The sequence below is a fragment of the Bacteroidota bacterium genome, assembly GCA_030706745.1.
GTDB lineage: Bacteria > Bacteroidota > Ignavibacteria > Palsa-1295 > Palsa-1295 > PALSA-1295.
The window spans coordinates 1-57,671 of record JAUZNX010000005.1 but is presented as its reverse complement, the minus strand read 5'-3'; the positions used below and the strand labels follow the sequence as shown (position 1 = coordinate 57,671).

Below are 57,671 nucleotides of genomic sequence, written 5' to 3'. Positions count from 1 at the left end.
GCGGGCGGCGATGCATTCATGCAGAAGCTTCGCGCAATGCCCGGAGATGTCTATATCCCTTATCATGGGTTCATCACGCGACTAGCGGGCAAACCTTCTCATGCGAACATTCTGGCCACTATCGATGTGCTCCGCACGCACGATAGCACCGCTGTTCGCCTGCAACGCGATCTCGATTCGGCCTTTGCCTGCCATCGCTTCAGTGCCATCATCATGGAGGAATGCCCGCGTATTCCATGTGATTCTATTGCCCATTATATGCTCGATGGCCGCATGCTTTTGGAGCCGAATGTCATGCTCTCTCGTTTTGGGAGCGAGGCCTCACGGCCCAATTATGTGTATATCCCGAAATAACTTTCCGTATCTTTGCATATTCGTATCTTTGCATAAATGTTTGCCGCCCTGGCGCGTTCTTTGGGCTGAAGGATGACTGAATTATCGATAGTCGTTGCTGTATATAATGAAGAAGCCGTGCTACGTGAGCTGCACCGGCGGCTCTCGGCTGCACTCCAAATAAGCGGCAAGACCTACGAGATCATCCTCGTGGATGACGGCTCGCGCGATCGATCGCTGGCGATCATGCAGGAACTTCGCACCCTTGACCCACAGCATGTCCGGCCGCTCTCCTTCACGCGTAATTTCGGCCATCATATCGCGCTGACTGCGGGACTGGATCAGGCTGAGGGAGCCATCGTCATCATGATGGACGCGGATCTTCAGGACCAGCCTGAAGAGATCGCGAAGTTACTTGCAAAACTCGAGGAAGGCTACGATGTCGTTTGGGGCGAGCGTGCAACGCGACAATTTTCCTGGTATAAAAACCTCTCGAGCCGGATGTTCCTCTGGTTGATGAATAGCGTGGCGCGTTCGGAGGTACCGTTGAACTCGAGTATTTTCCGCGCGATGCGACGTCCGGTGGCGGACGATCTCCGCAAAATGCGCGAGCAAGCGCGCTATCTACCCGGTCTCGTAAGCTGGCTTGGATATCGGGAGACGAGCGTTCCGGTCGAACATGGCGCACGCTTCGCTGGAGAAACGAAATACTCTCTATGGCGGCTCATCAAGCTCGCACTGAGCACGGCCACCAGTTTTAGCACTGCACCCCTTCAACTGGCGACCGTCTCCGGCATGATCACCGCCGCGATTGCCGTACTGTTTGTCCTATACATCCTTGCGCGGAAGTTTACCGGGGTATATACTGTACCAGGGTATGCATCCGTCATGATCGCAATTTTTGTTTTTGGAGCTCTGCAACTGATCGTTATCGGGCTGATGGGCGAGTATGTCAGCCGAATTTACCGCGAGGCGCAAGGCCGACCGTTGTATCTGTTGCGAGATCTCGGTTCGCGCTCCATCACCGCTCCGGAATCCACGTTGCCATCGACCAGCCTTCGTCCCGCCATCATCGAGGATCTCTGGGAGGTGATGGCGCTCGATCCAGAGCTTCCGCTTGCGCATGTTTTCCATCATCCGAATAGTGATGCGCTGGCCAATTACCACCTGCAATCCTGGAATCGGGAAAGTGTCAAAGTGATTTCCGAGGCGCGAGATGGCTTTAAGGTAGTCTGTATCTTCGAGGAGCTTGCATGGGATTCGAAACTTCTCGGGGTAAAGGCCGGACGAATCCACTATGCGAATGCACTGTGTGAATCTCAGGAGCGCGAATCTCTGGTGAGCAATTCGCGAGCCAATGCATTGCGGAGGGTGCTCGGAGCCTGTCTGGCAAACGCGCGTTCTCGCGGCATCCAGTTGATCGATGCCCGCGTCTCCGGCAAGGACCAATTCCTGACTCGCGCATTTGAAGCGGAAGGATTTCACACGGTCGATTCCCTCGTCACACTTGGAGCTGATCGTTCGGCCCTTGAGCGAATTACCAGAGATGGGCATGCAAATCCAATGAGTTCGATTCGCCCCATGCAGTCCTCTGAGGAGGCTGTGTTAGCTCAGATCTCTTACGATGCCTTTGGAGATTTTCACGCGATCCAGGACCGGTTCTTTCTGGAGCCGGCAATTTCACACGAACGTTCGCAAGTCCTGTTCCGGGAGTGGTTTTTGAACCTCTCGCGGAAGGCTCAATCGGATCAGGCTTGCGTTTTGGTTGCGGAACTCGATGGCAAACCTGCAGGCTATATCGCACTCGAACCGATGGCACCGTTCGACGGCCTCGTCTGGTGGCGCGACTCCCTGAATGCAGTGGCCAGCGAAGCCCGAGGCCGCGGAGTCTATCGCGCCCTGATCAGAGCCGCATTTGAATATGTTCAAAATGCCGGTGGCGCAGGGCTGATTACCAAAACCCAAGGCTCGACAAACCGTGTTATCAATTCCTGGCTGCACGCCGGCGGTGGCATGCTTGAAAGCTTTACGACACTACACTGGACACCATCGTAGCGAGTGAGTGCCTGGCACACAACGGGTAATTGTTTATTTGCCCGGATGCGCTACATCTTGCCCGTTACTTCTTAGAACCAAGCTTGAAGACAATCCTTATAACCGGCGGCGCCGGATTCATCGGCAGCAATTTCCTGGGTTACCTCTATCGGAAGTATCCCGATTACCATCTTATCGTCCTTGATGCGCTGACGTATGCTGGCTCGCCGGATAATATCCCCGACGAGATCAAAAGATCGAAGCGGTTCGAGTTTTGGTACGGCAACGTGACCAATGACGATCTCGTGAGCCAACTGGTTTCGCGATCGGATATCATTGTCCATTTTGCGGCCGAAAGTCACGTCGCGCGTTCGATCTTCGACAACAAGATTTTCTATGTCACGGACGTGCTCGGTACGCAGGCGGTTGCCAACGCAGCAACGCGTCATAAAGGGCTCGATCGATTCATTCATATTTCGACAAGCGAGGTCTACGGCACGGCGCACACCGCACCGATGACCGAAGAACACCCGTTAAATCCGCTCTCTCCGTATGCAAGTGCAAAAGCCGGCGCGGATCGCCTCGTCTATTCCTACATCGCGAGCTATGGTATTCCGGCTTGTATCCTTCGGCCATTCAACCAATTTGGACCGAAGCAGCACCTGGAGAAAGTCGTGCCGCGTTTCATCACGAGTGCATTACTTGGCGAGCCGCTCACCGTGCACGGCACAGGTGGCGCGATCCGCGATTGGCTCTTTGTCGAAGATACCTGCATGCGGATCGATAAGGTAATGCATGCACCGATCGAATCGATCAAAGGAGAAGTCTTCAATCTCGGTAGCGGATTCGAGCTCGATGTACTCTCCATCGCTCAACTGGTACTCAAAATTCTTAAGAAGCCCGAGGATCTGATTTCACACATCGGCAACCGGCCCGGACAGGTCGATCGACATATCTCCTCGACTGAAAAGTCCGCACGGATTCTTGGCATCGAACCCGGTCGGTCGTTCGAAGCCGGTTTGGAACAGACCATCGAATGGTATAGCAATAACCGCGCATGGTGGGAAAAGCAGCTATGGATGCGGCACGTCCCCATCATGACAGAGACAGGAAAGGTCGAATATCACTGAAGAAGCGCGCCAATCTCACGCCCTCCGTCCCGATTCGGCTTGAAGGCTTTGCGGTCTTCGTGCTCATTGTGGTTGTGCTCGTTTTTTTCTATGACTCGCTTCGCACAATCTATATTTTTCCAGTCCCCGACAGTTACCGGTGGTATGGCGATGAAACGCAGACCTGGATGCTGCTCGGATGGAAGAATCTTCTGGCGCACGGTCGGCTCACGCTTCCGATTGCACTCGGTTCCACACTCGAACATGCACCGGGATTACTCCTCGGCTCCTCATGGGTCCCGGCGGTCATCTATGGTCTGCCACAATTGATCCTCTCCGCGGATATCGATCCAATCACGATTGGACGCACGGTCACGATGTGCTTCGCCCTTACCACCGTCGTGGTAATGAGCTGGGCCGGATTTCGGATGAGGCTGCCAACCGCGGGAGTAATGTTATCGCTTGCATTGCTGCTGACAACGCCAAGCTTTACCTTCGCCTCGCATAGCGCGCGCTATGACATGATGACTGGTTTCGCCATTGTGACATTCGTCGCACTGTTCGCCGTTCGTATTCCCTTGTCAGCGAAACGCGCGCGCCCAACTAGGCTCTTTGCATTCTGGCTTGGTCTGGGATCAATGTTCGCGGCGCTTACCATTAGTCCGCACCTTCTGGCGCTATTATTCTTGCCGGCACTTTACACCGCTTGGTATTTCGGCGTTCTACGAACCCGGAATGGTATCTTTTCCTTCCTTGGCGGTGGTGCAATTGCGATTGCAGTGTTGATTGGAGCCTATATGGCTGCGAACCAGCACGTCTCGATCGGAGGTGCGCTTTTCCAGCACAATCAGGCTGGCTCTTATCTCAGCAATCTGCCAATCGTGCATCCGTTCTCCTGGTCCGCCCAAAGCCACCAACTATGGGCGAAGGGCTACTATCTTTCGCACGAAGCAATGCCGTTTGCTGTCATCTTTCCATTGCTCCTGATTTCGAGCATTCTCCTTCTTGTCTTCAAGCGGCTCAACGAGCAGTTGATTTTCGTCACTTTATCTCTGGCGGGAGTAGTGGTAGGTGCGATCTACTTCCAGAGCACGCTTCCGTATTACTTGATCCACCTTCTACCACTCGCAGCGCTGACGCTTGCCGTTCATTTGAATGCCTGGAGAGACGAACTATGGATGCGGCCACTGATTGCCGCCGCATCGCTTGCACTTGCTGCACAATTGATTTTCGTGTCCATTCCCGAACTTCGGAATGCCGGACGGATGGGTAAGCGCATCAATGAAGCAAACACCACCGCCGTCCAGGCCGCTATCGAACAAGAAAGTCGCGTCTGGCAAGCCGACTTGCGCAAACCTCTCGTACTCGCTCAGGGGCCGGCTGTCCACGAACTCCTTCGCAACTCGACGATCCGCCTTATGACGGAGTCCTTTCTCTTTTTCCCCGAGCGTGATGAACTTCCGGACTCCACAATTGCACGTGAGGGCGTGAATTATATTATCGATTATAACCGGCCAATGACGACAGCTTATCAAGCGGCCGTCCGAACGGCCACTCCCATCTTTGCTCGTTCGGGCACGCTGCTCGATCGCACCGTCGATTACTTCCATGATACAACGAGCGAGATCGATACGCTGACACTTTATCAAGTAACACGTAACGGTCCGGGAGAAAATGAGTGAGCGTTCTGAAGTGTCGAATGCTGAAGTACGAATGACAAATTCTCAGTCCCACATTCGAAGTTCGTCAGTCGTGATTCATAGCGTGCTTCTTGTGCTCATTCTCCTACTCTTAATCGATCAATCACGCTTCCTCTTCACTTATCCAGTCCCGGATACCGGTATGTGGTTCGGCGATGAAAGCTGGACGATGCTGACAGCCCGTGCCTTCGCGGCAACCGGCGTCGCCCACATGCCTGAAGCGATTGGATCCTCGCTGGCATACTCGAACGGTCTGATCAACGGTTCAATTTGGATCACCGGATTACTCTATGGGATTCCGGCGACTTTTCTTGCCTTGCTTGCGAGTCCAGTTGCGATCGGACGAAGCATGACGATGTTGCTTTCAATCGTTACCCTGTTGATATCCATTCGAGCTTCACGATTGCTTACCGAGGACCGCATCGCGGTCTCTCTCTCTGTGCTTGCCCTTGTTTCATGCGATGCGTTCGCATTCTCCAGCCACTCGGCACGTTTTGATACCGCTACGGGGCTGGCAACACTGGCATATCTTGTTTTCTTGTGGCGCCTTCTTGAGCGAGGAAAGAGCACGAAACCAATAACTTCTTTTGCGATCGTGTTTCTGGGTGTGCTCTCTCTCGCCATATATGTTCATGTGCCCACCCTGATTGCATTGCCGGCACTCTATGCATTATGGCGCATAGATGCCCTTCGAAATTGGCGATGTTTGCTATCGGCGTTGGCTGGGCTGCTGGGCGGTTCCATGATCCTCGTTGGCGCTTATTGGGCGACAACAGGGTCGGTTGATCTATTGGGCCATGGATACAATCAGTATTACAATGTTGCGAACTCCTTGCCTATTCTCCATCCATTCTCGTGGCAAGTCCAGAAGATTAATACCATTGACCGCGCCGTCCAGGTTTGGCAAGTCGCCTGGCCGCTGGTATTATTGATGATTATTGGTGTGCTATTCAGAATCTGGAAACGACATCGATTCACTGCAAGTCAGGTAGACTGGCTCATGCTCTCAGCGCTCACGCTCGTCGGTTGGTGTGCATTCGAAGGACCAGCCGTGTTTTATAATATCCACATCTTGCCAGTCGTAGCGGTCTGTTGTGCAGTTACGCTCGGTCCACTACTGCAAATGCGCTTGACTCCTATTCTTGCCACGATTGGAATGGTCGCGATCGCAGTCTTGACCATCATGCGGCAGGAAAGTTATGGACGTGTTGCTCAGAAGATTACCCGCGAGAATTCGCTTGAGTCATTCCTAGAGTCTGCACATGATTCGTTTATTCTCGTGGATGAACCGGCACTTAATGAAGTTGCCTACTATGAACGAAGTCACGCCGGTTCGAATCTTCATCTAATGACCAAACATTTCCTCTTGTTTGGAGCAGAGAATAGATCGCCAGCAGAGATTCTTCGCGACCACAACGTCCGATATCTTTTGCTTTATTCTACAGTTCGCTGGCAAAGCCAGTTGCGTCCCATCGCGGATTCATTCTATACGGTAATTGGAGAACGGACCGGTCATCTGACAGATCAGGCCCGAAGTTACTGCGATCCCCGATGGGATGACATCGACACGCTTCGACTGTACCAATCGAGATGAAGTTCGAACGGATTGCTTTTGGTTTGCTCGCAACTTCGATTGCCGTTCTTCTGGTAGTCCAGTTCGGTCTGCTCTATACATTCCCCCAACCCGATAGCGCCAGATGGTGGGGCGACGAAACCGGCCAAATGCTCGAACTCCGCGCGGAACTACAGACCGGTTATGCGCATATTCCACCCGCTCACGGATCAAGTCTCGCAATCACGAACGGGCTTGTACGCGGCAACTCGTGGCTGGCAGCAATTATATATGGGCTACCGGCACTTTTGCTTTCCGCCCGTCTCGACCTTGTCACCATCGGCCGCACGATCACGTTTTTGCTTTCACTGGTGCTGTGCTTCATGATGTACAGAATGATGCGCTTGCTCAGAGTGCCTCCCCTGTTCGCATTGCTCGGTGTGCTGGTTCTTGTCTCAACGCGAGCCTTTTTCTTTGCGAGTCATGCAGCACGGCTCGACATCGCAGCAGGACTCAGCCTATTGCTCTTCGTTGACTATCTCGCCAGTCGCTATCGACGATTGCGACAACTCGAATGGCAGCCAACAATGATCTGGTACTTCGCCTATGGGGCGATCGCATTGCTCTTCGCGACACTGTCTATTCATTTGTTGACACTCCTTGGTACGCTCTCGGTGTATATGCTTTGGCGCTATCAGGTTTGGCGCAAGCCGATAGCTCTGATTGCTGCTTTTGGCGGAGCGATGGGCGTGCTCGCCATGCTCTATGGCATTTACGCACTGAGTGGCGCGCCGATCTCGATGTTTAGTCCATCTGTTCTGCCCAATCAATTTCAGAGTGTCTCCAGTATGCTACCGATCTTGCGGCCGCTTTCGCGATCTGTGCAAATCGCGAATCTTATTGAACGCATCAACGGTCTTTGGATGGAAGCTCCACAAGTGGTGATTCTTGTCCTCATTACGCTTGTACTGCTGTTACTGCGTCGTCGTCAGGACAAACGTTCAGAAGCTGAATCCTTTATAGTTGGAGCCTCCGTTGTAATACTCATCGCATGGCTCTTTTTCGAGAGTCCGGCATTGTACTATTATGTCCAGGTGCTTCCACTCTTCCTCGTTGGCCTAATAGCTTCGATTCATCATCGGCTCGTAGCGTCGAACGCAGTGGCAGTCGCGATTGTATTTTGCGCATTCCTATTACTGGCTTATGGCTGTCATGATGTGACGCTGGCTAGCACCCTGGCTTCCCGAATCGAACGGGATAACCGATCCGCGATTCATGATGCTATCCAGGCACTCGCAACAGATTCGAAGAATGCCCGTCCGATGGTGCTTGCTCAGAATCCGGCGATTGCTTACTTGGAACATGATACGAGTGTTCGCGTGATGACTGCCCACCTTGTCAGTTTTCCGATTTGGAATGCGCCACTCGCCGCTCAAATTGAACAAACCGGTGCCGGCTATCTGCTGCTGTATGCAACGGGTGACGGATCGCGATACAGTGACGACTATGCTGCACTTCGGCCTGTTGGCGATCGCATAGGGACAGTCCTCATGATCAGGACGGGCTTCCTTTTCGATGTGCATCGCAATTATTTTGAAGCAAATGGCCGTTCGATTAAGCCCGATACGATGATACTTTATAAACTTCACGGTGCTCGATAAGCTCTTGTCATATCTCCGAACCTCGTGGGAAGATCTGATCTTCTTCGGGTTGTTGCTAGCAGCCAGTGCGCTCCTGATGTTTGAGTTGACATCACTCTTTGTCGCGCCAATTGCGGACTCCTATCTCTGGTGGGGCGATGAGTCGTGGCTGATGACCGAGTTTCGGACTCAAATGCTGACCGGCGTCTTTCGTCATCCGTATGCCCTCTCCTCGAGCCTCGCACATGGTAGCGGCCTCATATTCGGCAACATGTGGCTTACGGCAGCGCTCTATGGCTTGCCTGCCACTCTTGCGAAGTCAAGCGATGTCGTGATGATTGGCCGAACGGTCACAGCGCTGCTATCGGTCACATTGGCATTTGTACTCTACGAGTGTATTCGCAAACTGAGTGGCGAGCGTCTGCTCGCGTTATTCGGAGTGATCGTACTCGTCACATCGCGGTCATTTCTACTGACAAGCCATTCCGCACGTTATGATATCTTGAGTGCGCTCGCGATTCTTGTCGGAGTAGCAATGGCCATGATGCACCTGCACATTCATATAGGAAAGCGGAGCGCCTTTCTCGCGGGACTGAGTATAGCAGCAACCTTACTGATCAGTGTTCATGTCGTTCTTGCCCTTGGTCTTGCCGCTCTGGTTGTTGTCCACGTCCGATCACAGGCGAAGGCCTGGAGTACAGGGCTTTTCCTTTTGGGAGTCGCTACCATTGGCATTATTCTTTACCTGTTATCTCACATTATCGGGATTCCTTCCGTTAACACAACCTCCGGCTCATTTGCACTAAATATTCACGACATTCCAGCATTGCGGTTGTTCTCGCGCTCGGTTCAAATCGCAAACCTATTGCAGCGCTGGAGTACCATTACATCCTTTGCATTTGGCTACGTGATCCTTGCCGCGTTAGTGCTACTTCTCACAGTCGTTCGAGGTATTCGCAAATCCGGTCGGTTGAATATTCCAGCTTGGACGTGGCTGATTGTTATAGTGCTTCTCTCGTGGCTCGAGCTCGAAAGCGCCGCTCCGACAAGTTATCTGATCTATATCCTGCCGGTGTTAAGCCTCGGCATTGCGCTCACATTGAAAGCAACGACGTCAAAAGGAATTGCATCGTCAATAGTAGTTCTGTGCAGCGCAGCAATGTTCTATTTCGCATTCCATGACTCCTGGCAAGCGCGAAAGAACGGTTTGCTGCTCACGCGCGCTAATGACGATGCGATCGGCGCCGCCAGTGCTGAAATCGAGCAGGACACCACACATCCCCTGGTCCTCGCGTTCAATCCTGCCGTGCACCGTCTGATGACCGATTCTGCTATTCGCCTGATGACGACACACTTCATTGAATTTCCCATTTCGATTGTCCCGGTCGATTCTATCCTTCGCTCTGAACATGTCCGGTACGTTTTGGTTTACAGAAGCGCTCTCAAGCCCGATTACATGCGAGAAGTAGAGCCGATCACGAATGCCGCTAAACGCGCCGGTACGCTTGTGTGGGAACGCACTTCGGCCATTCTGACCGACGTCGGCCGCTCCTATTTTGATACCAGCATGAGTGGCCATGATACACTCCGAGTTTACAAGATCCGTGAGTAGTAGGCTGACGATACGTATTGAACGATGGGCAAGCTTTGCGCTTGTCGTGTTGGTCATTGCACTTTTTGCATTGCAGTGCTCCTCACTATTTGTGTTCCCCCAGCCGAATTCTTTACGGTGGTATGGCGATGAGACCTGGCTCATGTCGGAAGCGAAGACACAAATCACGACCGGCACGGTGCGGTATCCGCTGGCCATCGGTTCAACACTCGATCACTCCAAAGGTCTCGCGCTTAGCATGACATGGCTCTCGGCGGTGCTCTATGGACTGCCTGCCGCGGCTGTTACAGCAGATCCTGTTGCGGTTGGCCGCGTCGTAACTGCAGTGCTCGCAGCGATTCTTCTTGTGACCGCCTATCGATCGGCTCGAGCGCTCGGTGCGTCATCTCTCGCAGCGCTCATCGGCGTGGCGTTACTTGCTTCCACTCGTGCATTTGTCTTTTCGAGCCATTCATGCCGTACGGATCTGCTGGCCGGACTCGTCGTACTGCTGTTCCTTTCCAGCATGACACAGTTGTTTGCCATACAGAAGGAACGATCCCAAATCTGGTGGATCGGGTACGGAGCCGTCGTCGTATTCCTTGCTGTGAGCTCATCAATCCACTTGCTGACATTGCTCGGACCGGTAGCGATCTTTCTGGCCTGGCGATTCGGCGGCTTCGGGACATTCCGGTTGGCATTCGCCACAATTATAGGCGCACTATCGACTCTCGTTCTGCTCACGATCGTATCGTGGCTCACTAACGGGACACTCACGCTATTCACACCGGGTGCTCACCAGTTTCAGGATGTTCTCTCATCGATCCCAATTCTTCGCCCACTTTCGCGCTCGGTGCAATCGGCCAACATCCTAATTCGGCTCAAACAGTTTTTCGCAGAAGCCCCTGCCGTATTTCTATTGGTACTGCTGACGCCATTTGCGTGGCAGTCCTCAAAGCAGCGTGCCAAAGCAAGTTCCCTTCTTATCGCGCTGGTAATCATCTTCCTGTCCTGGCTCCTCTTTGAAGGTGCTGAAATTAATTACCTCATGCAAGTGGTGCCAGTCATATTCCTGGCTATTGCGTTGGCGCTTTCGCGCATATCTTCCAAAAATAAAGTCATCGAATATGCTGCGGCGGCGATCGCCATTGTTTTCATCGGCATCAGCGGACAAGATATGCTGAGGGCCAGCGCGAATGCTCATGTGATCGATCGGTCTAACGCGAGTGCGATTTCTGCGATCGCCAGCCATATCGATACAAGCTGGCACCGTCCAGGCGCCCCGCTTATTCTTGTCGAACCTCCGGCACTCGAACGTATGTCGCAATATCCAAACTTGCGGGTAATGACCGATCACTTCATCTCATTCTCCGAGCGAGAGATACCAACTGATTCATTCCTGAGACAAGAACACGTGAATTATGCGGTGCTCTATAATTCGCCAAAATTCCCGAAGGACCGTGCGCGTGTTGACTCGCTCTATCGGACTGTGAGGCGCATTGGTACGCTCATCGCGTACGAAGCGGGTCGCTCCGGCGATATTGGCCGCAATTATTTTGGACGATCGGAGTGGCAGGATACGCTGCTCCTCTTTAAGTTGCCTGAATAATATGAAGTCCCTTTGGAAGCGAAGTGAGGTATTGCTTGCACTTGGTGCGACCATTGTTGCATGTATCGTCTGGCAATTCCGGCTCCGATTCCCATTCGACGATGCCTTCATTTCATTCCGATATGCAGAGCATCTTGCGTCTGGCAATGGATTAGTTTGGAACATTGGCGGGCCACCGACGGAAGGTTATACCAATTTTCTCTTCGTCGTTATGCTGGCCCTGGTCCGATTCGTCTCGAGCGATTTGCTCGCTCCCTCGCAAATGATCGGTTTGCTGGCGACGATCGGTTCGGGAATCTTGCTCCTTAAGCTCGCAACACATCTGCGTGACGCAATCGCCGGGATTGTCGCGGCCTCCCTCTTTTGGCTGATGCCGCTGACGTGGATCAACGCGCTCAGTGGGATGGAAACGAGCCTGTTCGTATTCTTCGTGCTCCTGTCGCTCTTCCTATTCGCGAAGGAGCGGCTCCTCTTTGCATTTGGCGCTTGCTTTCTGGCGACCCTCACCCGACCCGAAGGTGCGATGCTGGGTGGGATTCTATCGCTTACACTCATCGGCAAAATGCGAGACGGGACGAGTAATGCCTTCTGGAGTTATGCGAAAGCAGCAATGGGGTTCGCTGTTCCATTCATGGTTTATGCGGTGTGGAAGTATTTCTATTTCGGCACGTTGCTTCCGAATTCATTTTATGTGAAGGTCGGCGAACCGGCGAAGTTTTTGCCGGGCCTCCAATATGCTCGCTTATTTGTAGTCAGCATTCTTCCACTCGTCGTAGCTGGCTTTGGTATTCGTGTTTGGCGCGCGCGCCCTGCTTTACTGGCGACAGCTCTATGGGCCATATCGCTTCCAATATTCTACCTTTTTGTCACGCCGTTGGAGGGACTGTACGACCGCTTCCTATGGCCAGACTTTGCTGCATTCTGTATTACTGGAGCGTTGGGAATCAGCTATCTCTCGGAGCGACTGCAAATCCGGGCGCTTCCGTGGGGAATCATCCTTCTTCAATTTGTCGTCATGCTTCGAAGTCCCCGAACGACACAATCGCTCGCGGCACATGAAGAAATATGGGATGCGAGTATGGACCGAATCGTGACTGAACTTCGATTGCTGCCACACGTTGATTCACTTATGCTGGCGTATGGTGATGCCGGATATGTTGTTTACAAGAGTGGGATTCGCCATCTCGATCTCGTTGGCCTGAATGATACCCGGATCGCCCATGCGAGAACTCGGGAAGATCGGGCAGCCATCGTGCGAGATCAGCGACCGGATTTGCTCCTATTGCCAGTTCAAACTTCCGATGGCCGTTCGGTCTTAGTGGAAGATGGCTACGGCACAGCGCCCGATTCATCGTTTCAGCCTGTTGGAAGCTTTGTGGTCTTTCCGTATCGGCTCGTACTATTCCTGAACAAGAATACTCCATGGCCGGATCTCTCCGATTCAATCGCCGTGCGCATTCGAACGACGGGCAGTTTCCTTTCGCCGCCACCCGTATTCTCTCAGTGAATCGCATACACGGCTTCATGCACAGTGCGAAACTGGAATCTATAATGCCCTGTATCGGAAATCACGATGGCATAGGCCCGCGCATTGAACGGCGGAATGGCAAAGATTGCCGTTCGAATACTGGCTTGGAGAAGACTTTCTCTGAAGCTATCCGCACTGGAATCTATGATATGCTGCTGTTCTCGCAAATATCGGGGTAGTCCGACTTCCGCCCAACCGCCCGATGTTCGAGGAGTTGCATCGTACAGATTGGGAAAATAGAGTCCAAAATCATCAGTATAGATTCGTTTCGCTTCTTCCGTGCTTCGAATGCCAAGATCTCGTTCGATGCTTTCGTACTCGCGGACTCTCATCGCAGCATGATTGGCGCCGAGGAATATCTCGATGACTCCGGCACCGACTATCGCCAGAAGCACTGCCGGTATCCACGGTCGCATTTGCAAATTTTGGAGAATGCCAGTGGGCAAGACCCTCTTGGCAAGCCCACGCGCTAGCAACACGATTGCGAGTACTGCCACTGGCCAGATGGGAAGGACGGCCCGCGGGCTATAGCCAACTGTAATCGCTGCAAGATAGAGTATGGAGGCAGTAAGGAGCACCATGAGCCGTGAGTCCCGAGATCCCGTTCTGAATTGCCATACTCCCAATACGAGAATTGGAAGTAGGTAATCGGCTACTGACAATACGTGTGAAAGATATGCACTAAAGAACCGGAGCGGATCGCTCGCAACAAGAGCGAACATACTGCTGTCCAGGATGGCAGGCGGATGATTCCAGTCGATGCCATACATCATCCGATAGACATTCAATGTCTGTGATGACTCGAACATTCCGTGGCCCGACCAGGCTTGAACGAGGCCTTGCAGCAAAACAATAGGAAGTGCGGCCAAACAAAGGCGCAATGATTGCCGAAAACCTTGATCGCGCTCGAATATCAGCACTGCGATCGCAAATGCAGCGATCATGACAAGCATGTGCGTTCGCAGGAGCGCGCCAATACCCAAAGCAATGCCAGCAATGCCGTAGTCTCGCTTCGAAATCGCGAGGAAGGCCAGAAGGGCCGCAAGTGCGGCCAGGAAATCTGGCGTAACGCTGAGAGCGGCACGCACAGCAGAGGGATTCAATAAGACGACTACAATTGCCGTCCAAACGCCCATCTTGCCGAGAAACCGTTCGAACAGACGGATGGCCAGAATCGCATAGAACCCCGCAATGAGCGCCTGAATGATCTCCGTTGCAGCAAATGGCTCCCGGGTAAAACCGGCGATTCGGAGCAGGAGCGGGTAACCAACTGGGAAAAATCCGTTATAGAATGTAGCCGGATCGCCGAGCGACAAATGATCGGCCTGCCAGCGAAGTGGGAAGCTATCGTTCGAGAGCACCGCAAATCGCGAGAGGATTGCCGCAACCACGAGTAACGCCGAATATGCCGCCGGCGCGAAACGAATAAGGCCCGTCCGCGGTGTTTCACTACTCATACCGATATGTAACGAGTAACCAAGGATGAAAATGCGCGCTTCTAAGCACATCTTGCCAAAACCGGCCCCCGCTCTGACGGGAGGAACGCCCTGGCTGCTTGGAATCGCGCTCTTGGCAGGTGCCTTCGTGCGGCTTTGGATGTTGGGTGCACACTCGCTACTGATCGACGAGGCGTTTGTTGCCGTCGGCGCGCGGGACATACTGCGAAATCACACGCCGATGTGGGATGCGATTTCAAATGCACCGTTCGTCTGGAGCGTCGGCCAACTGCTTGGCCTGAGAGGTCTTGCCGATCCGACGCTCCTCCGGTTACCAGCCGCGATCGCCGGAGTGGCGACGATCATTCCGTTGTATTTTCTCACACGCCGAATGTTTGGCGCACGTGTCGCATCGGCCAGCGCGATCCTGTATGCTCTGCATCCGTTCGCAGTGGCTTTTAGCCGCGTTCTCTTCTCCGATCCGTTCCAAGTATTCTTTATTCTTTGCGGATGGCTGGCATTTGATCGGATCCTGTTCTCGAAAACCTCGGGTTGGCCTGGAATCCGGAACATGAGCATTGTGGCACTGATCTGGGCACTCGCATTCCTGGCTAAGTACAATGCGGTGGTCCCTGGCGCCCTTTGGCTCCTGGCGGGAGTTCTCGCGGGACGATACCGGGTTGGGCCGGCGGTCGCCTGCCTCGCGGCAATGGCGCTTGGGGCAATTGCCACACTCGCAATTTGGCCGTATGATGCCCCAATCTGGCTTTCCGCGTTTCTCGAAAAAGGGGGCAGTTATAATGTCACGCTCTCGGCGTTCTACTTCGAGTCGAAATTGCATCTTGTATTGTTCGGAGCGAGCGAGGTGATACTCTTCGCAGCCATCGCAATTGCGCTGCGAGCGAGGGAAATGCGCGCGCAGTCGCTCGGTCATAGCGCTCTCTTTATCTTGGGTTATCTCGTCACTGTGATCTTTCTTGGACGAACATTTGAACGCTACTTACTTGTCTGTGTCCCACTCGGGTGCATGCTCCTGGCAGGACTCTCGGCTTACGCCATTCAAGAGCTGATTGCCGCAAAGCGCCGGTGGCTCCGGGCAGGGATTGCGCTTGTGTTGGGAGCGAGTATAGGAATATTCCTGATGGGAGCATACAAGTCCTACCGGTCGTACTGGACTTACCTGAAAAACGATACCGACGCTTCCGCGATCGCGAGAACTGTGACCGATCTCGAACATGACGGCCGCCATGGCTACTGGCTCATTCCAGAGCCGATTGGCGCATATTATTTGGGCTTCTCGCAGTATTACTCGCGTGCCGCCGGTATCGATGCTCAGGACTCACTTGCGGACTTCAACCATTTCGAGTTCTCCGCACAGCCTTACTCCGGCGAGCGAACTCCCTACAGCGTATTGGAGGTTCGAAGGCTGGCGCGCCAATGGGGTGTTGGCCGTCTCGCATCGATGCCCGGTGCATTTATTCGCGCCGCCATGGCGTGGCGTGACACTGTTGAAGCCCCACGAATTGGTTCGATGGACTACTTCACCAGCACAGCGCTGCACAGCAGAGATATTCTCATCATGCAATGCGGCTTGCGTGACGTGCAAGGTGAACCCATCCTCGAGCCGATTGACACGCAACAACTTCCACCCTCGTTTACGCGGCTTCCACTCGACCGCTTCCAAGTCTATCGGACCTTCCGGCCCGAGGGGCTATCTCTTACCGCCGATACTACGATGGATTCAGTCCGGGCAGGCTCCTGGATTCTTTTGCGCAAATGAGGTTGATGACCGCGAGATTAGCTTTTGTTTCTGTGATTGCTCTGCTCTGGATGCAGACAACTCTCCGCGCTCAGTCATCGGCAACGCTTCAGGGCAGCGTTCGCGATTCCACCACAGGCGAGGCACTGGCAGGCGCTCGCATCGAGCTTCGATCGCTCCATACGGGAGCGATTGCCGACACGGCAGGCAATTATCACATCGATAATTTGCCATCGGGAGTACTGGGCGTCGAAGTGCACCTGCTCGGGTATGCAGTCGAAGCACGAACAATCACGCTCGTGGCTGGTGAACGGCGCGTCCTGAACTTCCGGCTGCGAACCCAAAACGTGCAAGGCAAAGAAGTGATCGTGCAAGGCGAGAAGGAGCGAGAGGCCGAGCGGACGAGCGTAAGCCGGATTATGCTCACTCCGCAGATCATCTCCAGTGTACCGGCCATCGGCGGCGAGAGCGATCTATTTCGGGTGCTCCAGCTGCTGCCCGGAGTCAAGGCCCTCAGCGAAGTCTCGAGTGGACTCTACATCCGCGGGGGTGCGCCCGACCAAAACTTAATCCTGCTCGATCATAATGTCGTGTATAATCCCTCACACTTATTCGGATTCTTTAGCACATTCAATACCGATGCAATTAAGGATGTCGATCTGATAAAGGGCGGATACCCACCGGAATACGGTGGAAGACTCACCGGCGTCCTCAATGTGACGACACGCGAAGGAGATCGCAATGCGCTGCATGGGAAGACCTCGATCAGTCTGATCAGCGCTCGGCAAACGCTTGAGTTTCCTCTCTTGAATGGATCGGCGCTTATCAGCGGACGGCGCACCTACGTCGATGCGTTTTTGAATCTCACGCACGCCGATAAGCTCTTCAGTGATTCGATCCAGCTTCCGCGCTATTATTTTTATGATCTGAATGCGAAAATCGATCAGGATTTGGGCCCAAAGGACCGGCTGAGTATCTCCGGGTACCTGGGTGCCGATCATTTACACGTGCCATCTAATGGTGTTGTCGATATTACGCTCACATGGGGTAACCAACTCGCCAGCGCCGACTGGACACACATCTTTTCGCCGACGCTATTTGCCCGGACCTTTGCTGGCTACTCCGCATACTCTTCGCAATCACTTGGCAATCTGACCTCCAGTCCGTTCGAGTTCGACAATGGCATTCAAGAGTTTTCCATTTCGGAAGACTTGGATTGGCGGCTAAATAATCAGCACGATATCCGCATGGGCGCCAGTGTGTCACGATTTCAGTTTACATTCTTCAATACGCTTGGGACGACCAACAAGCCGCTCAATGATACTGGCGGCGTCCCTAATTATCTTGCGGCATACGCGCAGGATGAGTGGAAACCGAATGACAAGATTACGGCGACCGGTGGAATGCGAGCTGAGTGGCTCGATGTCGCCAGCGCAATCACGATCGATCCACGATTGACGATCGCGTATCAGTTAAGTCCTCTCTGGACGCTGAAGGCTTCGACTGGAATGTACCATCAGTTTCTGCATCTGGTAACTGCAGGCGAATTTACCTTTTTCGATCTTTGGGTGCCGGGTACTTCGCCGCTGCCTCCGAGCCAGAGCACGCAATACATCCTGGGAATCAGCGGATATCCAGTCCCGGATGTTATAGGCGATGCATATTTCGCTTCGTGCGAGTTGTACTACAAACGACTCAAGAACATCGTGGAATATGACGAGACGAAATTTCTGACCAACGACATCACGCAACTTTTCCCGCGCGGCACCGGCGAAGCATACGGACTGGAATTGCTCTTCCGCAAGCAAGTCGGCGACCTCAATGGCTGGATCGGATACACACTCTCCTGGGTCACCGAACAGATCCCGCAACTCAACAATGGACAAGCGTTTTATCCGAAGTACGATCAGCGGCACGATATTCAGCTCGTCCTTAACTATAAACTCTCCGACCGCTGGCAAATCGGCGCTACGTGGAGCTACGCAACCGGGCAGGCATATACATCCGTGCTGGGTTATTATCACGTAGGATTCGACGAGACGGGGTATGAAGGCAATCTCGATATTCCGGGTATGATGGGCGCCCTGCGATTGCCGGACTATCACCGCGCAGATGCCAGCCTAACATATTCCTTTTCATTCTTTGGCAAACCTGCCAAGGCTTCGCTTGATGTCTTTAATCTCTACAGCCACCGGAACGTGTGGTTCCGCGTCGTCGATACGCAGAAACAGCCACCCGAAATCTCGGATGTATTGCTGCTACCGATTATTCCGACGCTTGGAATGGAGGTCAGTTACTAATGACAAATGACAAATTGCGAATGACAAACTGCGTATCGGGCACAGCAAATGCCTCCGCCGATCCGAAGCTATTCTATTTGTCATTTGTCATTCGTCATTTATCCATGTTACTCATTCTGTCCGGTTGCTTGTCGGTGACAGAATCGACGTTCACGCCACAAATCGTGGTGCAGGGATTTCTGTATGCGAATGAACCGGTGGATTCTATTGTGGTTCGCCGAACTATCGCTGTCAGGGAATCGAGCGGGGATGATCGCGTGAGCGGCGCGCGAGTCACGCTCGCTAACGGAGACAGCACCTATCCGCTTATCGAAGCCGCTGGCCCTGTCCACGGTCGCTATATCTCTAATGTACCGATCGTGATTCAGCCCGGGAAAACTTACCGGCTCCGCGTTGAGGCGCTCGGACAAGTCGCGACGTCAGAGACAACGGTACCGGATGCGATCCGACTCGATTCGGTAACATTCCGCGGGCAACGACTCTCACTCACCGATGTTGATTCGATTATTTACCCGGGAACAGTCGATATAGACAGTCTAACAAGTCCTGGGATTCATCTCTTTTGGTCGGCAAGTCCCAACTCAGCCGGCTATGGGACCGAAGCACTCTCGCTCGATACATCGGATCGCATTCTCGGTCGCGCCTCGCTGAACAGCGACACACTTGCACAGGCCCGGTACCGCTTTTTTATTCTTTCAACGGATGAGCAAGTCGTCTGGCAGCAGTATATGTATTTTGGGCCAAACGTGATCCGGGCGCTTGCGCTCGATAGAAATTTCGAAGAATATGTCCTTGGACTCTACCTTGCTCGCTCGCAATTCAATAACAACACATTGCACATTACTGGCGGCCTTGGGATTTTCGGAAGCGCAGCACGGGCTTCGAAAATGGTCTATCTAAAGTAAACACCAACCTATTCACCCATCGGTTATTGAAACGATGAGTGCTCAGGATTTACTGCCGCTGGTAAGTCCCCATGATCTCCCCTTCACCAAGAACGTGGCCTTCGATCGCACTCATAAGCTTATCGCGAGTAACATCACCGGCAATGTTGATATGGCTATCGAGCGCATACAATCGGAAGTAATATCTGTGCGCTTTGCCTGCCGGTGGGCATGGTCCTGAATAGCCGGTCTGTCCGGCACCGTTCTTGCCTTGCCGCGTGCCATTCGGAAGGACATTTTTTTTCGGAATATTCTCACCAAGTCCGTGCTCGCCAGCCGGAATGTTGTAGACGACCCAGTGAATGAATGTCCCGTGTGGCGCATCGGGATCTTCGCACACGAGTGCGTAGCTGTTGGTGCCGTTCGGGGTGTTGCCCCATGAAAGAGCCGGTGAAAGATTATCGCCCTGACAGGAGTATCGCTGTGGAATACTCTCGTCGTTCTTGAAGGCATTCGATGTCATCGTCATGGTCTGCGCCATCACCATAGTCGCCGATGTGTCGGCGTAGGATCGCTGCTGCGAGTTCATTTTGCACGCTCCGCTAAGGATGAGTATTAGGAATAAGGTTGACTTCAGTATCATCGTGCGACCCTTATGCAAAATGTGAGCCTTCCAAAGCAGTCATGGTCATTTGGCCAGAAGTGCTGAGCGTTGAGCGCCCTACCGTTCAATTACTATTCGCCGAACGGAAACTGCGCCGGTTGTCGAACGAATCCGAACGATGTAGGCCCCATTCGGGAGGACGGAAAGATCCAGAGGAACCGCCCCATTCAAGTGAATGGATTCACTGAATACACTATGCCCCGCGAAGTCAAGAACTTCGATCGCAGACTCACCCAAATCCGCAGTTGTTCGAACGACACACTCTCCATTTGAGGGATTGGGCGAGATCAGTAACTCCGCGATGGGTGTCGTTGGAACAGCGACCGCAGCTTGCGGTTTGCCGCTCCCGATCAGCATGATCGTCGTATCTCGCGCGATAGCGGTTTCAAAAAAGTGAAATGTGACAATCGCGGTATCCGGAGAAAGCGATACTGGTGAAAAGCTGAATGTGTCCGCAGTGGCATTCCCCAATCCAACAGATGAGAGCGTAGTGGGAAAGTCGCGAGATTCACCGAGTCCCACAAATTTGAACGCGCCGCTCGGTGATGCAACAGTGATGCTCGCAATTGTAAGCGGCCCGTTGCCAACATTCTTGATGAGACCGTGCTGGATACTAAACGCTGACAGTGGAACCTGCCAGAATTGAATTAGGGTAGCATCGAACTGCAGCTTTCCTGCCGTGCCGATGCCAGCCAATGACATTTCGGTCACGCCTAACGCGTCGTTGCTATAGATACGAAGCGAATCCGCATACGTAGCCCGGCTTTGCGGATGAAACTCCAGACGAATCGGAGCACTATCGCCAACCGCGATCGTTCGCGCGGATGTATCGAGCAAGGAGTACATCGCCCCGAATTTGAGTCCGTAGTGATTGATCATCAATGGAGCCGTACCCGTGTTATGCAGCCAAACCGTATTGGTGACCGTGTCGCCGACCCTGACCGTATCGCGAAGGACCGTTGGCAATACAGCATGTGGCCCCGCGGGAGCTTGCACCGTCAGAGTAAAGATCGTGATGTTGGAATGATCGTTAGCATCCGCATTCCCATTCAGGTTCACGGCATTACCGGCGCCATAAATGTGCGCTGTACCCGTTTTCGTCGGCGTATATTTGAAGGTCCAGACCGCCGAGTCGCCGCTGAACGTCCGGGGCGAGTAGTGTGTCAACTCGTTACTATAGAGTTGCAACCCGGTGCCGGAGGTTGCGAGCTTTGCGCCATTATCGACCGAAATATCGCATCCTCCGCCACGCTCGGATGGATTTGCGACCGAAAAATGAAATATATAGGTCTGACCGACGACAATCGAGCTGGAGTCCGTCCAGATTTTCACGATGGTTGCGCTCGATACCGCGCCATGACACCCCAGGCCGCTGCAACCAATGCGTGATTGACCAATGACTCCCGAGGAGGTCGCGATGACCTGATTCACGGAATATGCCGCAAGGAAAAGAAAGACCGAAAATAGAAGTACCGCCGAGACGCGGAAAGCTTTTGGAAAAAACATTACGACAAAATTCCTAAAAAATGACAAAAGAACGGCAAAAATGAGGATAGTCCACGTTGGTCCGGCAGAATCAACCACCTTCCCTAACGATTAGACACTCGAACGGGGCGATGCAGGACACTGATGCCATGGCAGAAACCCGGAATTCTAAGATAAATTTCCGGATTGTAGCTCCTGGCCCCAAGGATCCCGGTGCCACACTTAACCCCATTCTCGTGTGATTGTAACCATGCGATGGCAATATGTTCCGATGCTTCCAGCAGTCCTGGTACTTTCGATCTTTTTCGTCAGTACCGGTCTGGATATGAGCACTGCATCGGCACAAACTCAGGCCTTCTCCATTGCCGGTGTCGTTACCGACCGAACGTCCGGCGAAGCATCCATTGGGACGGCGGTGATGATCTTTCTCGATACGACTTCCGTCGCAAGTCCGCTGCCTGTTGCCGACGCACTAAAACACCCGATCCGTGGAGCAATCACGAACAAGTTCGGATTTTTTTCGCTGGCGAAGGTCCCGCCGGGACATTACTTCCTCGTCATTAAGGCGCTCGGATACAAGCGGGACACCCGCCGTGTCACGATTGCGGACCAATCGCTCCGCATCGATATCCACCTCGATCTGGAAGTGAAAGAAAAGGAGATTGTCGTGACCGGCGACCGAGAGCCAAAGCCGACGCAGCGGATCAGCTCCGTGGATGTTAAGCCGGAGATGCTCCAGCATTTACCCGCGCTCAGTGGTGAGACGGACATCTTTCGCGCACTGCAACTGCTGCCGGGCGTCAAGCAATCGAGCGAGATTTCAAGCGGACTCTATGTACGCGGTGGCTCGCCGGACCAGAATCTCAATTTGCTCGATGGCGTCATCGTTTATAATCCCTCGCATCTGGCCGGGTTCATGAGCACGTTCAATTCGGATGCGATTCAAGACATCCACCTTATCAAAGGCGCATTCCCGGCGGAATATGGCGGACGGCTTTCGAGCGTGCTCGATCTCACGATGAAAGAAGGGACAAAAGAGAAAATCTCGGGCACAGCGGGCGTCAGTATGATCAATTCGCGGCTGACGGTCGAAGGACCACTGGGTGAGAACTCGACGTTCATGCTCTCGGGCCGGCGTATGTATTTGGATCTCTTGCTCGCGCTCGCACCGAAACCCGATCCGAATACCATTACACCGGACTATTATTTTTACGATCTCAACGGTAAAATCAATTTCAAACTTGGCGAGACCGATCATCTGTTCGTCAGCGGGTACTTTGGACGCGATGTGTTCTCGGCACCACAGGATTCGTTAGTCTCCGATATTTTCTGGGGCAACTCTACCGCGAATATCCGCTGGTGGCACATCATGAGCCCATCGCTGTTTACAAACTTCAGCGCGATCTATACCGATTATGTTTTCAACGCCGACTTGGAAGATACGCATGTCGGCGCGCCGAGCGATAATAATTTCAAGTCGGTTTCGGGCGTGCGGGACTACATGCTGCGTGGCGAAGCGCAATACTTCCCGAGCGATGAGCATACGATGAAGTTTGGTCTTGAGGCGACCGAGCACCGATTCCGCGCTGATGCTTCGGCCAGCATCGGCGATTTCGCCCGGATCGATCAGACGCCGACGATCTTCAATTCAATTGATGCCGCCCTTTATGGGCAGGACGAATGGAAGATCACGCCCGCACTCTCGAGCAACATTGGCACGCGACTTTACTATTTTCAGGATGGCGGATACTTCCGCGTCGAGCCGCGTGTGGCGCTGGCATATAACCTGACTTCAGACGTACAACTGACCGGCGCGTTCTCCATGGGCAATCAGTTTTTACATCTGATTACCCGCAACGATATCACGCTGCCAACTGACGTGTGGTTTCCTTCGACGAAAGAAATTAAACCAGAGCAAGCAACGCAATACGTGCTTGGCGTGCAAACCCATCTGTTCGATAACGAGTATTTCTTTTCGGTCGAAGGATACTACAAGTCGATGAAAAACTTGTACGAGTATAAGGATACGGCATCGTTCTCGCTCGATGTACCACTCGAGTCCGCGTTCACCAGTGGAACCGGCGAAGCGTATGGCATCGAGTTCTTCCTCAACCGACAGATCGGACCCTTTACGGGTTGGCTCGGATATACGCTCTCCTGGACGTCGCGGCTATTTCCAGAACTCAACAATGGCCTTCCCTTTTATCCGCGCTATGATGAGCGGCACGATATTCAGGCCGTTTTCACGTATCGCATTGGCGAGACCTGGGAGTTCGGCGCGACGTGGACCTACTCGACCGGGCAGGCCTACACGATGCCAACGGGACAATACGGGTTTAGTCCCGATCCGCAAAACTCATTCAATTATCAATACGGGAATAACACCGAATATTCTTCGCGCAACGGCTGGAGACTTCCGGCCTTTCACAAACTCGATTTGAACTTCACGCATTCATTCTCGTGGTTCTCGTTGCCGTGGCAAGTGTCGATCAATATATATAATGCGTACAATCAAAAGAATGTCTTTGCCGAGTACGTCGAGCGTGATTACAGCAATTACAATTACAGCAACACGACTGTGCCGCCATATTCGCTGCACCAGATCACACTCTTTCCGATCATTCCGACATTTGGGCTAAGCTGCAAATTCTAATGCTCAGCAAATTCATATCATCACTTCTTCTATTCGGCAGCTTGGCTTTCGTCGCTGGCTGCGAACAGGTCGTGCCTGCCGATGGACTGCCATATGTCGATCAGATCGTCATCAAGGGTATTCTCGTTGCTGGTGAGCCGATCGATAGTATTTCAATCACGCACACATTACCGCTCAATGTAACCTATACTCCAACTGCGGCTGCAATACCCGATGCGATAGTGATGATTATGGTCGACGGGAAAGAGATACCACTTTCGTATCTCGGACAAGGCGACTTTGGCGATCCGATGAACGACACGGTGCAGGCCGGCAAGACATATTCGATCGACGTTCGGTGGAATGGGCTTCACGCTACGGCCTCGACACTAGTACCGAGTAGTCTCACGATTCAGGACGCAATGATTCTTCCACCACAATTCGATACACAGTATTTTCTTATTAACGGGTATACGCCAGACACATTCGTCAGCGTGTCTGCAACCGCCAGTGTTTCGATCGATTCAAAGACGAATGAAGTGTATCGTGTCATTGCGGACTCCGTCTGGAATGACTCCAGTTATCACTCATCCTCCTCAGATTACTATCGATCCTATCAGGACTACACGCTCCCGAATGACACCTCATCCGAACGGCTGATCTCTTTAACCTATTCGTTCTATTTGTCGCGGATGGACACCAATGGCTTTGCCGCCAAATTGACAATCGCGGGCTACGATAGAGCCTACTATGACTTCCTCAGAACGTATGAACACTATGACAACGGCGGGGATATTTTCGGCTCCAGCGGCACGAACCCTAAGTGGAACGTCTCCGGCGATGGTATTGGCATCTTCATCGGTGAGGCGAAGACGCAAGTGAGCATGACATACAGGCGATAGCACTAATCGCTCTCGCTCGTAATCGTCATCTCGACCCTGCGGTTTTGGGCGCGGGCTTCATCGGAAGTTCCTTTTACCCGGGGACGAGTCTTTCCGAAGCCAACGGCCTTCATCCTCGCTCGATTAATGCCGATGAGCGCGAGATACTCAAGTACGGCCTTTGCCCGATTCTCTGAGAGCGTTTGGTTTGCTGCGAGGGTGCCCACATCATCGGTGTGCCCATCAATCTCGAGTGTCGTCTTGTTGGACTTGCGGAGGAATTGCGCCATGCGCGTGAGTTCCAGTTTGCTCTCGGGAAGAAGATCGGCTTTGCCAAATTCGAAATAGACATTTTTCAATTCGGCCCTCGCGCCAACTTCGGTCGCGGCCAGTTCGAGATCGAGCTTGGTGCGATCGAACGAGCCTTCCTGCGGCACAGTGAATCGCTCCGAATGCGGCAAGTGCCCATCCGCGATAGCCTGCACGCCGAAACGATGTCCACGCTGGGCGGCAAGCATGTACGCTCCGGAAACGGAATCACTCATGACGCTCTGGCTCGCTTTATCCGCCGAAAGATCGTCCACGAAAATCTCGGCGGCGAGCGGCTTATGCGTCTTCGCATCCGTGACAGTCCCTTGCAGCACGACGACAGGTTTCGGCGCAATCGTGGAATCTGTCGGCGAAAGACTCACTTGATATAGTCTCGACTTCCCCGTGCGATTCGAGACGAAATACGCCGTCTTGCCGTCCGGCCCGATCGAAAACCCATAATCGTCCGAGGCAGAATTGAATGGCGGACCGAGTGGTACCGGATCGCTCCACGTCGTGCCATTCCATTGCGCACGGTATAAGTCCTGCGCGCCACTGGTGCCAAGCAGACACGTCTTGCACGGACGGTTCGAGGTGAAGTAGAGCGTCACACCATCGGCAGCAAGGAAGGGGTAGGTCTCATCGTATGGCGAATTAATGTGACCGCCGAGATACTTGACGGTATCCCATCCTCCTTTGGCATCGATCGTCACGAGCCATAAATCCTCGCCACCCTCTCCATCCATGCCATACTCGCCATGTTTACCGAAATTCTCGCTGATAATCGCCGCCTTGCCATCCGGCGTGATGGTCGATTCGCAGCGGATCAGCATGGAGTAAAAATCGGCGTTCTGCGACGTCTTGAGATGCTGCGTCAGCCGTTCGATAAAATGGAGATTCCAGGCATCGGGTGCGCGATACTTAAGATCCGAATCCGGCAACATCTCCCGGTTGACAACATTCCAAATCGAATCGTGAAACTGAGCCATTACCTGCATCTGCCTTTGGTAGATGTAGTTCAGCATTCCACCAACGGGCGTCGGCGACTGGAACTGCTGACTGATAGCCGTATCAGCTTGTCGGACCAGAGCCATAGATTTCCGACTTCGAAAGCTACTTGCTTTCTCTTTTATCTTGGAAATGGTCGTGGCACCAGGACCAGAGCGAGCAATCCTCGCCATCCAAAGCGTAGGACCTCCACTAACATAATAAAGCACATCCCCACGGGGTGAGACTGTTGGGTTGAGTTGACCACCAGAGTTATTGATTGGCGCGCCGACATTGATCGGGGCCGACCAGCCGGAATCTGTAAGCTTTCGATACCAGAGGTCGCTATCCCATTTCCAACTGGGATTCGGGTCAGGCTTGCGCCAGGGGTCCTTGGAGGGACGCCGGGAGCCAAAGTACATGGTGCGGCCATCCAGCGAAAAGCAGGGGCGGTCGTCGGCAGAGTCCTGGTCGGGCAATTGTGCCGGCACCGCAACCAGCACGTTGCCGCCGGGATTCGGCACGATGGTGTCGCGCACCAACCGTGCAGGCTGCGCCCGCAAACCTGAAGCGACAAGGAAAAGTGAGAAGAAGAGCAGACCGGTTCGTTTGGCCATCTGTGTGCTTGGCATAACCGCACTACGGGTAAACGGGATTCCGGTAACAGCGGGATAGTGGATAGTTGAGAGTGGATAGTTGACAGTTGAAGAGTGAATAATGAATATGGACCGGCCTCATAATCTCGAATCATCGATCCGCACACTCATCCTTCCACGGTCCACTCTCAACTAACCACAAGATTTTGTCGTATATTGATGGCGCCCCTGATGGGCACCTATTATCGTATTCACCTAACGATTCTTAGAAAGAGCACTTTATGCCACGCATCGTACACTTTGAAATTCCAATGGACAATGCCGACCGGGCGACGAAATTCTACTCGGACGTATTCGGCTGGCAAATCACAAAATGGGACGGCCCAATGCCGTACTGGCTCGTTAATACGGACAATGCCAAGAGCGGCACAAGTGCCGGCGCACCCGCCAATGGCGCACCCGCCAATACTGCCACGAATGCCCAATGGCCCGGCATTAACGGCGGTATGCTCATGCGTCCGGAGCCCGGCGCGGGGACTGTGAACACCATCGACGTGCCGGACATCGACGCGTATCTCGCGAAAGTCGTCGCGGCTGGCGGCAAGATCAAAATGCCGAAGGATCTGATCCCGGATGTCGGGTATTTCGCCTATTGCCTCGATACTGAGGGCAATACGTTTGGCGTAATGCAAAGCGTCAATCCGCAGCCGGGGATGTGAGCGTTTCGAAGTTCACCTTCCTTAGCATCTTCCCACCCGTGCCGGGATGCTTAGCCATCCCCTCCTTTTCAAGGAGGGGATGGTTGGAATTCCAGGCAATTCTCATGGGACGGACGGAGTGAAACGAGTGTTGTGATTCCCTCCAAAATTTACCACCACCTCTTGATTACCACCACCTCTTGAGAAGACAACATTTGCGCTCCACACCTACTGTCCCGACTTCATTTGTATCGTGGATGGCCATCTTCCTATTTCTTGCAATCTCCGGCTGTAAATCGCATCAGTCGGCGATTCCACCTCCGCACTATGGGAGTCACACGATGTCGCTTGACAGCGTCGACCGAGCGAGAATCTATCTCAGGCGGGCAAACCACGTCAGCCTCGAACTCGTCCGTATGATTCAGTTTAATCCGGCGGGAGAACCGACCGATACCTTTAAGTGCGAATTCCGATATGCGCTCCTGAGCGGTGATACACTGACGCAGGTCCGAACAATGTGGTTTGTCGATGGCCCGTCGAGGGATACCACAGTATATGATCCGTTCGATCGCGTGGCACGGCTGGCAGATCACAACGGCGGAATTCAGGCTTATCAATATGACGACGCCAATCATACCGTGGCATGGACGGCAATTGCCGGCACACTCGATTCCAGTCACAAGGAGCCATCCGGCATTCGGACTGCGCTGTACCGGTTCGACCCATCCGGACATCAGATGAGTTGGGAAAGTCGGGTCAACGGTCATCGCGCGGCCAGTACTGTGTGTAGTTTCGATAATCACGGCCGTCCCTCCTGTACTGTGGCAATCAAGTATCATGTCATTGGCGATTCCGGAAATTGTTGCGACTCCAGTCCCCGGACCAAAAAAGTGTTAGTATCCGCGTTTGATGGCGCCGGCCGTATCCGGACTGATTCCGAATCAGTTTGGAAGGACGGCGTTCAGGGGCCGACCCTCCCAGCGAGCATTTCCGATCCTCAGCATCATGTTGATGAAGACTTCGGAAAAGACGGCAAACCGCACTATCGCTATCGATATGATAACTACGGTCGAATCAGTGTGTACGAAGATATCGGTCGCCTGAAGAACATCACGACATACAGCGCGAATGGACTCGAAAAGGAGATAGTCGCCACCATCGACGGGAAAGACAAGCCGAGCTCGGTCGATGAGTATGCGTATGAATATGATCTTCATGCGAAGTAAGAAGATCTCAGGGGTTGTTCAGCTTTCGACTATCGTAATGATGGGATCGTTACGCTTTGCGAGAAAGGGCGAACCACAGCATACCTGCCGCGACGAGAATCATGATCGTGCCGATCACGGCCCAGCGAGTCTGGTTGGTCATAAAGCTCCCACCGATCCATCCAATCCCTTGGCCAATCCAGATGACTCCCACTAGAGCCATCAGCGATGCGAGTATTACCAAGACCGTAGTCTTCATTACTTCTTTCGAAAAATAAATGAGATCGGCGTCCCTTCGTAGCCGTACTTATCGCGGAGGGTGCGCTCTAAGAATCGCTTATAATGCTCCGGAATCTCCTCAGGGAAATTGGAGAAGAATGCGAAGACCGGCGGCTCGATCTTGACTTGCGTGATGTAGTTGATGCGGAGATCGTGACCGCGAACGTTCGGTGGTGGCGTCCGCTCGAGGGCTTCGATCAACACGGTGTTCAACTCGTTGGTATCGATGCGCTTCTTGCGTTCGGCAGCAACTTTTATTGCGAGTTCAATGGGCTTTGTGTGGCGCTGTTTGGTCAGTGCACTGATAAAGACGACGGGCAGATAATCGAACGTCCGAAATGTTTCTTTGATCGACTTTTCGAATCGCGCGGACGTCATCGTGTCCTTTTCCAGTAAGTCCCATTTATTGACGACCAGGACTGCGCCCTTGCGTGCATCGATGACCTCATTGACGATTTTCGCGTCTTGACTTTCGAGCCCCTGCATTGCATCGAGCAGGACGAGCGCGACGTCGCACTCTTCGATCGCTTTCATCGTGCGGATCGTGGAGTACATTTCGACCGTGCTCGATATGTATTTGCGGCGGCGGAGCCCGGCAGTGTCGATCAGCGTGATCGGCGAGCCGTAGTAGGTGTAATTTGTGTGGAGCGTGTCGCGCGTCGTGCCCGCGATCGGCGTTACGATCGCACGGTCGAATCCGAGCAGCGAGTTCATATAGCTCGATTTGCCGACGTTGGGCTTGCCAAGAATTGCGATCTTGATCGGCTGCTCGCCTTCTGGCTCTGGCGCTTTGGCCGGAAATCTGGCAATGACGAGATCGAGAAAATCGCCGACACCGCGGCCACTAATGGCACTGACGGGAATTGGCTCGCCAAGCCCTAACGAATAGAATTCGGCGACTTCCTGCTGCTCTCGTTTAAGGTTATCGGTCTTGTTGACCGCGAGAAGGACAGGCTTACCGCTTTTTCGAAGGATTTCGGCAACTTCCTGATCGAGTGGATGGACACCGCTCGTGACATCGACGACAAAGATCAGGACGTCCGCCTCCTCGATAGCAAGTTCAGCCTGCTCGCGGATGGCGCGCTCGAAAATGTCCTCGGAATCGGGTACGACGCCGCCAGTATCGACGAGATCGTATGTGTAACCCGACCACTCCGCCTGCGCATAGTGGCGATCGCGCGTGACGCCGCTGACCGCTTCCGTGATCGCGCGGCGCTCGCCGACGAGCCGGTTAAAGAGCGTCGATTTGCCGACGTTCGGCCGACCAAGAATAGCTACAGTTGCAAGCAAGGGGGTAAGGATGAAGGATGAAGGATGAGGGCTGAAGGAAAAACGAATGCCTTAGTACTTCTTCACTTTCTTGACGATGGTCGTAAAGATCGCGATGAGTTGACCCGTTTCATTCTTCAGGGTATCAATGTGCTGGTGGGCAACAAGTTTCGACTCCTCGATTAGCTCAAGCCAATAGAGGGTCTCATCAAGTTCTTGCAGAGAACCCTCTAACTTGCTAATGAAGTCCGCGTTCGATTTTGCCCGGCGAGCTTCTCGGTACTGCGCCCCAACGGAAGTGCCAGAGCGCAGTATCTGCTTCGAAATAACCCAACCGCGAGGATTGTTGGGAATTGACTCGGAAAAGTCCATTACACCGAGAGCATAGCGCACCGTCCGGTGGCGCAGGTCTTCTCGCGCGCTGGTGCCATCCCCGCTTTCCCTCAGCCTTCATCCCTCAGCCTTTGTCCCCAAGAATGCCTTATCCTTATTTCATAAGCACCAGGCTTGTTTGGCTCGAAATGCCCGAAGCCGTTTCGAGCAGGCAGTGGTAGACGCCCGGTGTGACAGCTCCGACAGCCACAGGAATGGCATGGTCGCCCGCGCCAAGAATCCCGGAGAATACTTCGCTGATGGTGCGGCCAAGCACATCCACGAGCCTGATCGTCACATGGTCCTCGCTTGGCAGTGAAAAATAGATCTGCGCGTCACCCGAAGTAGGATTCGGCGCGGCCAGCATTTGCAGTTGCGAAGCATTCGATTGGGATTGAACGCCGGCCAGAGCTTCGGTCGAGAAATCGACGATACCTGATCCTTCGCTCACGGCGCTAATCGTATAGGAGCCCTGATTTCCGGATGCGCTAACCATGCTGAACGTTGGATCCCATGAGGATGGGGCGGAATAATAACTCCAGCTATAGGTCGAAGTACCGGATTGTGCCACGAGGAATACCCCTTGATTCGTGGTGATAATCGCGGTATCCGTGCCCGGTTTGAAGGTCACAGAGTACGGAATGCGGTAGGGGTCCGGCTGGCCGGTGTTTGGATCAATCATATCGATATTCGCCCATGTACGGCCTTTCGAGAGCGAGACGAAGAGTCCGGCACTATCTTTATTCGTGCCTTCACCGCGCACGCAGGCAAAACCGATGTGCTGGCCCGCGCTAAAAGCGATCGATCGGACATTGTTCTGCTTGGCAGTACCTCCGATCGGGACAGAAACCAGCCAGGTCGAACCGCCATTGGTCGTAATATGGACCGCGCCAGCATTGCCTCCGAAAATTCCGAACGCCCCATCCCAGAACAGCCCATTATAGAATGTCTTTTCGGATGTTGTGGCTGCGGAAATGCCGGTGCCTTTTGTAAAGCTCTGCCCACCATCGTTGGTCTGGTAGAATTGGAAGCTCTTGCTCACGGCGTCGCTGATAAACCACCCGCTCGTGGCACTGGTAAGATGGATCGAGCGCGGGGGAACGAGGACGTCAACCACGTTCCAATCCGCGCCGCCATCGGCAGTCATGATCACTTGCGATGCTCCGGTGATCGGGTCCTGACCGCCAAAGCAAGCGGTCTGATCGTCGAGCGCATCGATGCTGAGCGCCGGTACTTCGGCCGGAAGATCGGTCGGAGAATATTCCCAGCGTGACGCAACGGGACCAAAGAATCGGCGGCGAGCGTATTGCGTGACCCGAAAGATCGTATCATTACCGGATTCGGGGTTGTGTATTTTCTCAAAATATCCAAAGCCGGCCCAGCCGATCTTCGAATCAACCTGCTTGACACAGGTAGCATGGCCAGAAACGAGACGATGCTTCATGCCGGGAATAGAAGTCAGCGGAACATTCACAATGAGTGAATCCGAATAGAAGTTATGGTCCGTAATAAAGAACTTCATTGGGACCGTTCCTTCCGAGAACTGCCTGGTGCGGAATACATTCGGAAACTGCCCCACGCGTGTTCCATGCTGGTCCATTGGTCCTAAGTCGAAGTTCGGCCATTGACTCGGAAATTGCGGCTGATAGTTCTGCCATGAATATCCGGGCCCAGGTTGGAGCGTGGCGGATATGGTATTGGTAGCCGGAGCCGCGGAGTTAACGAAGTTTACCGACAGGTTTACGTATGCTCCAACTCCTCGGAGCGAATCGCTCGGTACACTATTAACCTGGTATCCCACCATCGACACGTTCGGATGGCTTGGAGTCTTGACTTGATTGAGTGCCGCCAGTGCATTCACGCGGCCATGATAGTCCGGATTGCTTTCCTGTCCGCGAACCGGATCGCAGGTTTCGATGATAATACTCTTCACGGCGCTGGGCGGGAGCGTTGCATCTTGCGACATGAGCAGTCCGCAAATACCGGCGGTGATTGGGCCGGAAAAGCTCGTGCCATCGACGCCAGGATCACTCGTATAGGACGAATTTCCGGGGCTCAGCGTCGTCGTCATAATATCGACACCAGGCGCAAAGACCAGAACGGACCTGCCGTAGTGCGTGAACGATGACGGATAGCCGCGTGGGTCGGTCGCGCCAACGGAGAGTGCACCATCGAGATTGGCTGGATAAAACGGTGTGATGTCGTTATTCTTCGAGTAATTACCGGCGGACGCCACGAGCACCTCGCCACGGGCCGTCACTTCATCCGCAAAGGTCTGCTCGAATGCCAGCGCCGATGGGTCGATGGTCCCGCCCCACGAACAGTTGATGACGTTAGCGTTATGCGTAGCAGCGTAATGAATGCCTTCGTAACCTGCAGTAAGTTGTCCTGCATCGTTGGCAATGCGGACCGCAAGAATTTTGCAGAGCGGCGCGACACCGGCCATGCCGATGCCATTATCCATAATGCCGCCGAAGCAACCGGTCGTCTCGGTGCCGTGCTCGCCTTCGTTGGCACCTAAATGCGGCATGGCGTCCGGTGTATTCGAAGCCGCGTTCCAACCGTGATCGACCATATTGGCCGCAAGATCTTCGTGGTTGTAATTGACGCCTTCATCGACATCGGCGATGATGACCGACGGACTGCCTTTCGTGATGTCCCATGCTTCTGGGCAATGGATCGTATCGAGGAACCACTCGCTGCCGCTGGTATAGAGCGGATCGTTTGGAAGATGCTTTTGAGGCTCGAAGATATAGCGTGGAGAAGCGGTTTGCACCAGGCCGGTTTGAAGCAAACGGAGCGTCACGCCGAGCGGGTGCGCCTCCGAGGCGTAATAAATGACATACATCCGGTCGATGCCGAGCTTGTGCGAGATTGCATCCTTGTATGCATCGGCATCGAACGGCTCGATCTTGGTCACGCCGATCTCGCGCAGGATCTTCTGGACACCATCGAGCTGGGCGCTCGCGGCGTCATGCTCGAACACGGGATTGTAGCCCTCGCGGAACTGCGCGTAAACTACACCGGGCACGCGGTGCGGATAGGATACGTCCCACGCGGCCGACTGGGCGTGAGCGATCGGGAGCGGCGCGAATAGTGCGGCCGCGGCAAAGAGCAGCCCACCGATAACGATCGAGCGAGCGGAACGGGAAGAGATCATAATCTTTCGAGATTGATTGGGTCGTTCGGCCAGCGCCGCGCAGCGCTTGCCGCATGGCGGGTGCCAAGGGATGAATTCGAACTCAGCCAAACGGCTGCGGAGCGGGGAGGGTTTCGTGAAGCGGAGGCAGGGAAACGAACGAGCGCCCGGAAGGACTTCTTCCGGGGCTCCGTTATACTGCAATTAACCCCAACTTACCGCACCACTTCGAACTTCACCGTCCGGCCCTGCGTCGAATTCGCCACACGGACGTAATAGATCCCGGTTGCGAGGTGCGAGCAATCCAAACGGTAGCACAGACCGAAATCGGCCTCGGGCGTTGCATCGTAGAGCGTAGCGATATGCTCGCCGGTCACGCTTACGACTTCCGCGACGAACGGCTCACCAGCCGACAGAGCATCGACGCAAATGAGCACATGGTCTTGGGCTGGATTCGGATGGACGGTCAGCATGATTGGTTGGGGGTTTGGTACAGCTTCTGGCCGCTGAGATGATCGCTTGGCGGCAGGACCATCATTCACAGTATCTATTGAGTACACTTCCAAGTACGATCGCTCCAGTGTATCTTGTACATCTCCGCGCAGCAACTCAAAGGACAAAAACGCGGAGTCGTCTGAGATCGAACCGGGTAATTGGTATCGAATCGAATCGGGATCGAATGAGGAAGAAAATGGACTTCCAGTTCCGGCCCAAAGTACTTCTGCTCGTGTTATTGCCATCGAGTCGATTGTGACGATTGGAATCGAATCTCGATAGTGCATGAGGCGAACACGGAAGGTGAGATAGTCTGACGAACCACTCAATGCACTCTGAATAGCCAGGGTGTCAATGGTGACGATCTTTCGAGCAACGATAATGGAATCGCCAGGATGCACCGCGAACTCATTTGTCTGAATCTCAGAAGCAACGCGCGGCGGACTTGGCCAATCATCATCCACTCCGTATTGCGTTGGGTCCATTCGGACCACACCAACAGCCTGCGGGTCATACGAAGGGTTGCTTGGAATGGTCCGTCCTTTGTTAACGAGAACATCCCCAATAATACCCGAGCATGAAGCCGTATCCTTGCTGCCATTGTATACGATAATATGACCGTCGATTCCAGTCAGCCAATCGATCCCATTGAGCCAACCATTCGTAATCTTTACGCTCTGAACGCCAGTGTCACTGGCATTCTTAAGCATCACGAACGAGCGAGGGACCATCGCACTATCTCGCCATGGCGACATCGGTGTCGTCGACTGCGCTAACGATGGCAGCGCACCATAAGGCTGCGGGATGTATGAAATCAGCCAATCCGGCGCCCACGCAAGCAACAAGACCTTGCCCTTATTCTGGTAACCGACCCGAATAAAATCGTGAACATCTTTCGCACTCTGGTCAAACCAGTTCGAATAATCGAAGTATCGGGGTTCCGTTGCCACCACTGGATAGTGGAAGCCATGCCAACCAACATCGAGTTTCTCGACACAGTATGCACCCCAGAAGCCAGGCCTATGCGTTGGGATTTCGTGCTCATGCCTTGCCCGAACAATCGGCCAGTAGTTGCTGCCGGTGTTGAGGGAAGCATTTTGAATCTTTGCTTCCCAGGTCAAATGATCGTCAAAGCAAACGGAATCAACGATGGTCACCAAATACCATCGCTTGAAGAGAACTTCCTTTTGCATTACCGCACCGAACGCCAACGAGGGATGGACGTTGTCGCACGCGGCTAAACCTCTTGATACGCAGAACATTGTGTCGGAAACCGCAGTATCCATGACATGCTGCCTCCGTCCATAGAATATCTCGTGATGATTCGGTTTTGTCGGACGCTGGAAGGCAAAGCGAATTGGCCATAGGCTATCCGCAATAGGTCGGGATGCTAAAGTTGGAAAGAGCGCGGGGTACTTAACACCGCCTATCGTGGTATCAAAAGCAAGCGGTGGCTGGGAAAGACCCGTTTTGAAATACGGTGTTCCCGATCGTGGCGTGACAAAAAGACGGCCTTGGATCGCACCGCTGAAAGCTGGACTGTGGTAGCCTGCTGCAACAAGCCAAGTCGTGTCGTTAACGGGTGTCAAAACGGGTGTCACCCAGTGAAAGTCGGAGGTGCTATCGTAAAATGTCAGAGTATTGAAGGTCGCAAACTGCCACACCGAGTCTGGAGCACGTTGAAATCCAGCCACGATTTTCCCTGTATCGCCATTGGTCCGGTACCAGTAAGCGAGTGCGACTGCCGTGTCGTTGGAGGCGGGGCAAATCGATGGACGAGCGCAGAAATGCGACGTGTCTAATGCTTGCTCATTCCCCGTTAGGATATTGTCCCCAGACGATGCATCCGGGCTTCCTCCGAACGTCGCTCCCGCCGCAGGATAAGATACATATAGCTTGTTATTCCGGGTATAGGTAACTACCGAGTGGGTACCACCTAACCTTTCTGCGACGCGCCGACCGTTATTGAAACAGAATTCAGCCAGCCTGGTCTTGCCGATGTCTGTTCCAGTTCGAGCCGCGGCATTCACGGAAATATCCGGCTCGAAGTATAGGAACTTCGCATCGCCCGGCTTGATATAAACGGCAAACGTGGAATCGCGATGTAGTAGCCATGTCGAATCGGGATGCCAGAGATCGCGCACGACATAGTAGTTCCATGCTCCGAACGTTGGATCGGTTTTGGTTAAGTCGAGCTTCATATACAACTTGCGAACGTCGATGTCGCCGAGGAGGGGCTTCATCTGGTCCTTCAGCGCAAGGCCGGAGTTGTAATAGACGCTATCGATGGAATCATGGCAGGGATACGTGCGAGTGTTGACGACCATCGCGGCATAACCAGTGCTATCTTTGAAGAGACCGACCTGGACGTAGGAAGCGGTGTCGTCATCTTTGACGAGTCTGCCACTGTCTACGCTGTCGGTGAATGGGCCGGTACCACGCGCGCGACTCCAACGTTTGACGAGGACAGTGCTATCGATCTTGAGGAATGCCATATTTCGTGCAATAGAATCCCCCGGTGAAATGAACGATCCATTGTATCCATCCTGCGGAAACGAGACGACCCGCAATTCACCGGGATGTGTCATTGCGTTGGCGTACCCATCAAGCCAGGTCATTCTTCGAAGTGGGTGGGGCGACTTTCGTCCATTGGTCGAATCGTATATTTGATTGATGCGATCGGAGGCCCGTGCCCATGCGCGCCAGCTATTCGCATAGCCAAGATAAAAATACGGCAAATTACCGTTTATGTCATTGGTATCCGGGAGCGTCCAAGTTTGCGAATCGGCATTGGAAGTATACTCGTGTCCGAAATTGCGGTAGTGATCGTAATTCTGAACGTCTGAACCGGTGCGCATATAGTCCATCCCAAAGAGTCCTCCCGGAATTCCTTCCGCACCTTGCTTGCTAAAGCTGAATCGAGGGCCAATTCCATCCTTCCACGGAAGAAAGAGGAAAGCATAATCCAGCGGCTGGCATTGATCGATCGCCGACACACCTGCCGCAACACAGGTGAAGAACACGCCGGAAATCTCTTCTGGCGTTTCTGGGCGAGTGGCGTAGCGCGGTCCAGCGGTCGTATCGAACCATTTCACCGCCGTTAGATGGATGATATAAATAGTATCCGAGATGGTGTCCGTATAGTTGAACACTGTGTGCATATAGCGGGCATAGCGAGATGAGGGCGAAAAATGGCGCACGGTATCGAAACTCCCATGCTTCAACTCGAGCGTGCCGCTGTCCGGCATCCAAGCCCAGGATGCACCGGCCCCAGGGAATCCGCCGATCAGGCTGTATTCATAAGCCATCCGGCGATCTGGAGGATGGTGAAGCGCGGCCCGCGTACCTGGAAGAATGGCCGAGCCAATCCGAAGACCGCGGATGACGTTCGAATAATACTTGTATCCTGCCAGATCGCCCGACCCAGAGTCGGTCAGGATCAGCATTCCCTGCAGATTGTAATGCTTGAAAGGGCGGGTCGAGTCGTAGGTAGTGTCGGAAGGCATCGGGGCCAACGCAACATAATCACGCGGGAACGGAACATTGCCCGACCAGAATATTCCCGACTGGTTCGCAAACAGCGATGGCGGCTTGCCATCGTACCCGAGGCGGTTGCGCCGGAAATGCGCCACGCTCGCGCCATCCCCCTCCTGCTCGCGATAATGCGGTGCGCAACGCCTCTTTGCACCCATATAGTCCATGTAGCCCATCATCGCGTGTGACATCGTACTATTGGTGCCTCCGATTGGAGAATCTGTGTCGTTCAGTCCAAATTCTCCCGGGCCACCCTCGTCGGGCGCGATGTATGCGAAGAGCGAATCGACAGCGTCGTCCAACCCGCCTACTTCGCCTTTCCCCATTGTGATGTCAATGGGATTGAGAGAGTGAGTGGAGACAGCCGAGAGCCGTTTCCGGTAGAAGAATTTGTCCGCAATTGTGTCCTCGAAGGCCAGTCCGCGCACACGAATCTTGGCGCGGTACGTCGAGAATATGCGGAATTCAAGTAGATTATCTGCTTTGTGGTCAGCGTAGCTCACGATGGAGTCTGCTTGCGTTTCGCTCCACATTCTTGTGGTGTCCGACGGTGAACCCCAACCCACGTCCGGACCTCCCCAATCAACATCTGGCCCGGAGTGAACACCATTGGCATCCGTGACGGTCTTGTTCGCGATCATAAGATTCTTCATCGCTTGTGGAATGTCCTGGAAGAGAACGTGCAGTTGCTTGAAATTCCATCCGGGATGCGTAAGCGAACCATTCTCTAACCAGTCCTGCTTGCGCCAACAACTGTCGAGTGCGCGATATAGCCGCTTTGTTACGATCACGTCCGTGACTCTGTACCAACCAGCGCCGGAGGTATTCGCATGGGCCGCATCCCGAAACGGTGTGAAGGGCTGGACGGGCCAACCATCCAAGGCAAGCACTGTATCGTGAGCAGGCTGATCCCCTTGCTTAAAAAGCACCTGCAATCTCAAAAGCGGCAGATCGTCTAAACTTCTTCCATCCAAATTCGCGGTATCGATGTTCGATGTATCGATATTGAACTCGAGCGTGGTCGAAAAGTCATGCGCCACGTCGAGCGAGCCATCCGGACGGCTCAGAGCAGACAGGCTATCGGTCCGAAGAAGCGATGCGGCAAGCCTGTCATCGGAATATGCAAGGATCGGTTTGCCATCATCACCGTATGCCAATACAGAATCAACGATCGAACTGTCGGTCTTGAAGCGGCTTGTATGATACGTCGCCTTGACCAGCGAGTCGTTCGCCGGGTACTCCGTATAAGGGGAAATCTCGTTCGCATCGTAGGTATTATCATACCACTTGACATCCGTATCGAAATTCGCGGCGTTATACTTCCAAAAGTAACTCGGGGTGGGCGGCGGGCCTTGCATCCAGGTCGGCAGCGGGTATGGGAGAGCATAATAATATCGCTGTTTGATACCGCGCGTCAAATCGCAAATAGGACCCGCCCCATCGAACTCGACCATCTTCCGCTTGCCATAGAGCGTATCCCCTTTCGAGACGAGACCTCCCCACCAACTGAACTCCATCGTGGCTTGGAGGCTGTCGGCCATGAGATTGACGAGCGAGTCCCGCCGCGTCCCGGGACCACCGATGCAGTCGCTTGCCGTGCGCGCGATATCGAACAGCCCGATGCGAAATGAATCGACATTCTCGTACCCGCGCGGCACGACGATCTGCCCGGCATCGCGGGCCTGTGCGTAGAGCGTTGCTGTGATCAGACAGCAGCCTACGGTCAGAACAGAAAGTTTTGTGAGCGACATAACTCCTCCGTTAGTGAATCACCGTGAAAGAACCTTGGGTCGAATACTCCTCGCTTTGAAGCCGGTAGAAATAGGTCCCGGCCGCGAGCACAGACGTGTTCAGCGGGACCGTCTCCGGTCCGGCTTGATACGAATAGTTGAGGACCGTCGCGACAGCGACGCCGCTCACATCGAAGATCGTCAGCGTAACGTGTTGAGGCTTCAGAAGCGAATAGGATATTTGTGTCTGGCCCGAAGCGGGGTTTGGAAACACCTGCACCGATAGCGAATCCTGGCTCGGTGGCGGACCCACCCAGGATAAGCCGCCGTTTGCGGTAACAAGAATGGTCCCTTTCTCACCAGTGGCAACCGCGTGGAGACTATCATACATGACAACGCGGTCAAGATCGGATGTAGTCGGCGGTTTTTGATTTACCCAGGTTTCTCCCCAGTCGGATGTCGCGAGAATGGTGGGGCCTTCGCCGACAATAATTCCATACTGCCCTTTGAATGCCACGCTGCGGAGATCATGCTTGGTGAGTCCTTTTGCAATGGTGTCCCACGACGCGCCCCCGTTTCGTGTTCGGGTCACGTACCCATTGTATCCCACGGCAACGGCTTCTCTTGTACCAGCGATTGCAAAAACGCCAGTCAGTGGGTATGGCGCAAGGATTTCCAGCCGGTTCCAGTGATCGCCACCATCGGTCGTTTGGAAGCAGGCTGCGCTTCCGAGATAGACCGCTCCGACGGCGTATCCCTCTCGCGCATTGGAGAATGAAATCGCGTTTAAGTCAGGTGAATTGATCTGTTGCTCGCTCCATGTTGTCCCACTGTCCGTCGTTCGGCTTATGAAGTTTGAGCCACAGGTGAACAAGGTCGATGGAGCGGCAAAGCAACCAGGTGCCGTATACTGCGGTCCGTGGCCAAGGGTATCCCATGTTCGTCCCGCATCGGTCGTGCGAATCGTGTAATTACTAAGTATGAACCCGTATGAACTCGACCAAAACCAGGGCTCACCTTTCGGCGGAGGTGCAGGCTGCCATTTTAGTAGGTTGCTATTAATGCTCCATGCCATTGGTACGGACCCTGCGCGAGCTGTCTCAATGGATGGTAAGGTATTTAAATCGATTAGGTAGCTGGGATCGAACGATATGCCAGTGGTATCTGCTTGCACCCATCCCTGGGTGGGCGGGACAGAATCGGGCTGCTGCTGCGTCTGCGCTCGGGCGGTGGCCGCAAGCGTGAGAATGCTAAGAACTGCTATGAGATGCTTCATGGTGATCTCCTTTCGGTTACAAAGATAATACAAAAACTCGGGGCACTGGCTTATAGTCCGCACGACTTATAGTACGGGCGTCCGATTTTCGTCCCGTGAAAATTCGGGACATCCTTGCCCATAACCTCAGGAAGTATCGCGCGAGATCAAAACTCACGCAAGAACAACTTGCCTGGAAGGCGAAGCTCTCGCCAGATTTCATCGGGCGGGTCGAGCGTGCCGAACGAACCATTTCACTTGATAATATCGAACAAATCGCAAAGGTGCTCAAGATTGAACCTCACCGTCTCTTGATCCTCGAATCGGATAAATCTGATTGACCATCGAAGCCTGACGCCTTATTCGGCAGAAACTCACGCTAAGAAGACCACTCACCGGGAGTTTGGTTACACGTCACAATAGGTCATAAATTAGTCCCTAATCATGGTAAATTTACGAAGGTTTTTACCCCAGCATTCTCAAATCGGGGAAAACCTGCAACTTTGTTACAATCTAATTGCGGTTCGGGTGGCTTTTTAGCTTAAAAAATGCGGTTATAGCCCAAACCCTATATGCTATTATATAGACAAGAACCATTACTTAGGTATTTATGTTTCATAGCAGAGACAATTCTGTCTCTATTTAACAATAATATCATTATGGAAACAGAAAATGCAGGAAATGTTGACTTTAATGAGGGCGACGGCATCGACGTACTGAGCCTTGAAGAGATGCTCGGCATCGGTTCGCGACCAGCAAATCCGTACCAGTCTCTCATTGACCGAGATGAACGGTTCAATCAGTTGCTCCGAGATAATACTCCACCCTGGGAGCGGATACTCCCGCTCAACGACTAACGAAATCGACTGCACGGGCCAGCGTAACCGGCGAGGCGGGAATCCGGTCCGAGCTATTGGATTCCCGCTTGCGCGGGCGTAACAGGTGCCACAATTGGCGAAATTAGGTTACCACACTTATGATTTAGGTACAGTGACGAGATCGACTTGTCTACGTGCGACAGCTTCATGGCTTCGGCAAAGTGACTACCAGAAATATTTTCAGATTTCTTGTGCTACCTCTTGCATCCCGGTTATTCTTGCCTTATATTAGTAGGTGCATTCAGGGGCATCTATATTGCTCATTGGCAATTGATTGGCTGGAAGAAGAAGTTCATTCAATTACAATTCAAAAGAGAGAAAAATGAATTTTGAAAAGTGGCCACTGTGAATCACATTTGGCATAATTCATTAAAATCAAATACAAGAGAGAAATTAATTCATAATTGAGAACAATGGAGGAGATGGGGATAGCAGCCGCTACCCTTCGAATTCTTCTCGGTCGAGTTTTTTTCGGATTCGGAAGCGGACGGTCTGCTCCATGAGCGCGGAGAGAGTCAGGATGAGTGCGAAGCTTGGCCAGAACATGCCGGGCATTCGGTAGCCGAAATACATCTCGGCGAGCAGCAGCGCGAGCGGCACGAGTCCGAAGAACGCGATGGCGAAGAAGGTCGCGACGCTGGTGCGTCCTTGCTGTCGGGGCTGCGCGAAGGGCATCTTGGCGGAGAACATCAGGTAGGTTTGGAAGATGAGTCCGGCGATGGCAGAGAGCACGAGAACGTGAAGCACAGCATGTCCGGCGGGCATGAAGAAGCTGAAGGTTACCGCCAGCAGCGCCATGTATGGCAGGACCATCGAGACGAGCAACGCATTACGAACCGCCAGCAGTAGCTTGGCGCGATCGACCGGTGCGGCGAAGAAGATCCAGGCCGCTTTGTAGTTCTCACTTTGCGAGACGGACTGCATGAGTACAAGCGGCATGATGAGCGCGAAGATATAGAGGAACTGCGTTCCGGCGATCGAGCGAATATCGCCTGCAAACGGATCGTGGATGCCACCTTGCAGTAGCGCCACGATGAGATAGAGCACCGTGACCGGCAGCGATGCCAGCATGGCCATGCGGAATTTCATGTCGTATCGGAACTGCGCGCGAAGTAGCATGAAGACAGCTCGAGCCTCATGCGAGCGCGCGAAGCGAATGTAAAGTTGGAAGACTCTCGAGTCTCGTGTATTCGATGGCTTCTTCCCTGCCAGACGCGGTTGCGCGATGGCAAGTTCGGCGGCGTGTGCCTGGTAGTGCTTGGCAAGCAAGACGTAGCACGCAACCGCAAGCACGACAAGCAAGGCCAGCGCGGCCACTGCAAGTATTGGGTTTGCACTGCCAGAGGCTAATCCGGCAAGTGAGCCGAACCAGTACGACGGCAAGTAGGCGAGCCATGGCAGTGCGGAAATCGTCAGACGCTCCAGGTCCAGGTGCGCTTCAAGGCGTGGCAGGATGACGAAGCTGAATGCCACGAAGAAGGAGCCGAAGAATTGGACATAGCCGATCGCCTTCGCGAGTGCCGATTGCGAAAGACGACTCTGCAATAGACCGTAGAGCACCACGACGGCCATGGCAGAGGTGATGCTCGATAGGATGCAAGCGAGTAAGAACAACAGTGACGTGACCAGACCGGCATCCAGCACGAAGAACAATGCGATGAACGGCGCGAGTGTGAGCGTCAGTGTGATGATCATCGTGTATATCACCAGCACCGCAAGTCGCGAGAAAAAGAATGTCTCGCTGCTGACCGGCATCGGGGCAATCGTGCGGGCTTCATCCGGTGAGAGAAAGCCTGCACCGAAGGAGAGGAAAATATTACTCGCGGTTACGAGCGCCTCGTAGAGAATAATGAGACTTGCCGCCGCGATGAACGACTCACCAGAGTAGATACTCGAAAACAATCGAATCAGAAACAGACCGACGAACAAATAAAGAGCGATCGTACCATACGCCCAGCCACGCCGCGACTTCCGCCGCCCCCGCGTGACGCGTGTGCTGGCCTGCCGCCACTCACTAAGAAGCGCGTACCGCGTGAGGGCAAGAATTTGATGGTAATCTATGTTCAATGACAAATCACGATTGACGAATGACAAATTAGCGAAGAGAATCGGTTCAGTTGGGCAGACGATGGCTACTTATTCGTCATTTGTCATCGAGGCCAATGCGGCAGCAACCCACATTGGGGCCGGCGAGCCAAGGGCCTCCGAGTAATCGACAAGCATGAGATCATGCAATTCGGATTTCAGAGACTTCCTTCCAAGCAACTCGGCAACAACCGGCCCGCCATCACGGAAATCGGAGCGAGCTTGTTCCGAATGCCGCAGAAAGCCGGTATAGTCATGGACGCCAAGGTCGGCGAGCATCTGTCGAATCATGCGATCGGCCATGTCCAGAGCCTCTTCGCCGATCGCCAGTTGATTTTCGACCGGTGTATCGTAACCCACTCCATGATGGATCATATCCGCCGTGGCAACGAGCGCCGCGCCATTGGCCACCTCTCTGAGGAGTTCGTCATATCGCGGCAAGGATGCAGGTTCGCTGCCGGTCAACAACGGATACCGCATGATGAGGCGAGGCATCGGCTTCGAAAGGATTCGAGCTGCTGTTTCCAGCATGACTTCGAAATTGTCGAGTGAGAATTCCTCACTCCAAATCGCCATATCATTCGGCATTCCGGGGCCATGGATACCGCGCAATTCGGGATTGCGCGGGACTCCATGGAGAACTCCAAGCGCGAGAATGATGTCGCAGCCGGATTCGATTACGGCACGAGCCACTGCGGCCGTGTGATAACCCGAAACCGCAAGCCGAGTATGCGGGAAGATCAGCGCGCCGCGAGCCGGCAATGTCAGTAACGGAGCATCGAGAATCAGCGATTCTAAGTACTTTTTGCCGAGTGATGTCCGCTCAGCGGCGTAAAACTGCTTCCACCATAATGGACTGGACATTAGAAGTAATAGACCAATCCCGCTGCAAGGCCATAAACGACGTTCGTCGCGGTGGGTGCGATGGAGAGCGAAGTGGCCCGTTTGCCGAATGGCTTCTCAATGGTGGTACCATCCGAGGTCTTCAGCGATCCAGTCGTTGTAGTGCGAGCGAGAAGATCGAGTGTGAAAGACATCCGGTCCATCACGCGGAAATCATTCAGCAGATCGAAATTAACCTGATAACCCGTCGCCGATGATGATCGAGTATGCGAAACACCACTATCGGCTTCTGACTCACTCACGAGCGCCACGATACCGCCGATTCCACCATTCGCGCGCAGGCGATAGAATTGTGAGCTATAGAGCACAACCATTCCCCCGACCACAAACGCATGTTCGGTGAGATCGACCTCTTCCTCCGCATTTTTGAGTGCGAAGGCATTGCTGTCGATGACCGTATTGGCATACTTAGCCATGAAATCATATTCGACGTAAATGCCCCACATCTTGGAGAGTTGGGCTTCGGCTCCCAAGGAAATTGCGCGATCGACTGTGCCATAATTTTCGCGGTCCGTCATCGGACTTGGTCGTAGCGCGCGTTCCGAAAAAAACTGGTTGATGTCGCGAGGCAAGACCTGCAAATAGCCGCCATACATCAGATAAAGGCTGATGAAATCCTCCTGCGGTCGGGCCACCGTTCGTTGGGCGCGAATCCAGGTGTCAAGCATGGCTTTTCGTGCGCGATAAATCGAGTCATACGAGCGGGTCGAATCGACAGGCGGCTGATAGCCGGTGCTGTCAGCAGCTTGCGCAAGAACTTGGGTGGAAATGCAAAGGCAGAACAGAGCGAAGGCGGCAACTCTCATGAGCAAATGGGGGATAATGAGAGCAGAATGACGAAAGGTGAAAAAAGATTTCGCCCCATCATCGGCCTTCAACATCACTGAAGACCGCAAAGGATACTTTTGAAAGGCAATGCGAGGTCCTACGGCGCAATGATAAGCGTCCGGGCTTGGCTAAAAGCTCCGGCCTGGAGTTTGTAATAATAGACACCTCTCGTCAAGCCTCGCGTGTCAAACGCTGCCTCGTAAGTGCCCGCACGGTACTCCCCGGTCGCGAGTTGGGCCACTTCGCGTCCAGTCGCATCGTAGACGACCAGCGAAACCGGAGTGGATTCTACAAGTCCAAAACGAATAGTCGCACTGGAGGTGGCGGGGTTTGGAAAGCTCTGATCGAGCGAACAATTTGCAGGGATGGTGTTCGCCATAGACTTTACATCTCCTGTTGGATCGATGTACCGGAAGACTCCGCTATCAGTCGCAGCGAATACGTAGCCGTGCCGGTTAATGCGGATCGCATAGACTCGGTCGCTGAGCAGGCCCGCACTGATCGGCGTCCAATTCGCTCCATGATCGACCGAGAGTGATAGTCCGGTCGATCCTCCGAAGCTTGAGCCAAGCCCTTTAAAGATATAACCATTGGCTCCCAATGCAATGGAATAATTACTCGTCAGATCCGCCGGACCGATCTGAGACATCCATGTACCACCATTATCCGTGGAGCGATATACACCGTTTGACCCCGCCATGACGATGTCCCCACTCAGATTGTACGCAAAGCCGATGTTCTCTCCAAAGCCACCGGCGGGTTCGCCGGGGACCGCGCCCCAGGTCATGCCGTCCAGACCCAGTGCAGTATCTAGCAGGCTTGCCGCCGCCGCGAAGATCGTACCTCTCGGTCCGCATGCGACAAACGTCGGATAGGTGCTACCGTCCGAGAAGACGCCAGTGTTCTCGGACCAGTGCTTCCCATCGTCCATCGAAATATAAAGTGCTGAGCCTCCGGTGGCGATGAACATCCGGCCAGAAGGAGTGAACGTGAGGGCCATGACGGGAGGATCGTAAGAACTCAGTGGCGAAAGTCGCATCGTCTCCCAGGAATCGCCATTCGTCGTCGATCGGAATTCTTGCCAACCCGCACCCACGAAAATATGATCGGCTGGACTCATGCCCAGGATCGGACCCAGCGTAAAACCGGCTGGGTTCGTGAGCAACGTCCACGATTGGCCATCGTCCGTTGATCGATAAATGCCATCATCGGGAACACCGGCGAAAAGAACTCCAGCACTGTTTACTGCCAGCGATGTCACGGGTTTTACCAGACCAATGTTGGCCGGAGTCCAGAATTGCTGCGCCTGTGCCGGATTGGGGCCGGTCGTCGCAAAAATGATGATCGCAAGTCCTGAAACAAGGGAATTCAATCGAATCATGGGCGCAGGAAAAATCAAAATTTAGACACGAGCCGCAGCACACCCGATTCCGGGAGAGCCGCTCGGTATCAATAACCCTTGAATCGGTCTAAAGTTACAGAGTGCCACGGCATTCCCGATTGAAAATTGGGCATCGGCAATCAGATCCGAATTAGTCCGCACTTTTCGGGCGGACTTGGCTGTTCTGCGTGGTTCCAAATAATCCCCGCTCTGTTTGAAGGGGTGGTTGGTGGTCGGTCCAGTCGATCGGTCATTCTTTCGAGACGATTTTTATTTAAGGAGTAGTAGAGCCTATGCCAGTCATGACTAAGATGCGGGACTCGATGCCGGTGGTGTTCGCCGCGCTCGCCGTCATCTTTCTCTTAATGATCATCTTCGAGTGGGGTGGTCAGGGATCCATTTTCAATCGCAATACCGATCAGGAGACACTCGGACTCGTCAACGGTCACAAGATTACGCGGAAGCAGTATGACCGCATCTTCCAGGCCGTCGTGGACAAAATGAAATCCGAGAACAAACGTGGCGTCCTCAGCGAGGTCGAAGAGGATCAGGCCGGAGATCAGGCATGGGATGAGGCCGTCTCGGAGTCTATCATCGATCAGGCGGTCGACCGAATGGGGATTACCGTCACCGATCAGGATGTGCGCGATGCCATCTTCGAAAACCCGCCGGCGCAAGTGAAGAAAGACTTCACGGATTCCATGGGAGTGTTCCATCAAGATTGGTACGTGAAAGCGTTACGCGATCCCAGGAACGACACGATCGTTCGGACGATGGAAGCCAGCGTTCGCGATCAGCTTCGTCGTGTCAAGTGGCAGGCGGCAGTTATTTCGACGATTCGCGTAACGGATTCAGAAGCCTATCAGCGTTACATTAATGACAGCGCCAAAGCCGCTGTGCAGATCGTCCGGCTCATTGCACCCCAGCCTACACCCGAGCAATTGGCGAAGATCCCGCAAAAGGAACTGGAAGATTACTACACGAAGCACTCTTATCAATACAAGCAGCCGGAGCGCAGGAAATTCAAGTTCGTCGCCTTCCAACAAACTCCGAATGCGCGAGACACCGCGCAGGCAAAAGAGGCGGCTGCCTCGATCGCCGGGCGTCTGAAGGAAGCCTCACCCGCGGAACTCGATACTGTGGCACGCGAACTGGCTCTGGACTATAGCGATAAGCCGTATGGGCCAGCACATCCGATCTCCATGGCGGACCTCGTTGATGACACAACGCTGATGAGCGCCAAAGCAGGTGATGTCGCTGTGGTTCGAATCAAAGGTCAGTTCAACGTGGTGCGCGTGCTCGAAACTTCCGATAGTGGTCATGAGCTGTTCCACCTTCGGCAGATCATGATCAATTTCAATCCTGCGGATCCGCACGCAAAAGATAGTGCTCGAGCGGTAGCCGAACAGGTGATGGCGCAACTCCGCGCTGGCGGCGATTTTTCCGCCCTGGCCCGTGCACACTCCTCCGATCCGCGGACGGCGCTTAAAGGCGGCGATTTGGGATGGACCGACACAATGATGGTCCCACCAAGCGCTCGGAAGGAAGTGGCTCATGGATCCATTGGCTCGATCGAAGGTCCGTTTGAAGCTGGCTCGACCTTCGCCATCGAAGATATCCTCGGACGGTCGCGCAGAATGTGGATAATCATTTCGGTGCCGTTCGATATTAAGCCGAGCCATCAGACGTTGCTGTTGCATCAGCAGATGGCCAACGTCTTCCGGGAGCAGGCGCTCAAGCAAGGATTCGATGAGGCTGCGAAAGCGGCAGGTTATAAGGTGTATACGGATGCTCCACCGGCCCAAAAGAAGGGCACTCCGATCTTCAGCAGCCATGCGTTTGTTGATTGGATTTTCGACGCATCGAAGGGTGATATCTGTCAGCCAATGAAGATGGCCGCGCAGCACATGATCCTGGTTGCACAATTGACGGATATTATTCCGGAAGGACCGGCGCCGCTCGAAGAAGTCAAGAGCCGCGTTGCTCCGGAGGTCGCGAAACGAGAGGCCGTTGCCGCACTGGCAACCCGTGCCCAGCAGGTCCGTGCCGCACTCGGAACGGGCGCCGATATGAATGCCGCCGCTCGCGCCTTGGGCGACTCTTCACTCGTCCCGATTTCCACGCTAATGGGCCCTGCGGAATCCGTTAACGGTCTGCCGTCCGCTGAGTATGTGATCAACAATTGGGCATACAGTGCTCAGCCAGGTGCAGTATCACCGCCTCTCAAGGGTGAAAACGGATATTACATTGCGAAGCTGAATAGCAATCACATTCCGACGCAAAAGGATTTTGAAGCAGTCCGCCCGTTGATGCAGCGCGAAATCTTTCAGGAGCGCGAGCAGCGATTCCTGATGGACTGGGTGCAGAATCAAAAGGACGCCGCAACGATCGTTGACAATCGCGTCAAACGCTGAGTGATTTTGAGCGAGTGAGAAATGACAAACGGGCCGATCGGCCCGTTTGTCGTTTTAAGGATTCGGTGTCAGAGAAATTGAGGGCGGCGTCGCAGGACGCGATTCCGCTTGCGGCTCGAAGCGAGCACCATCCTGATTCGCATGAATATCGCGTGGATCCCGGCTGCCGCCAACGAGTAGCAGATTTTCGCCGGCTTCGACCATCTCTCCGGCGAGATCGACAAGCCAATCCATGCACACCCAGGACTTGAGCCAGGCGCTTGCGAAAAAATGCTGAGGCTTGTCCCGATCATCTTCCGCCAAATGATACAAATGCTGTGGAAGATGTGCACAACGACGTTCGAATTCCGAATGAGTCTCACTCGTAATCGGAATCCTTAGTTCAGCGCCGAATAGCGCAAATGGCAGATATTCGTGCTCCAGACATCCAAAGGATGCTGCCAGACTGGCGGTGGAAATATCGCCATGAGCAAGGCAGACCGCGGTGTAGTAAATCTCGTCAAAACTCTCCTCGGGTGTCACGGAAGCGCTGAACCGGCCAAACTCCTCGGAGCGAAGGTAGGCCCGCATCAGGTAACCCTCCCGGATGCCATCGGGGACGAGAAACGAAACCGGCGTCGAGGCTTCTAATCTTGCTCGCTCCTCGGCAGTCTCCAGCGGATTGCGTTCTTGTGCAGAGAGAGACCCTGAAGCCAGCAAGAGGATAAAGCAGATCCAGAATCGCTGAGTCTGACTCCTGAGTCGCATTTGTTACTCCGTGATTCCCAATTCCGGCGCGATCTTTTCGATCCGAAGTAGCGTATCGCGACGAATCGCATCCATCGCCGCATCCACTCCGATCGGAGCCGCAAAGAGTCTTGCATCGGCGAGCGAGCGAATCGTAACGCGTGCCGGAAGCTTCTTTTTTTCGGCAGCAGTTGGATTGTGTGAGACAATCAGGATGATGCGCGCTCCTGATGTGGAAGCAGACTCCAGCACGTTCTTTACCGCATCGGCAGATATGGCCTGCGGAGATTCTGCGATCAAGATGAACGTGCCAATCTCTCCCCGCTTCATCATCGTTTCAACTCCGGTTGCCTCGATGACGAGTGACATCCCATCCCGAACTTCGGCACCGCAGAATGCTATCAGCCCAAACTCAACCGCGCTCGCACTGAGATGCTCGGTAGAAACCGGAATTCCTGTATCGCGTCGAATGATCTCACTCAGTCGGAGCAACTCTGTCCGAAGTTCCTCTGATGGTAGTGTCCCGAGCGTCTTCGCAGACCGAGCGATGTAAAAGCGCGAACTGAGAATTTCGAATGCGCGCCCGGTCGCATCGATCCGAGCAACCTGGGACAGGGCGCTCGCCGGATCCTTCATATTAAGTTCGTGCCCGGAGCTATCGAAGAATTTCACGCCGAGTGCGGCGGCGGCACCCAGCCCCGCATCACCCGCGAGCGGTTCATCGTGGCCGAGCAGTACGGAGAACGCGCCTTCATCGAGCGCATCCAAAATCAATTCGCCAACGCCATAGGAGGTCCCGCGCTGCTCATTAGACCGCGCTACGCGTTGCATTTCAATGATCGCAAGCTTACCATCTTCCCCGGCAAACCCTAGTGGCACAACGACGGGCTCGCCGGTTGCACTTGTCGCCTCAACTTCGAGAAACGAGCCGAGCGATTGCGTGACCAGCAAATCGATTGTACCCTCGCCACCATCGGCGAGCGGAAGCTGCACAATGTGCTCGCTGGGTAGTGCAGGCCAGCATGCACGAATGGAACGGGTGAGCCGGGAGGTCGCTTCGCCCGAACTGAGCCCACCGATTGGCAACCCCGCAATTATTATCTTGGACATCGGAAATTAATTACGAATGACAAATTACGAATGGCAAATAAAGTCCATCGAGATGTCGTTCACTTTTGTTTAGATTCAATTCGTAATTCGCAATTCGCCAATCCTCATTGCCATACAAAAGTCCCTTGCGGCGGGGCCGCTCCGGTTAGACGATAATCGCCAAGCATGTAGGAGTCGACGAAGACGTAGCGCATGTGCATGGGGACAGAATAGTCCCACACTTCGTAAGGCTTCTGGTTGGCTTCATAGGGATGCCGATCCAGAACATCGGGTGGCCCCAGCGCAATATATACGCGGCCGCGATCGCTCTTCCAGCCAGACTGAAATCCCGCATGGAAATGCGCGTTCGCGTAATCGATCCTCGAATAAAATACTTGCATCGGCCGGTTCGTGTGCGATCTTTGGTCCAGGCGTTCGGACTCATTAGGGTTGCGCTTCCGCCAGAACTCCAGAATGGCTTCGCGTTTTTCGCGAGTACTTTCGGCCGAAGTGAGTGAGTCCCACTCGGAAGAGGTGGCAATAATTCGAAGCTGTTCGATCGCCTCATCAAGATTCGCATTTGTCAACGGGATCCCATGCACGCCGCTAACGGTAATGCCGCGCTCGCTTGTCGCAATTGCGCGCTTAGCAAGTTGAGATTGACCGGCGAGCGACGTGTCTTCGACACGCGGCAGAAGAAAGAAGCGCAAACGATAATACCCCGACCAGAGATCGGTAAAGTTTACATTCTGAAAGATCGGAATAGTCCTCGTTTGTACTGACGGAGTCCTTACAGAGCCAGTAAAGCGGGCAAGAACCTCGGGAGTCCCATCGCTCTGCTCGACCGGCAGCACCTCGGCGAGGATACCCAGAAGCGAATCCGCCGGAAGATTGTATGCCTCGCAGAATACTCCGGCATCCGGGTTACCGAGATTAGCCACATCCGAGCCGATCGAGGGTACAATTCGCTGGCCACGTCGCGAACGATAGAGCATAAGATCGCTCAGAGCAGGTTTCGAATTGCGAAATGCCTTTGTGACAAAAGGGAACACGGTATCCCGCTCATGCCGCGAGTTCAGATCCCGAAAGATAAGATGGATACGGAATGCCGCGCCGGCAGGTAAGGGCAATGAGATTTGCTCCGCGTCCGCTCGCGATTGTCCAGCCTCGATCCGCGATTCGTGCTCGACCGAAGGCTCGCGCACATCATAGCTCATGAACCGATCGAGTACGGTAATCCCAGATGCGCTGTCGACAATTGTCAGGTTGATCGAGTACCGGGCGACATAATTACTCCCATTGCGCAGGAATTCCATCGCGGAGTACGGAACAGCAAAGTAGAGATCAGCGCGGACGGTGTCTGGACCAACGGCAGGCAACGGGGCAAACGAGAGAATGTCGAACGTAAGCGGCGCCTCCTCATGCATTAACTCTGGCATGCCACGTTGGGCGCCCGATTGGGCGTACAGCGTGGTGGCAAAAACCAAACTCACAAAAAACAGAAGATAACGAACGCTGCTCTGCATGTCGTTTACCCTTCGCTACAAGAGGACTGATTCGAGCTCATACTCGGCATCGGAATCTGCCGCACTGGTGATTTGAATATCTGCGAACGTACCAACGGCGATGGTGTCATTTCCGGAAGCCAGGATGCGAACATGCTCGTCGACTTCCGGTGCATCATAGCGAGTGCGACCAAAGTAGAATTCACCTTCCGCTCGTTCGATGAGCGCTCGTTCCATGCTCCCAATCCGAGTAAGTCGCTTTTCTTGAGCGACTTCTTCCTGCAATTCATAGAGTCGTCGCTGGCGACGAAATTTTTCGGCTTGCGGAATTGGATCGCCAAGTGGATGAGCGCTCGTTCCCTCTTCCTGACTATAGGTGAACACTCCGAGGCGATCGAATTGCATCTCGCCTACAAACTGCTCCAGTTCTTCGAACTCCTGATCGGACTCCGTTGGGAATCCGGTGATAAGCGTCGTGCGCAATGCAATGCCAGGAATGCGATTCCGAATTTGGGCGACAAGCTCTTCCGTCGCACGCCGTGTAATGCCGCGACGCATGTGCTTGAGCACATTGGTCGAGGCATGTTGCACCGGCATATCGAGATACTTCACAATTTTCTCCTCACCGGCCATTACATCCAGCACATCGAGCGGAAACTGCGCGGGGTAGGCATACATCAAACGAATCCATTCTATCCCATTCACGCGGCAGAGCCGCTCGAGCAGTTTCGCAAGCGTGCGGCTGCCATAATTATCGAGACCATAATAGGTCGAGTCCTGCGCAATCAGCACAAGCTCTTTCAACCCGTTCGAGGCCAGCATCATTGCTTCGAATTCCAGCTCTTCAATAGATCGCGAGCGGTGTCCGCCGCGCATGATGGGAATCGCGCAGAACGAGCACGGATGATCGCAACCCTCCGAGATCTTCATATAGGCGAAATGCTTCGGCGTCGTGAGGACGCGCTCACTAATGAGATCGAGTTTAGGATCGAAGCCGAGCGAAAGTGCTTCCTCCGGGCCGAACGATGAGAGAATATTTTCGAAATCCTGCGTGCCGAAGTAGCCATCGACTTCAGAAATCTCTGTCTCCAACTCAGAGCGGTATCGTTCGCTCAGGCAGCCGGCGACGAGTACACGGGTTGTGCGACCGTCCTTGGCCGCACCGCGCTTTAACTCCGTTGCCTCCAGAATCGCATCGATTGATTCTTTCTTTGCATGGTCGATAAAACCGCAAGTATTGACAATGATGGTCTCCGCTTGTTCGGGATCGGCAACCAGACGCAATCCGCGACGGCGTAGCTTCCCCATCAGGACTTCCGAGTCCACGGTATTCTTTTCGCAACCCAAGGTAACGACGGAGACTGTTCCGGCAGGCGTTAAAGGCTTCATCGATGGCCCTAACACCCCGCACAAAAGGCGGTTCCGAACGACGGCCAGACAAATGTGCGATATTTGTACCCGGATGTTTCCTCCCTTGGGTCGTTTATGCGTACTATTACTCCCTGTGGCGACATTGGGTAGCTTTCCGCTGCATTTTCTCCACGCGCAGCATCGCGTTGCGATTAATGAGATAATGTATGCGCCCGTCAGTCCCGAGCCGGAATGGATCGAGCTTTTCAATCCGGACTCCTCTTTAAGGCTGGACATGACCGGCTGGAGACTTCAAGTCGGTTCGAAAACCGTCACACTTCCGAAATCACTGCTCGCTGCGGGGAGATTCGTCGTTCTGACGAAAGATTCGGCAAAGCTCCGACAGTTGCGGCCAGGGGCCTATGCTCTCGTTCAACTTGCGCTGCCAACTCTCCGAAATACGGGAGACGCGATTGTCTTCACGGATTCGACGAGTGTCCTGAATGACAGCGTCCCCTACCAGCCTGCCTGGGGCGGCAAAAGCGGACACTCGCTTGAGCGAATCGATGCTTCAAAGCCCGGGTGGGACAAGACAAATTGGAGTACCTCCAGTTCATCAACCGGCGCTACACCTGGCGCGCCGAATGGCGTCAATTCCTCCGGTGTCCCACCTTTGGCGATGGTGATCAATGAAGTAATGTTCGCGCCTATCAAGCCCGAGCCAGAGTGGATTGAAATTCTCAACACGACCAAAGACACGCTGGATATCGGTGGCTGGCAAATCCTTGTGGGTCATGACAGTCCCAAGTCAATTCCCGTTAGCTCTCTGCTCGTGCCGCCGGATTCGCTCATGATTCTAACCGTATCCGATTCGGTGCTGGCTGAGGCGAGTGGCGTATCACGCTCTCGAATTATCCCGGTGCCGCTCGGCTCTCTGAGCAATTCCGGCTCGCAAATCGCGTTGCAGGATTTGCGCGGAAATACCATCGATAGTATGAGCTATGATGGAAGTTGGATTCCGAATAATGGGATCTCTATCGAGCGAATCGATCCCATCCGACCAGGATATGATGCCTCGAACTGGAAGGCTTGCGAGGATGCAAGCAGATCGACCATTCTCAGGCCCAATTCTGTTCGCATTTTGCCACACGACCTCGCGGTCGTAAATGTCGAGACGACTGATTCGACCATTACAGCAACCATCATCAATGTTGGACGCGACAGTGCCCGAGCAAGTCCACTTGTCGTGATTCGTGAGGGACTTGATACGCTTGCGGTCATTGTAAAGCGGATACCACCGCGCGACTCCATACGATCATCGATTCCGATGTCGCCAAGCTTCTTCGGCATGATCGACGCACTGGTATTCCTCGCCGATCCTCTCGATGAGCGCCACACGAACGACACCATTCGCACCACGGTATCAATCGACATTCCTGCCGACAGCCTCATCATTAATGAGATTATGGTTGAACCACTTCCCGGATCTTGCGAGTGGATCGAGTTGTACAATCCTTCATCGCGCTCCATTGCCATAAACAGCCTTACACTTGAGACCGGCCAGGCTGTGCTTCACTCTTTCAATGTCAGCGATACATTGTTAATTCTGCCGCGCTCGTTCGCATTGCTTGCGGCAGACAGCATACTCTTCGCCGCCAATCCTGCCTTGCGGAATAGCACGGGCATCGTGCTATTTGGCACCACTACCCTGCAACTCTCGAATGACTCCTCGAATAGCATTCTCAGAAATGCAGATATGACAATCATCGATTCTGTCAACTATCACAGCTCCTGGCACACAACACCCCAGACAGATCGTACCGGCATCTCGCTCGAACGTGTAGCGTGGAACAAGGCGAGTAACGATCCACGCAACTGGAAGTCGTCCTCCGACCCATCCGGTGCGACACCGCTTGCGATGAACTCGACCGGGCGATTTGCAGATACGAATAGGAGTGGAATATTCGCCGCATCATTCTCGCCAAATCCCTTCTCGCCAGATGGCGATGGCTTCGAGGATGAGTCCACGCTTACGATCGAGAGTGGCGAAGATTTGTCATATGCCATACGCGTTCGGCTCTACGACACGCATGGAAGGATAGTGCGGACTTTGGCCGATGCCGGCACGTTCTTTCGAGGCTCAGAAGTGTTGTTCGATGGAAAAAACGACCGTGGTCAAATGCTCGCGCCGGGACTCTACACCGCGCTCATCGAGCTATCTTCACAAAACCCAATCAGACTACTAAGCAAAGTCATTGGAGTGGCCATAGCAGGAAAAAGAAAATAGCACTTATAGGACCGATAAGACCGCAAGCCAAGCACGATAGCACCTCAGTACTTCAGCCTTCAGCACTTACGACTTCTTCTTAAGCTTGTCAATCAACTCGATGACTTCCTGCTCGGCGACTTTTTCATCGCCGGCGGTGTAGCCAATGTGCTTCCGATAAATTGTACCATCCGGCATCAGCACGAGACTGAAGGGCAGCGACTCCATCGAGAAAATATCGCGAGCGATCGAGCCATCCGGATCGACCAGCACCGGAAACTGAAAGCCCTGGGTCGTGATGTACGCGCGAACTTTCGCGAGATTCCGAACTTGATCGGTATTGATCGCGATCAGGTTCACACCTTCGGCCTTGAATTTCTCCTGGATCGTTTTGAATGCCTTCATCTCCTGTTTGCACGGCTCGCACCAGAGCGCCCAAAAATCGATCAGGACTGGTCCCTTACCGAGATAGTCCTTGAAATTAACTTCGTCACCCTGAACGGTCTTGACCGTAAACTTGAGATTGTCCTGAATGTGAACGGAGTCAGTAGCCGATTGCGCAAACGAAGCGCGGCCGAGGAGCAGAAAGGCAAAAATAACTAACGGAGTGCGAATCTTCATGTCTGGCAGATTTGTGCTACCCGGATAATCGCCGACGTGTGCGGAAAGTTCTGCCCATACAAGTATAGTTGTATTCGGTGATTATTCCTTCACCACTTGTCTCGCGAGACCTGCTCCAAGCCGTATGGAATACATGCCGGAGGCAACTCCGCTCAGGTCCAGTGTCACGCTCATTCTTGGTCCAGGCTCCAGTTGGACCCATCGCTTGAGCTGTGTTCGGCCCAGTGCGTCCTCGAGCGTTATGTTCTCAGGAAGACTCCCCATACCTGTCAGTGTATAGTAGAGTATCACTTCGTGGTGCGAGGGATTCGGCACGATGGCGTCCAATGTGAGCGGCAGGCCATTCAATTCCTGCAATATTTCGGAGCTGCCGCAAAGCGTGCGAAGCGTGAACGCGCTCGTATCCATCTGCGCGAGCGCGATGCAATCCGATGGCCGCGCGGGTTGGGCTGAGAATGTGATGCCATCGACTGACAACCGCGTTTGCTGATACTGCGAAAGGAATGCCGAGAAGTGGAGCGTTGCAAGCACAGAGTCCGTTGGCACCGGCGCGATGTGAATTCCCAAGCTCGCAACATGCTGCACAACACTTCCGGCTTGCGTTGTGACGAACGGTTCGT

40 protein-coding genes (1 of these 40 running past the window's edge) are annotated in these 57,671 nt (G+C 53.7%); 20 read left to right on the top strand and 20 right to left on the bottom strand.

Features of this window, described 5'->3' with window-relative positions:
• The 9 genes from Q8902_07685 to Q8902_07645 all read left to right on the top strand — a co-directional run.
• A protein-coding gene (locus Q8902_07685; protein ID MDP4199436.1) for a glycosyltransferase family 39 protein crosses the window boundary here: on the top strand, positions 1-354 show its end. 1,119 nt of this gene lie to the left of the window's left edge; 354 of the gene's 1,473 nt are visible here — the last part of the coding sequence; its start codon lies off the left edge, out of view; it ends in the stop codon at positions 352-354.
• A gap of 72 nt (positions 355-426) precedes the next feature.
• The gene (locus Q8902_07680; protein MDP4199435.1) at positions 427-2,388 is read left to right on the top strand and encodes a GNAT family N-acetyltransferase; all 1,962 of its coding nucleotides are present in this window, start codon (positions 427-429) and stop codon (positions 2,386-2,388) included.
• A gap of 83 nt (positions 2,389-2,471) precedes the next feature.
• Positions 2,472-3,497: a GDP-mannose 4,6-dehydratase gene (locus Q8902_07675; GenBank protein ID MDP4199434.1), complete on the top strand. Its 1,026-nt coding sequence runs from the start codon at positions 2,472-2,474 to the stop codon at positions 3,495-3,497.
• Positions 3,425-5,158 carry a hypothetical protein gene (locus tag Q8902_07670; protein MDP4199433.1) on the top strand — a complete coding sequence of 578 codons (1,734 nt, stop codon included), beginning with the start codon at positions 3,425-3,427 and terminating at the stop codon, positions 5,156-5,158. The genes Q8902_07675 and Q8902_07670 overlap by 73 nt, the downstream gene beginning before the upstream one ends.
• Before the next feature lie 31 nt (positions 5,159-5,189).
• A complete protein-coding gene (locus Q8902_07665; protein MDP4199432.1) occupies positions 5,190-6,770 on the top strand; it encodes a hypothetical protein in 1,581 nt (526 codons plus the stop codon).
• Entirely contained in the window at positions 6,767-8,389 is a 1,623-nt protein-coding gene (locus Q8902_07660) for a hypothetical protein (protein ID MDP4199431.1), read from the top strand. The genes Q8902_07665 and Q8902_07660 overlap by 4 nt, the downstream gene beginning before the upstream one ends.
• Positions 8,379-9,980, top strand: coding sequence for a hypothetical protein (locus tag Q8902_07655; protein MDP4199430.1), 1,602 nt, complete (start codon positions 8,379-8,381; stop codon positions 9,978-9,980). The genes Q8902_07660 and Q8902_07655 overlap by 11 nt, the downstream gene beginning before the upstream one ends.
• The gene (locus tag Q8902_07650) at positions 9,973-11,568 is read left to right on the top strand and encodes a hypothetical protein (GenBank protein MDP4199429.1); all 1,596 of its coding nucleotides are present in this window, start codon (positions 9,973-9,975) and stop codon (positions 11,566-11,568) included. The genes Q8902_07655 and Q8902_07650 overlap by 8 nt, the downstream gene beginning before the upstream one ends.
• A 1-nt stretch (position 11,569) precedes the next feature.
• The gene (locus tag Q8902_07645; GenBank protein ID MDP4199428.1) at positions 11,570-13,075 is read left to right on the top strand and encodes a hypothetical protein; all 1,506 of its coding nucleotides are present in this window, start codon (positions 11,570-11,572) and stop codon (positions 13,073-13,075) included.
• On the opposite strand, the gene Q8902_07640 is transcribed toward Q8902_07645, so the two are convergent.
• Positions 13,069-14,553, bottom strand: a complete 1,485-nt coding sequence (locus Q8902_07640) for a hypothetical protein (GenBank protein MDP4199427.1) — start codon at positions 14,551-14,553, stop codon at positions 13,069-13,071. The two genes, Q8902_07645 and Q8902_07640, sit on opposite strands and share 7 nt — an antisense overlap.
• A 31-nt stretch (positions 14,554-14,584) precedes the next feature.
• On the opposite strand from Q8902_07640, the gene Q8902_07635 reads away from it, so the two are divergent.
• The 3 genes from Q8902_07635 to Q8902_07625 all read left to right on the top strand — a co-directional run bounded on the left by Q8902_07635 (position 14,585) and on the right by Q8902_07625 (position 19,496).
• Positions 14,585-16,312, top strand: a complete 1,728-nt coding sequence (locus tag Q8902_07635) for a glycosyltransferase family 39 protein (protein MDP4199426.1) — start codon at positions 14,585-14,587, stop codon at positions 16,310-16,312.
• Between the two features lie 50 nt (positions 16,313-16,362).
• Entirely contained in the window at positions 16,363-18,591 is a 2,229-nt protein-coding gene (locus tag Q8902_07630; GenBank protein ID MDP4199425.1) for a TonB-dependent receptor, read from the top strand.
• 104 nt (positions 18,592-18,695) lie between these two features.
• The gene (locus Q8902_07625) at positions 18,696-19,496 is read left to right on the top strand and encodes a DUF4249 family protein (GenBank protein MDP4199424.1); all 801 of its coding nucleotides are present in this window, start codon (positions 18,696-18,698) and stop codon (positions 19,494-19,496) included.
• A 49-nt stretch (positions 19,497-19,545) separates the two neighbouring features.
• On the opposite strand, the gene Q8902_07620 is transcribed toward Q8902_07625, so the two are convergent.
• The gene (locus tag Q8902_07620) at positions 19,546-20,118 is read right to left on the bottom strand and encodes a YbhB/YbcL family Raf kinase inhibitor-like protein (protein MDP4199423.1); all 573 of its coding nucleotides are present in this window, start codon (positions 20,116-20,118) and stop codon (positions 19,546-19,548) included.
• Positions 20,119-20,196: 78 nt separating this feature from the next.
• A complete protein-coding gene (locus Q8902_07615; GenBank protein MDP4199422.1) occupies positions 20,197-21,645 on the bottom strand; it encodes a T9SS type A sorting domain-containing protein in 1,449 nt (482 codons plus the stop codon).
• A gap of 217 nt (positions 21,646-21,862) precedes the next feature.
• On the opposite strand from Q8902_07615, the gene Q8902_07610 reads away from it, so the two are divergent.
• Complete coding sequence (locus Q8902_07610) at positions 21,863-24,277, top strand: TonB-dependent receptor (protein MDP4199421.1); 2,415 nt, start codon at positions 21,863-21,865, stop codon at positions 24,275-24,277.
• A gap of 41 nt (positions 24,278-24,318) precedes the next feature.
• Entirely contained in the window at positions 24,319-25,158 is an 840-nt protein-coding gene (locus Q8902_07605; protein ID MDP4199420.1) for a hypothetical protein, read from the top strand.
• A 2-nt stretch (positions 25,159-25,160) separates the two neighbouring features.
• Here Q8902_07605 and Q8902_07600 read toward each other — a convergent pair whose 3' ends face one another.
• Positions 25,161-27,065 (bottom strand): OmpA family protein, encoded by a 1,905-nt coding sequence (locus Q8902_07600; protein ID MDP4199419.1) that lies wholly within the window; start codon positions 27,063-27,065, stop codon positions 25,161-25,163.
• A 245-nt stretch (positions 27,066-27,310) separates the two neighbouring features.
• On the opposite strand from Q8902_07600, the gene Q8902_07595 reads away from it, so the two are divergent.
• Complete coding sequence (locus Q8902_07595) at positions 27,311-27,748, top strand: VOC family protein (GenBank protein ID MDP4199418.1); 438 nt, start codon at positions 27,311-27,313, stop codon at positions 27,746-27,748.
• A gap of 236 nt (positions 27,749-27,984) precedes the next feature.
• Positions 27,985-28,953: a hypothetical protein gene (locus tag Q8902_07590; protein ID MDP4199417.1), complete on the top strand. Its 969-nt coding sequence runs from the start codon at positions 27,985-27,987 to the stop codon at positions 28,951-28,953.
• A gap of 49 nt (positions 28,954-29,002) precedes the next feature.
• On the opposite strand, the gene Q8902_07585 is transcribed toward Q8902_07590, so the two are convergent.
• The 6 genes from Q8902_07585 to Q8902_07560 form a co-directional block, all read right to left on the bottom strand.
• Positions 29,003-29,191 (bottom strand): hypothetical protein, encoded by a 189-nt coding sequence (locus Q8902_07585; GenBank protein MDP4199416.1) that lies wholly within the window; start codon positions 29,189-29,191, stop codon positions 29,003-29,005.
• The gene (der, locus tag Q8902_07580) at positions 29,191-30,501 is read right to left on the bottom strand and encodes a ribosome biogenesis GTPase Der (protein ID MDP4199415.1); all 1,311 of its coding nucleotides are present in this window, start codon (positions 30,499-30,501) and stop codon (positions 29,191-29,193) included. Before der ends, Q8902_07585 begins: the two co-directional genes overlap by 1 nt.
• 51 nt (positions 30,502-30,552) lie before the next feature.
• A complete protein-coding gene (locus tag Q8902_07575; GenBank protein MDP4199414.1) occupies positions 30,553-30,888 on the bottom strand; it encodes a four helix bundle protein in 336 nt (111 codons plus the stop codon).
• 79 nt (positions 30,889-30,967) lie between these two features.
• On the bottom strand, positions 30,968-34,012 hold the full coding sequence (locus Q8902_07570) for a S8 family serine peptidase (GenBank protein ID MDP4199413.1): 3,045 nt from the start codon (positions 34,010-34,012) through the stop codon (positions 30,968-30,970).
• A 194-nt stretch (positions 34,013-34,206) separates the two neighbouring features.
• Positions 34,207-39,771: a hypothetical protein gene (locus Q8902_07565; protein ID MDP4199412.1), complete on the bottom strand. Its 5,565-nt coding sequence runs from the start codon at positions 39,769-39,771 to the stop codon at positions 34,207-34,209.
• A gap of 10 nt (positions 39,772-39,781) precedes the next feature.
• The gene (locus Q8902_07560) at positions 39,782-41,026 is read right to left on the bottom strand and encodes a YCF48-related protein (GenBank protein ID MDP4199411.1); all 1,245 of its coding nucleotides are present in this window, start codon (positions 41,024-41,026) and stop codon (positions 39,782-39,784) included.
• Positions 41,027-41,121: 95 nt separating this feature from the next.
• Here Q8902_07560 and Q8902_07555 point away from each other — a divergent pair, with 95 nt between their 5' ends.
• Positions 41,122-41,346 carry a helix-turn-helix transcriptional regulator gene (locus Q8902_07555; GenBank protein MDP4199410.1) on the top strand — a complete coding sequence of 75 codons (225 nt, stop codon included), beginning with the start codon at positions 41,122-41,124 and terminating at the stop codon, positions 41,344-41,346.
• Between the two features lie 318 nt (positions 41,347-41,664).
• On the top strand, positions 41,665-41,862 hold the full coding sequence (locus Q8902_07550; GenBank protein ID MDP4199409.1) for a hypothetical protein: 198 nt from the start codon (positions 41,665-41,667) through the stop codon (positions 41,860-41,862).
• A gap of 459 nt (positions 41,863-42,321) precedes the next feature.
• On the opposite strand, the gene Q8902_07545 is transcribed toward Q8902_07550, so the two are convergent.
• From Q8902_07545 to Q8902_07530, 4 genes are all read right to left on the bottom strand, one after another.
• Complete coding sequence (locus Q8902_07545; GenBank protein ID MDP4199408.1) at positions 42,322-43,950, bottom strand: hypothetical protein; 1,629 nt, start codon at positions 43,948-43,950, stop codon at positions 42,322-42,324.
• A gap of 69 nt (positions 43,951-44,019) precedes the next feature.
• Positions 44,020-44,832: a hypothetical protein gene (locus Q8902_07540; protein MDP4199407.1), complete on the bottom strand. Its 813-nt coding sequence runs from the start codon at positions 44,830-44,832 to the stop codon at positions 44,020-44,022.
• A complete protein-coding gene (locus Q8902_07535; GenBank protein MDP4199406.1) occupies positions 44,832-45,677 on the bottom strand; it encodes a hypothetical protein in 846 nt (281 codons plus the stop codon). The genes Q8902_07540 and Q8902_07535 overlap by 1 nt, the downstream gene beginning before the upstream one ends.
• A 119-nt stretch (positions 45,678-45,796) precedes the next feature.
• Positions 45,797-47,080 carry a T9SS type A sorting domain-containing protein gene (locus Q8902_07530; GenBank protein ID MDP4199405.1) on the bottom strand — a complete coding sequence of 428 codons (1,284 nt, stop codon included), beginning with the start codon at positions 47,078-47,080 and terminating at the stop codon, positions 45,797-45,799.
• A 293-nt stretch (positions 47,081-47,373) separates the two neighbouring features.
• On the opposite strand from Q8902_07530, the gene Q8902_07525 reads away from it, so the two are divergent.
• Positions 47,374-49,494, top strand: a complete 2,121-nt coding sequence (locus Q8902_07525) for a SurA N-terminal domain-containing protein (protein ID MDP4199404.1) — start codon at positions 47,374-47,376, stop codon at positions 49,492-49,494.
• Positions 49,495-49,548: 54 nt separating this feature from the next.
• Here the strand turns inward: Q8902_07525 and Q8902_07520 are convergent, their stop codons facing one another.
• The 4 genes from Q8902_07520 to rimO form a co-directional block, all read right to left on the bottom strand.
• A complete protein-coding gene (locus tag Q8902_07520; GenBank protein MDP4199403.1) occupies positions 49,549-50,241 on the bottom strand; it encodes a hypothetical protein in 693 nt (230 codons plus the stop codon).
• Between the two features lie 3 nt (positions 50,242-50,244).
• Entirely contained in the window at positions 50,245-51,330 is a 1,086-nt protein-coding gene (locus tag Q8902_07515) for a glycerate kinase (GenBank protein MDP4199402.1), read from the bottom strand.
• A gap of 104 nt (positions 51,331-51,434) precedes the next feature.
• A complete protein-coding gene (locus Q8902_07510; GenBank protein ID MDP4199401.1) occupies positions 51,435-52,835 on the bottom strand; it encodes a GWxTD domain-containing protein in 1,401 nt (466 codons plus the stop codon).
• Between the two features lie 15 nt (positions 52,836-52,850).
• Positions 52,851-54,203 carry a 30S ribosomal protein S12 methylthiotransferase RimO gene (gene rimO, locus Q8902_07505; GenBank protein ID MDP4199400.1) on the bottom strand — a complete coding sequence of 451 codons (1,353 nt, stop codon included), beginning with the start codon at positions 54,201-54,203 and terminating at the stop codon, positions 52,851-52,853.
• Between the two features lie 115 nt (positions 54,204-54,318).
• Here rimO and Q8902_07500 point away from each other — a divergent pair, with 115 nt between their 5' ends.
• Positions 54,319-56,451, top strand: a complete 2,133-nt coding sequence (locus tag Q8902_07500; protein MDP4199399.1) for a lamin tail domain-containing protein — start codon at positions 54,319-54,321, stop codon at positions 56,449-56,451.
• A gap of 66 nt (positions 56,452-56,517) precedes the next feature.
• Here Q8902_07500 and Q8902_07495 read toward each other — a convergent pair whose 3' ends face one another.
• Together Q8902_07495 and Q8902_07490 are read right to left on the bottom strand one after the other, a co-directional pair.
• Positions 56,518-57,051: a TlpA disulfide reductase family protein gene (locus Q8902_07495; GenBank protein MDP4199398.1), complete on the bottom strand. Its 534-nt coding sequence runs from the start codon at positions 57,049-57,051 to the stop codon at positions 56,518-56,520.
• A gap of 81 nt (positions 57,052-57,132) precedes the next feature.
• Positions 57,133-57,671, bottom strand: a 539-nt coding sequence (locus Q8902_07490) for a hypothetical protein (protein ID MDP4199397.1), incomplete at its 5' end; no start/stop codon positions are given.

Coding starts and splice junctions, on each gene's coding strand:
- Q8902_07560 (MDP4199411.1), bottom strand. CDS start 41,026: ATGAAGCATCTCATAGCAGTTCTTAGCATTCTCACGCTTGCGGCCACC.
- Q8902_07635 (MDP4199426.1), top strand. CDS start 14,585: ATGCGCGCTTCTAAGCACATCTTGCCAAAACCGGCCCCCGCTCTGACG.
- Q8902_07520 (MDP4199403.1), bottom strand. CDS start 50,241: ATGCGACTCAGGAGTCAGACTCAGCGATTCTGGATCTGCTTTATCCTC.
- Q8902_07550 (MDP4199409.1), top strand. CDS start 41,665: ATGGAAACAGAAAATGCAGGAAATGTTGACTTTAATGAGGGCGACGGC.
- Q8902_07680 (MDP4199435.1), top strand. CDS start 427: ATGACTGAATTATCGATAGTCGTTGCTGTATATAATGAAGAAGCCGTG.
- Q8902_07645 (MDP4199428.1), top strand. CDS start 11,570: ATGAAGTCCCTTTGGAAGCGAAGTGAGGTATTGCTTGCACTTGGTGCG.
- Q8902_07570 (MDP4199413.1), bottom strand. CDS start 34,012: ATGATCTCTTCCCGTTCCGCTCGCTCGATCGTTATCGGTGGGCTGCTC.
- Q8902_07640 (MDP4199427.1), bottom strand. CDS start 14,553: ATGAGTAGTGAAACACCGCGGACGGGCCTTATTCGTTTCGCGCCGGCG.
- Q8902_07625 (MDP4199424.1), top strand. CDS start 18,696: ATGTTACTCATTCTGTCCGGTTGCTTGTCGGTGACAGAATCGACGTTC.
- Q8902_07540 (MDP4199407.1), bottom strand. CDS start 44,832: ATGTCCAGTCCATTATGGTGGAAGCAGTTTTACGCCGCTGAGCGGACA.
- Q8902_07595 (MDP4199418.1), top strand. CDS start 27,311: ATGCCACGCATCGTACACTTTGAAATTCCAATGGACAATGCCGACCGG.
- Q8902_07670 (MDP4199433.1), top strand. CDS start 3,425: ATGGTGGGAAAAGCAGCTATGGATGCGGCACGTCCCCATCATGACAGA.
- Q8902_07585 (MDP4199416.1), bottom strand. CDS start 29,191: ATGAAGACTACGGTCTTGGTAATACTCGCATCGCTGATGGCTCTAGTG.
- Q8902_07665 (MDP4199432.1), top strand. CDS start 5,190: ATGACAAATTCTCAGTCCCACATTCGAAGTTCGTCAGTCGTGATTCAT.
- Q8902_07510 (MDP4199401.1), bottom strand. CDS start 52,835: ATGCAGAGCAGCGTTCGTTATCTTCTGTTTTTTGTGAGTTTGGTTTTT.
- Q8902_07535 (MDP4199406.1), bottom strand. CDS start 45,677: ATGAGAGTTGCCGCCTTCGCTCTGTTCTGCCTTTGCATTTCCACCCAA.
- Q8902_07620 (MDP4199423.1), bottom strand. CDS start 20,118: ATGATACTGAAGTCAACCTTATTCCTAATACTCATCCTTAGCGGAGCG.
- rimO (MDP4199400.1), bottom strand. CDS start 54,203: ATGAAGCCTTTAACGCCTGCCGGAACAGTCTCCGTCGTTACCTTGGGT.
- Q8902_07630 (MDP4199425.1), top strand. CDS start 16,363: ATGCAGACAACTCTCCGCGCTCAGTCATCGGCAACGCTTCAGGGCAGC.
- Q8902_07495 (MDP4199398.1), bottom strand. CDS start 57,051: ATGAAGATTCGCACTCCGTTAGTTATTTTTGCCTTTCTGCTCCTCGGC.
- Q8902_07530 (MDP4199405.1), bottom strand. CDS start 47,080: ATGATTCGATTGAATTCCCTTGTTTCAGGACTTGCGATCATCATTTTT.
- Q8902_07660 (MDP4199431.1), top strand. CDS start 6,767: ATGAAGTTCGAACGGATTGCTTTTGGTTTGCTCGCAACTTCGATTGCC.
- Q8902_07515 (MDP4199402.1), bottom strand. CDS start 51,330: ATGTCCAAGATAATAATTGCGGGGTTGCCAATCGGTGGGCTCAGTTCG.
- Q8902_07615 (MDP4199422.1), bottom strand. CDS start 21,645: ATGTTTTTTCCAAAAGCTTTCCGCGTCTCGGCGGTACTTCTATTTTCG.
- Q8902_07525 (MDP4199404.1), top strand. CDS start 47,374: ATGCCAGTCATGACTAAGATGCGGGACTCGATGCCGGTGGTGTTCGCC.
- Q8902_07600 (MDP4199419.1), bottom strand. CDS start 27,065: ATGCCAAGCACACAGATGGCCAAACGAACCGGTCTGCTCTTCTTCTCA.
- Q8902_07590 (MDP4199417.1), top strand. CDS start 27,985: ATGGCCATCTTCCTATTTCTTGCAATCTCCGGCTGTAAATCGCATCAG.
- Q8902_07565 (MDP4199412.1), bottom strand. CDS start 39,771: ATGTCGCTCACAAAACTTTCTGTTCTGACCGTAGGCTGCTGTCTGATC.